The organism is Nocardia glycosmidis, from assembly GCF_052545115.1.
Window position 1 is genome coordinate 1 of the sequence record NZ_JBQWRH010000002.1, and the last position, 57,671, is coordinate 57,671.

Annotated in this window: 41 protein-coding genes, 1 tRNA gene and 1 pseudogene; 20 read left to right on the top strand and 23 right to left on the bottom strand. The window is 68.1% G+C overall.

Annotated elements, in window-relative coordinates:
• The 4 genes from ACT86A_RS02470 to ACT86A_RS02485 form a co-directional block, all read right to left on the bottom strand.
• The coding region (locus ACT86A_RS02470; protein ID WP_445090328.1) for a non-ribosomal peptide synthetase at positions 1-8,781 on the bottom strand (8,781 nt) is incomplete at its 3' end.
• A gap of 247 nt (positions 8,782-9,028) precedes the next feature.
• Complete coding sequence (locus tag ACT86A_RS02475; protein WP_445090329.1) at positions 9,029-16,459, bottom strand: non-ribosomal peptide synthetase; 7,431 nt, start codon at positions 16,457-16,459, stop codon at positions 9,029-9,031.
• Between the two features lie 294 nt (positions 16,460-16,753).
• Positions 16,754-17,737, bottom strand: coding sequence for a DNA-binding response regulator (locus ACT86A_RS02480; RefSeq protein ID WP_445090330.1), 984 nt, complete (start codon positions 17,735-17,737; stop codon positions 16,754-16,756).
• A 156-nt stretch (positions 17,738-17,893) separates the two neighbouring features.
• Positions 17,894-18,766 carry a M23 family metallopeptidase gene (locus tag ACT86A_RS02485; RefSeq protein ID WP_445090331.1) on the bottom strand — a complete coding sequence of 291 codons (873 nt, stop codon included), beginning with the start codon at positions 18,764-18,766 and terminating at the stop codon, positions 17,894-17,896.
• A gap of 188 nt (positions 18,767-18,954) precedes the next feature.
• Here ACT86A_RS02485 and ACT86A_RS02490 point away from each other — a divergent pair, with 188 nt between their 5' ends.
• The 3 genes from ACT86A_RS02490 (at position 18,955) to ACT86A_RS02500 (ending at position 21,148) form a co-directional block, all read left to right on the top strand.
• Positions 18,955-20,019 (top strand): nitronate monooxygenase, encoded by a 1,065-nt coding sequence (locus tag ACT86A_RS02490; protein ID WP_445090332.1) that lies wholly within the window; start codon positions 18,955-18,957, stop codon positions 20,017-20,019.
• A gap of 61 nt (positions 20,020-20,080) precedes the next feature.
• Complete coding sequence (locus ACT86A_RS02495) at positions 20,081-20,473, top strand: SCO5389 family protein (RefSeq protein WP_445090333.1); 393 nt, start codon at positions 20,081-20,083, stop codon at positions 20,471-20,473.
• A 126-nt stretch (positions 20,474-20,599) separates the two neighbouring features.
• On the top strand, positions 20,600-21,148 hold the full coding sequence (locus ACT86A_RS02500) for an HD domain-containing protein (RefSeq protein ID WP_445090334.1): 549 nt from the start codon (positions 20,600-20,602) through the stop codon (positions 21,146-21,148).
• 10 nt (positions 21,149-21,158) lie between these two features.
• Here the strand turns inward: ACT86A_RS02500 and ACT86A_RS02505 are convergent, their stop codons facing one another.
• From ACT86A_RS02505 to ACT86A_RS02515, 3 genes are all read right to left on the bottom strand, one after another.
• On the bottom strand, positions 21,159-22,814 hold the full coding sequence (locus ACT86A_RS02505; RefSeq protein WP_445090335.1) for a long-chain fatty acid--CoA ligase: 1,656 nt from the start codon (positions 22,812-22,814) through the stop codon (positions 21,159-21,161).
• Between the two features lie 166 nt (positions 22,815-22,980).
• The gene (locus ACT86A_RS02510) at positions 22,981-24,096 is read right to left on the bottom strand and encodes a cation diffusion facilitator family transporter (protein WP_445090336.1); all 1,116 of its coding nucleotides are present in this window, start codon (positions 24,094-24,096) and stop codon (positions 22,981-22,983) included.
• Positions 24,093-24,467 (bottom strand): ArsR/SmtB family transcription factor, encoded by a 375-nt coding sequence (locus ACT86A_RS02515; protein WP_445090663.1) that lies wholly within the window; start codon positions 24,465-24,467, stop codon positions 24,093-24,095. Before ACT86A_RS02515 ends, ACT86A_RS02510 begins: the two co-directional genes overlap by 4 nt.
• Positions 24,468-25,007: 540 nt before the next feature.
• Between ACT86A_RS02515 and ACT86A_RS02520 the strand changes: the two genes are divergently transcribed.
• The 5 genes from ACT86A_RS02520 (at position 25,008) to ACT86A_RS02540 (ending at position 29,376) form a co-directional block, all read left to right on the top strand.
• Positions 25,008-26,087 (top strand): alkene reductase, encoded by a 1,080-nt coding sequence (locus ACT86A_RS02520; RefSeq protein ID WP_445090337.1) that lies wholly within the window; start codon positions 25,008-25,010, stop codon positions 26,085-26,087.
• Between the two features lie 322 nt (positions 26,088-26,409).
• Positions 26,410-26,940, top strand: a complete 531-nt coding sequence (locus ACT86A_RS02525) for a MarR family winged helix-turn-helix transcriptional regulator (protein WP_445090338.1) — start codon at positions 26,410-26,412, stop codon at positions 26,938-26,940.
• Positions 26,941-27,014: 74 nt separating this feature from the next.
• The gene (locus ACT86A_RS02530; protein WP_445090339.1) at positions 27,015-28,157 is read left to right on the top strand and encodes an acyl-CoA dehydrogenase family protein; all 1,143 of its coding nucleotides are present in this window, start codon (positions 27,015-27,017) and stop codon (positions 28,155-28,157) included.
• Positions 28,158-28,256: 99 nt separating this feature from the next.
• Positions 28,257-28,329 (top strand) — tRNA-Arg (locus tag ACT86A_RS02535).
• 606 nt (positions 28,330-28,935) lie between these two features.
• Positions 28,936-29,376 carry an NUDIX hydrolase gene (locus ACT86A_RS02540; protein WP_445090340.1) on the top strand — a complete coding sequence of 147 codons (441 nt, stop codon included), beginning with the start codon at positions 28,936-28,938 and terminating at the stop codon, positions 29,374-29,376.
• 59 nt (positions 29,377-29,435) lie between these two features.
• Here the strand turns inward: ACT86A_RS02540 and ACT86A_RS02545 are convergent, their stop codons facing one another.
• Genes ACT86A_RS02545 through ACT86A_RS02555 form a run of 3 tightly spaced genes read right to left on the bottom strand, consistent with a single transcriptional unit; the run spans position 29,436 to position 31,927 of the window.
• Entirely contained in the window at positions 29,436-30,089 is a 654-nt protein-coding gene (locus ACT86A_RS02545) for a hypothetical protein (RefSeq protein ID WP_445090341.1), read from the bottom strand.
• A gap of 9 nt (positions 30,090-30,098) precedes the next feature.
• Positions 30,099-31,244: a radical SAM protein gene (locus ACT86A_RS02550; protein ID WP_445090342.1), complete on the bottom strand. Its 1,146-nt coding sequence runs from the start codon at positions 31,242-31,244 to the stop codon at positions 30,099-30,101.
• Positions 31,241-31,927: a P-loop NTPase family protein gene (locus ACT86A_RS02555; RefSeq protein ID WP_445090343.1), complete on the bottom strand. Its 687-nt coding sequence runs from the start codon at positions 31,925-31,927 to the stop codon at positions 31,241-31,243. The genes ACT86A_RS02550 and ACT86A_RS02555 overlap by 4 nt, the downstream gene beginning before the upstream one ends.
• Before the next feature lie 235 nt (positions 31,928-32,162).
• Between ACT86A_RS02555 and ACT86A_RS02560 the strand changes: the two genes are divergently transcribed.
• Complete coding sequence (locus tag ACT86A_RS02560) at positions 32,163-33,593, top strand: helix-turn-helix domain-containing protein (RefSeq protein ID WP_445090344.1); 1,431 nt, start codon at positions 32,163-32,165, stop codon at positions 33,591-33,593.
• 38 nt (positions 33,594-33,631) lie between these two features.
• Positions 33,632-34,126, top strand: a complete 495-nt coding sequence (locus tag ACT86A_RS02565; RefSeq protein WP_445090345.1) for a flavoprotein — start codon at positions 33,632-33,634, stop codon at positions 34,124-34,126.
• A 444-nt stretch (positions 34,127-34,570) separates the two neighbouring features.
• Here the strand turns inward: ACT86A_RS02565 and ACT86A_RS02570 are convergent.
• The 11 genes and pseudogenes from ACT86A_RS02570 to ACT86A_RS02620 form a co-directional block, all read right to left on the bottom strand.
• Positions 34,571-35,058, bottom strand: a pseudogene (locus ACT86A_RS02570) (DUF4158 domain-containing protein); the annotation flags it as partial.
• A 260-nt stretch (positions 35,059-35,318) separates the two neighbouring features.
• Positions 35,319-36,014, bottom strand: a complete 696-nt coding sequence (locus ACT86A_RS02575) for a DUF8020 domain-containing protein (protein ID WP_445090346.1) — start codon at positions 36,012-36,014, stop codon at positions 35,319-35,321.
• A gap of 257 nt (positions 36,015-36,271) precedes the next feature.
• Entirely contained in the window at positions 36,272-37,234 is a 963-nt protein-coding gene (locus ACT86A_RS02580; RefSeq protein ID WP_445090347.1) for a fumarylacetoacetate hydrolase family protein, read from the bottom strand.
• Between the two features lie 19 nt (positions 37,235-37,253).
• Positions 37,254-38,150, bottom strand: coding sequence for an MBL fold metallo-hydrolase (locus ACT86A_RS02585; protein WP_445090348.1), 897 nt, complete (start codon positions 38,148-38,150; stop codon positions 37,254-37,256).
• A 639-nt stretch (positions 38,151-38,789) separates the two neighbouring features.
• Positions 38,790-39,617: a FadR/GntR family transcriptional regulator gene (locus ACT86A_RS02590; protein ID WP_445090349.1), complete on the bottom strand. Its 828-nt coding sequence runs from the start codon at positions 39,615-39,617 to the stop codon at positions 38,790-38,792.
• A gap of 51 nt (positions 39,618-39,668) precedes the next feature.
• Positions 39,669-40,880: an ABC transporter substrate-binding protein gene (locus ACT86A_RS02595; RefSeq protein WP_445090350.1), complete on the bottom strand. Its 1,212-nt coding sequence runs from the start codon at positions 40,878-40,880 to the stop codon at positions 39,669-39,671.
• Positions 40,877-41,884, bottom strand: coding sequence for a branched-chain amino acid ABC transporter permease (locus ACT86A_RS02600; protein ID WP_445090351.1), 1,008 nt, complete (start codon positions 41,882-41,884; stop codon positions 40,877-40,879). The genes ACT86A_RS02595 and ACT86A_RS02600 overlap by 4 nt, the downstream gene beginning before the upstream one ends.
• The gene (locus tag ACT86A_RS02605; protein WP_445090352.1) at positions 41,881-42,762 is read right to left on the bottom strand and encodes a branched-chain amino acid ABC transporter permease; all 882 of its coding nucleotides are present in this window, start codon (positions 42,760-42,762) and stop codon (positions 41,881-41,883) included. Before ACT86A_RS02605 ends, ACT86A_RS02600 begins: the two co-directional genes overlap by 4 nt.
• Complete coding sequence (locus ACT86A_RS02610) at positions 42,759-43,490, bottom strand: ABC transporter ATP-binding protein (RefSeq protein ID WP_445090353.1); 732 nt, start codon at positions 43,488-43,490, stop codon at positions 42,759-42,761. Before ACT86A_RS02610 ends, ACT86A_RS02605 begins: the two co-directional genes overlap by 4 nt.
• Positions 43,487-44,221 carry an ABC transporter ATP-binding protein gene (locus ACT86A_RS02615; RefSeq protein WP_445090354.1) on the bottom strand — a complete coding sequence of 245 codons (735 nt, stop codon included), beginning with the start codon at positions 44,219-44,221 and terminating at the stop codon, positions 43,487-43,489. Before ACT86A_RS02615 ends, ACT86A_RS02610 begins: the two co-directional genes overlap by 4 nt.
• Before the next feature lie 317 nt (positions 44,222-44,538).
• The gene (locus tag ACT86A_RS02620) at positions 44,539-44,979 is read right to left on the bottom strand and encodes a MarR family winged helix-turn-helix transcriptional regulator (protein WP_445090355.1); all 441 of its coding nucleotides are present in this window, start codon (positions 44,977-44,979) and stop codon (positions 44,539-44,541) included.
• An 89-nt stretch (positions 44,980-45,068) separates the two neighbouring features.
• Between ACT86A_RS02620 and ACT86A_RS02625 the strand changes: the two genes are divergently transcribed.
• The 6 genes from ACT86A_RS02625 to ACT86A_RS02650 are packed head-to-tail and all read left to right on the top strand — an operon-like array spanning position 45,069 to position 51,068.
• Entirely contained in the window at positions 45,069-45,869 is an 801-nt protein-coding gene (locus ACT86A_RS02625; protein ID WP_445090356.1) for a crotonase/enoyl-CoA hydratase family protein, read from the top strand.
• Positions 45,870-47,864 carry an acetoacetate--CoA ligase gene (locus ACT86A_RS02630; protein WP_445090357.1) on the top strand — a complete coding sequence of 665 codons (1,995 nt, stop codon included), beginning with the start codon at positions 45,870-45,872 and terminating at the stop codon, positions 47,862-47,864.
• Entirely contained in the window at positions 47,861-48,805 is a 945-nt protein-coding gene (locus ACT86A_RS02635) for a 3-hydroxyacyl-CoA dehydrogenase NAD-binding domain-containing protein (protein WP_445090358.1), read from the top strand. The genes ACT86A_RS02630 and ACT86A_RS02635 overlap by 4 nt, the downstream gene beginning before the upstream one ends.
• A 36-nt stretch (positions 48,806-48,841) precedes the next feature.
• Positions 48,842-49,744 (top strand): amidohydrolase family protein, encoded by a 903-nt coding sequence (locus tag ACT86A_RS02640; protein ID WP_445090359.1) that lies wholly within the window; start codon positions 48,842-48,844, stop codon positions 49,742-49,744.
• A gap of 11 nt (positions 49,745-49,755) precedes the next feature.
• Positions 49,756-50,907, top strand: coding sequence for an acyl-CoA dehydrogenase family protein (locus ACT86A_RS02645; RefSeq protein WP_445090360.1), 1,152 nt, complete (start codon positions 49,756-49,758; stop codon positions 50,905-50,907).
• A gap of 23 nt (positions 50,908-50,930) precedes the next feature.
• A complete protein-coding gene (locus ACT86A_RS02650) occupies positions 50,931-51,068 on the top strand; it encodes a hypothetical protein (RefSeq protein WP_445090361.1) in 138 nt (45 codons plus the stop codon).
• 361 nt (positions 51,069-51,429) lie between these two features.
• Here the strand turns inward: ACT86A_RS02650 and ACT86A_RS02655 are convergent, their stop codons facing one another.
• Together ACT86A_RS02655 and ACT86A_RS02660 are read right to left on the bottom strand one after the other, a co-directional pair.
• A complete protein-coding gene (locus tag ACT86A_RS02655) occupies positions 51,430-52,623 on the bottom strand; it encodes a 4-hydroxybenzoate 3-monooxygenase (protein ID WP_445090362.1) in 1,194 nt (397 codons plus the stop codon).
• Positions 52,624-52,688: 65 nt separating this feature from the next.
• Positions 52,689-53,453 (bottom strand): IclR family transcriptional regulator, encoded by a 765-nt coding sequence (locus ACT86A_RS02660; protein WP_445090363.1) that lies wholly within the window; start codon positions 53,451-53,453, stop codon positions 52,689-52,691.
• Between the two features lie 70 nt (positions 53,454-53,523).
• Here ACT86A_RS02660 and pcaH point away from each other — a divergent pair, with 70 nt between their 5' ends.
• From pcaH to pcaDC, 4 genes are read left to right on the top strand one after another with little or no spacing between them, the layout of a single operon-like run.
• Positions 53,524-54,324, top strand: a complete 801-nt coding sequence (gene pcaH / locus ACT86A_RS02665) for a protocatechuate 3,4-dioxygenase subunit beta (protein ID WP_445090364.1) — start codon at positions 53,524-53,526, stop codon at positions 54,322-54,324.
• Entirely contained in the window at positions 54,321-54,878 is a 558-nt protein-coding gene (gene pcaG, locus ACT86A_RS02670; protein ID WP_445090365.1) for a protocatechuate 3,4-dioxygenase subunit alpha, read from the top strand. Before pcaH ends, pcaG begins: the two co-directional genes overlap by 4 nt.
• Positions 54,878-56,140, top strand: coding sequence for a lyase family protein (locus ACT86A_RS02675; protein WP_445090366.1), 1,263 nt, complete (start codon positions 54,878-54,880; stop codon positions 56,138-56,140). Before pcaG ends, ACT86A_RS02675 begins: the two co-directional genes overlap by 1 nt.
• Positions 56,137-57,402: a bifunctional 3-oxoadipate enol-lactonase/4-carboxymuconolactone decarboxylase PcaDC gene (pcaDC, locus tag ACT86A_RS02680; RefSeq protein WP_445090367.1), complete on the top strand. Its 1,266-nt coding sequence runs from the start codon at positions 56,137-56,139 to the stop codon at positions 57,400-57,402. Before ACT86A_RS02675 ends, pcaDC begins: the two co-directional genes overlap by 4 nt.
• Positions 57,403-57,671: the final 269 nt, after the last annotated feature.

Sequence of the window (57,671 nt, forward strand, 5' to 3'; positions counted from 1 at the left end):
AGTCCCATCAACAACCGTGACACGATGACTCGTCACCGACACCGCCGCCTCGGTCGGACCATACAAATTGAACAACTCTGCTTTCGGATTCACGATCCGAAAGCGCTTCGCCGTTTCAGCGGGTAACGCCTCGCCGATAGCCAGCACGCGCCGCAGTGCGGGGAGCGGAATGTCGCTGTCCGCGTTGGCGAGCAAGGCGTCGAGCATGGACGGCACCACATGCAGTGTGGTCACGGCTTCCCGGGTCATCAGCTCGGTCAGGTATGCGGAATCGCGATGGCCGTCCGGTGCCGCGATGACCAACCGCCCACCGCAAGCAATGGCCGACCAGAACTCCCACACCGACAAGTCGAACGTCGCCGCCGTCTTCAACAAGACCACGTCATCGTCAGCGAGATCGAACTCGAACGACTTCCACAGCAACTGATTCATGATCGCGCCGTGCGACACCGCGACGCCTTTAGGTCGGCCGGTCGAACCCGACGTGAAAATCACATACGCGGTGTTCTCCGGACGCAACGGCGCAATTCGCTCAGCGTCGGCGACGATTGCAGTGGATAGCCCGGTGAGGTCGAGTCGGTCCAATCGCACTATGGGCGCGACCGTGGAGGCGAAGCCCGCCTCGGCATTGGTCAACACACAGACCGGTGCCGCCGTCTCCAGAATGTAGTTCGTCCGTTCGGCGGGCTGGTCCGGATCCACTGGTACATACGCACCGCCGGCCCGCACCACCGCGTACATCGCCACCACCAGGTCTACCGACCGGCGCAACGCCAGCACCACCCGCGATTCCGGGCCGACGCCTTCCCGGATCAGATGGCGGGCCAAACGGTTGACCCGGCCGTCCAGCTCCGCGTAGGTCAGTTCCTGGCGGTCTTCGCCTGAGCTCGGCGCGTCGGCGACGAGCGCGACGGCATCCGGCACGGCGGCGACGGTGGAATCCAACAGCGCCGCCAACGTGGTCCCGGCGGACGACACCGACGCGGAGCAGCGCTCCGACGACTCCGGCGTCCAGCTATCGAGCAGCACAGGCGGATCGATCGCGCGGGCGGTGGCGTTGCGCACCGACAGCATCTCGATCCGCTCGGCTGCGCCGAGAATCTCGATATCCCCGACCGGAATCGTCGCGTCGGCCGCCACTGCGGCCAAGATGCGTGCCAATCGGTCGGCAATCGCGCGGACCGTATCGTTGTCGAAAAGGTCTGTGGCGTAGGTGAAGTAGCCACCGATTCCCGCCGCGGCACCGGACTCGTCGTAGCTGTCGCTCACAATCAGATGCAGATCGAATTGCGACACATTCAGGTCCGCTTCCACTCCGGCAATCGTCAAGCCGGGCAGCTCCAGCGCAGTCCGGGCGATGTTCTGGAATGACAGGCCCACCTGGAACAGCGGATGGTGTGCCGTCGAGCGTCGCGGATCGAGCACTTCCACCAAGCGCTCGAAAGGAACATCGGCATTCGCGAACGCCTGCAAATCGGTTTCCCGTTGCCGCGCCAATACTTCGGTGAACGATTCCCCGCCCGAAAGCCGGGTCCGGAATACCACGGTATTGACGAACATACCGATCAGGTCATCGAGTTCACGCTCCCCCCGACCCGCCACCGGGGTGCCGATCGCGATATCCCCGGAACCGGACAGCCGCGCGAGCAACACCGCGAGCGCGGTGTGCACGACCATGAAGACGGTGGCGCCGTTGGCGCGCGCCAAGCGCACGAGTCCCGCGTGGATAGTGGCGTCCACCGACACCTCGACCCGTCCACCGGCCATCGATGCGACGGGGGGCCTCGGCCGGTCGGTCGGCAGCTCCAACAGGTCGGGAAGCTCGGCTAGCTGCTCGCGCCAGTACGTGATCTGCTGTGCGGCAATGGCCCCGGAATCGGATTCCTCGCCCAGCACAGCTCGCTGCCAGAGCGCGTAATCGGCGTACTGGACCCGCAGCGGTGCCCACGCCGGGGCAGAACCCGCGTTCCGCGCGGCGTAGGCCACCATCACGTCACGCACCAAAGGCCCCAACGACGAAGCATCGGCGGCGATGTGATGCACCACGACCGCGAGCACGTGCTCCGGTGGGGATCCGGGGGCGCGTCCGTCGATCTCCAGCAACCGCACCCGCACCGGCACCTCGGTGGTGACATCGAACAGTGTCGCCGCGAGCGCACGAACCGCCACCGCGACCTCGGATTCGGTTACCCGCTCCGGCACGACAGCCAGTTTCACCTGTCCGGCGGCCAGGACGACCTGCACCGGACCGTCGCCGCCCGAGTCCCGCGCGGCCTCGCCGAGCTCCGGGTACACGGTGCGCAGCACCTCGTGCCGCGCCACCACATCATCGAGCGCGCCTGCCAGCGCCGCGACATCGAGCAAGCCGGTCAGCCGAAGCGCGAACGGCAAGTTGTAGGCCGCCGAGCCCGATGCGGCCGCGGGATCGTCATCGACCTGATCGAACCGGTTCAGGAACCACATCCGCTGCTGCGCCAACGACAACGGCAACCGCTGCGGCCGTGGCAGGCTGCCCAGTTCGACGCGGTGGTCGGCGTGGGTGTGCGACTCGATCGCCGTCGCCAAGTCCGTCACGGTCGACGCCTCGAACAGCGTCCGCACCGGAATGCGGGCGCCTACCGCGGCACCCAACCGCGCGACCAGCCGCGTGGCGACCAGGGAATTGCCACCGAGTGCGAAGAAATCATCGTCCGCGCCGACCCGGTTCAGTCCCAGCACCTCACCGAACACACCGGCCACGATCTCTTCCACCGGTGTGGCAGGAGCGCGGAATTCGCGAGTGCCAAAAGTCGGTTCCGGCAGTGCTTTACGATCCAGCTTTCCACTGGTATTCAAGGGGAAAGCTGGCAATGCGACGATCGTGGCCGGAACCATATACGCCGGAAGCGTTTCACCGATCCGCGCCAGCAATTCCACCGGCTCGATCGTCCGCCCCGACGCGGGAACCACATACGCGACCAGCTGATCACCCAGCGCCGACGGCGCCACCAGCGCAACCGCCTGACTCACCGAAGGCTGCGCCAGCAATGCCGTTTCGATTTCGCCCAGCTCGATCCGCTGGCCACGGAATTTCACTTGGAAATCGGTGCGGCCGAGGTAATCGAGCCGCTGCGGCATATCCGCGGCAGCCGGACGCCACACGACCAGGTCACCGGTCCGGTACATTCGCACACCGGTCCCGAACGGATTGGCGACGAATCGGTCCGCGGTCAGATCCGGGCGGCGCACATATCCGCGAGCAAGCTGGTCACCGGCCAAATACAATTCCCCCGCCACCCCTGCGGGCACCGGACGCAATCGCGAATCCAGGACATACACCTGGGTATTCCACTGCGGCAACCCGATCGGCACCGACCGCTCCCGAGCATCTCGAGCCGGCCAGTAGGTGACCGACACGGCGGCCTCTGTCGGCCCGTACAGGTTGTGCACCTGAGCATCGGACACAGCGTTGATGGCGGTGACTGTCTCCGGCGGCAACGCCTCACCGATCACGAAGATGTGCGCCAAGCTCGGCAACGAACCCGCCGCGGTGTGCGCGGCGAACACCGTCAACATCGACGGGACGAAATCCGTGACCGTAACCCGCTGCGCGACAATGGTTTCCGCGACATAGACCGGATCGCGATGTCCATCGGGCGTCGCCAGAACCAGCTTCGCCCCCACCCGCAACGGTAGGAAGAATCCCCACAACGACACATCGAACGTCGTCGCGGTCTTCTGCAGGTACACGTCATCGGGGCGCAGCGGATACTCGGCCAGCATCCACTCGATCTGGTTGTTGATCGCAGCATGCGAAACCGCGACGCCCTTGGGCCGGCCCGTCGAACCCGAAGTGAAGATGACATACGCGGGATGCTGCGGCAGGATCGGCCGCAGCAGCTCCTCGGCGCGCACCGGCGCACCGTCGAAATGATCGAGCTCCACGGCATCGACCTGGAGCAGCACCGTGCCGGAGGGGACGCTGACCGCGTCCGCGGTCGTCGTCACCACACAGGCGGGCTGTGCCGTCTCGAGAATGTGCGCGATCCGGTCCGCGGGATGATCGGGATCCAACGGCACGTAGGCGCCACCGGCCGTCAGGATCGCATACATGCCGACAACCAGGTCGACCGAGCGCCGAATCGCCAGCCCCACCAGCGATTCCGCACCTACACCGTGCGAAATCAACAGCCTGGCGAGCCGGTTGACGCGCTCATCGAACTCGCCATACGTCAGCGTCGCGTAGCGACTCGTTGAGGGGTGGTGGTCGGGCGACGGGTGGGCCAGCGTCGCGTAGCGACTCGTCGAGGGGTGGTGGTCGGGCGACGGGTGGGCCAGCGTCGCGTAGCGACTCGTCGAGGGGTGGTGGTCGGGCGACGGGTGGGCCAGCGTCGCGTAGCGACTCGTCGAGGGGTGGTGGTCGGGCGACGGGTGGGTAAACGAGGTGCCCTCGTAAACCAGCGCGATGGCATCCGGATGCGCCGGCAGTGCCCGGCGATAGCCATCGAGCAGCAGCTCGGGGGCAACCGGATGGCCGGTGTCATTCCAGTCGACCAGGATCCGTTCCCGTTCAGCCGACGACAGCAGGTCAATGTCGCCGATGATCCGGCCCGGATCTGTCGCCACGCAGGCGAGCAGCCGCTGCCACCGTTGCGCGAAGTCCGCGATCGTCGATTCGTCGAACAGGTCGGTGGCGTAGGTGAACATCGCCGCCAGCCCGGCCGCGGCATCGTCGTCCTGGCGCGGCACCACGGTCAGCTGGAGATCGAAGGTGGCCCGCGCACCACCGAGCTCGACAGCGGTCACGGTCAGACCGGGCAATTCCAGCCGCGGCGAGTCCATGTTCTGGAAGAACAGCGCGACCTGGAACAGCGGGTGATGCGCTGACGACCGAACCGGCTCGAGCACCTCGACCAGTCGCTCGAAGGGCAGCTCGGCATGCGAGAGCGCGGCCAGATCCGTCTCTTTGGTGGCGGCGAGCTGTTCGGCGAACGAGGCGCCACGATCGACGCTGGTCCGCAGTACCAGCGTGTTGACGAACATGCCGATCAGCTCGTCCAGTTCCCGCTCACCACGACCGGCGACCGGCGTGCCGATGGTGACCTCGTCGCTACCCGACAGCCGGCCGAGCAACACCGCGAATGCCGCGTGCACAACCATGAACAGCGAGGCGCCGGTGCGGCGCGCCAGCTCGGTCAGCTCGGCATGGATCTCGGCGGGAATCTCGAACGAGTACTCCGCACCCCGGCCGGAGGCGACGTTCGGCCGAGGCCGATCGGCGGGCAGCTCCAGCCGATCCGGGATGCCTTGCAAAGCCGCCCGCCAGTAATCGATGTGGCTGGCAGCCACCGATTCCGGATCGGACTCGTCCCCGAGTACCGCACGCTGCCACAACGTATAGTCCGCATACTGCACCGGCAGTGGCTGCCAGCTCGGCGGGGCACCGGCGGCCCGCGCCAGATACGCGGTCATCAGATCACGGACCATCGGCGCGATGGACGCACCGTCGGCGGCGATGTGGTGCACCACGACCGCTAGGACATGCTCGGCGGTGTGTGCGGAGCCGTCCGACGAATCCGGGCCTGCCACCAGTTCGGCGAGGGCGACCCGCAACGGGACCTGCGTGGTCACATCGAAACCGGCTGACGCGATGTCGAGCAACCAGTCCGGAAGTTCCGTCTCCGCCATCGGCCGCGATGCGAGATCGGGAACCGCCTGACCGGCGGGCAGGATCTGCTGATAGCCGGTGCCGTCCAGGGCCGGATACACCGTGCGCAACGTCTCGTGCCGATCGACCAGATCGGCGACCGCCGCTTGCAGGGCTGCCACGTCCAGCGCCCCGGACAACCGGACGGCGAACGGAATATTGTTCGCCGCCGACGCCGGATCGAACTGGTTGAGGAACCACATCCGTTGCTGCGCCAGCGATAACGGAATCGGTTGTGCCGCCGCGCCCGCTCGCGGCACCGGTACCAGCGCACGACGCCCGCCCGCGCCGCGCAGCACGGTCAGCCGTGCCGCGAGTGCGGCGACCGTCGATGCCTCGAAGATCACCCGAGCGGGCATCCGCGTGTCGAGTGCCGCCCCGAGCCGAGCGATCATCTGCGTGGCCGACAGCGAGTTGCCGCCCAAGTCGAAGAAGTCGTCGTCCGCGCCCACGGGCCGGTCCGCGGGCACGCCGAGCACGTCGGCGAACGTGGTCGCGACGAGTTGCTCCACCGGATCGGACGGCGCGCGGAATTCGCGTTCCCGGACCACCGGTGCGGGCAGCGCGCGCCGATCCAGCTTGCCGTTCGGGCTCAGCGGCAACGCCTCCAGCACCACAATCGCCGCGGGCACCATGTACGCGGGTAGGCGTGCGGCGAGGTGCGTGCGCAAACCGTCGACGTAGGAGTCGCGGTAGGACTGGTCGCCACGGGTGTCGCCGGGTCGCGGTGCACGCACGACATACCCGACCAGTTGATCGCCCAGGCGTGCGTCGGACCTGACGGTCGCCACCGCCTGCATGACCGAATCATCCGCCCGCAGTGCGGATTCGACCTCCTCCAGCTCGATCCGCAGACCACGCAGTTTGACCTGGAAGTCGGTGCGGCCGATAAAGGTGAGCGAGCCGGTCGCATCGGCTGTGACGAGGTCGCCGGTGCGGTACATCCGGCTGCCGGGCGCACCGAACGGGTTGGCCACAAAACGATCCGCGGTGAGGTCGGCGCGGCCGACATAGCCCCGGGCCAATTGGGCACCCGCCAGATACAGCTCGCCCGCGACACCCGACGGCAGCGGATGCAGGCGCGAATCCAGCACATATGCCTGCGTATTCGATACCGGAAGGCCGATCGGAACCGCACCCGCCACGTCGTCGGCGACTGCCGCGTGCGTGGCGTGAACGGTGTATTCCGTGGGACCGTAGAGGTTGAACAGCGCCGCTGTACTCACCCGGCGGATCGCCTCGACCGCGTCGGAGGTGAACGCCTCACCCGCGATGAGGAGCGCCCGCAGTGAGCCGAGCTCCGCGGCGCCGGCCACCTCAGCACTGCTCGCGAAAACGGTCAGCATCGACGGCACGAACGAGGTCATGGTGATGCGCTCGGCCGCGATCACTTCGGCCAGATACCCCGGATCACGATGCCCGTCCGGCTCGGCCACAACCAACCGGCCACCGGTGGTCAGCGCACCGAACAACTCCCAGACCGACACATCGAATGTGACGGGCGTCTTGAACAACACCACATCATCGACGCCGATCTCGTATTCGCTTGTGATCCAACGGATCTGGTTGACCGCCGCGGCATACGCAACCGCCACACCCTTCGGCCGACCGGTCGATCCAGAGGTGAATATCACATAGGCCGGATGCGCCGGCCGCAACGGGGCGATCCGCTCCGCATCGACCACCGGCGCACCCGAATAACCGGACAGATCCAGCTCGTCCAGCACCAGCGTCGGCACTCCCGCACCGTCGAAACCATCGCGGGACGTGGTCAGCACACACACCGGCGCCGCCGACGCGAGCACATACCCGACTCGTTCGACCGGCTGATCCAGGTCGAGCGGCACATATCCCGCACCCGCGGCGTGCACCGCATATATCGCGACAACCAGGTCCACCGAACGCCGTATACCCAGCGCGACAAGCATTTCCGGGCCGACACCCGCATCGATCAGTCGTCTCGCCAACCGACGTACACGGGCCGCGAACTCGGCGTACGTCAGGGACTCCCCGCCGGGCGTCGACGGGTCCACAATCGCGACCGATTCCGGTGTCGCCGACACCTGGGCGTTGAACAGGTCTACGAGGGTAACTGCCGTGTCAGCGGTTTCGGCCTCCGCACGGCCGTTGAAGAAGAGGCGGGCCGCGCCGCCCGCGACCGGCCGCACCCAGTGCTGGACCAGCTCCGGCGGGCCTGCCCAGCCGGTGGCGACAACGACACGCAGCTCATCCAGTCCGGCCGGGTCCAGTGCGGCGAGTGTCGCGGGCGGGCCGAACAAATGCGTCACCTGTTCCCGCCGCAAAAGTCCCGCCAGCCCCGCGCTGTCGAGCCCGGCGGCCAGGACGAGCGTCGCCGCACCGCTCACGGCGAGCAGCAACTCGAGCGCCAGCTGGTCGGCCGTCGGAGCGACGAAGTGCAGGGTGCGAGCCTGCGGTCGCACTCGGTACCGCTCGCGCTGCTCAGCACAGAAATCGGACAACCCCGCCTGCGTGACCACTGTCCGCTCCGGGCGCCCGGCGCCATTGCGGGGATAGATCACGTACGCCGGGTGCTCGGCCTGCAACGGACGCACCCGATCGACGTGGGTAACCGAATCCGCGGGGTAGTCTCGCAGCGCCCGCTCGAACTCCGGCTCGTCGACGACCAACCACGCCACCGGCCCGGGCAGCTGGTCACGTACGGCCCCGACAGTCAGCCCGGACACCACACCCGGATCGAACACCGCCCGCACGACGAGGTCGGGCGAATCGTCCGGATCCAGCGGCACGAAGCCTGCGCCGGTCTTGGCCACCGCCCACAGCGCCACCACCGACTGGATCGAGTGCGGAATGCACACCGCGACCAAATCTTCGGGACCGATGCCACGTTCGAGCAATAACCGAGCGAGCCTCGTCGAGCGAGAATCCAACTCGGCGTACGTTATTCGCGCCGCCGATGCGATCGGGCCATCGACTCCGCCGCCGAACGACTCCGAAGCAGGCACCACAGCGAAGCTGTCCGGGTCGGTCTCCACCGCGATAGCCAGCAACTGCGGCAAAGTGGTGACCCGCGGGCGCCGGATACGATTGGGCCGCGCGCGCATCGGGCGGCTCATGCGTGGACCCCAATGCAAACAACAGTGCCTGGTCTGACGGCTGCCCGAACCAATGAAGTATCCCTCACTACTATCTGGTCTAGCTGTCTCTCACTGCCCAGCGTCGGCAGCGCTTCGCCCCACACACCGCCGATCCGGCGTGCCGGCACTATCGCGGCACGCCGGTCGCGGCGCAATTACTCCCCACCGTCACATACCCACTGCGACGACGCTTAAACCGCGTCTGATCGAGCGGCTTTCACCGGACCTAGCCGGATACCGTGTTCCCGAGGAGATCCGGGACGGCGGACACCTGCAGCGCACTCCGGGCGATCGGTGGCGGCACCGGACCGCCCTGGTCCAGCACCACAGCCTGCAGGTCGGCCAATTCCGCCGGGTCGATCACGGCGAGGTCGGCGGCGTCGATGAACAAGTGCGTCACCCACTCCTGGGCGAGCAAGACCTGCGGCGCTACTTCCGCCGATGCTGTGTCGACTATCACGATCGAAGCGCCTGCGCTACCCGCGGCCACCACCTCCAGCACGGCCGCCACCGGCTCCGGGGGGCCCTGCCGGAACGTGCGGGATTCGAAGGTCAGCCCGGTACGAGCGGACAACTCAGCCGCCGCGGCCGCCAATGCGTCGTAGGACAGCGCGACGCCATGGCGCCGGTCCGACGGCACGACCGCCGGATCGTCTCCACGTAGCGTTCGGAGCCGATTCGCGTAGGTCACCGGTCTCGGCGACTGGGCGTCGATCTCGGCGGCCACGGCAGGATCATCGAACGCCAACCAGTCGACACCGTCGATGCCGGATGCGCCACTCGCCGCCTCGCGCACGACCTCAACCGCGGCCACCAGCCCGACCTTGACCTCCAGTTCGCCGGGCAGTGCCGCGTCCACCGAGGGCACCGGAACCAGCGCCGCGCCGGTTTCCAGCACCGCCCAGACGGCGACCACCGCATCGATGCCGCGATCCAGGCGCAGCGCCACGCCGGTGCCGGGCCCGCAACCACGCCCGATCAGCGCCCGCGCCAGCCGCGACGATCGGGCGTGGATGTCCTGGTAGGACAACGCGTCCTCGCCCCACACCACGGCCGGTCCGTCCGGATCGTCCTCGACCGCGACGGCGAACAGCCGGGTCAGCGCGGTGCCTGCGGTAGGCGCCGCCGCCTCGGTCCGGGCCACATCGGTGGTCGTCTCCGGCACCGCGAACACACGGTTGCGTTCGTCGGCATCGAGTATGTCGATATCGCCGACGCATACCTGCGGGTCCGCGACCACAGCGGTGAGAATGCGCTCCAGCCTGCGCCCGAATGCCTGGGCGGTCGACGCGTCGAGAACGTCTGTGGCATAAGTGATCACGGTGACCAGGTCATCGAACGAGCCGTCCGCGCCATGCCGCGGCTCGACGGTCACCTGGAGGTCGAACTTCGCCGCACCCGCACCGATATCCAATGCCGCCACGGTCAGTCCGGGCAGTTCCAGGGTCGGCTGCTCGACGTTCTGGAACGAGAGCATCACCTGGAACAGCGGGCTGTGCGAGGTGACGCGTCCGGGGACGACCTTCTCCACCACGCGCTCGAACGGGATGTCCGCATTGGCGAAGGCCGCCAGGTCGATCCGGCGGGCCTGGTCGACCAGGTCGGCGAAACTCGCCCCGGTATCGACGGCGGTGCGCAGCGTCAGGGTGTTGACGAACATGCCGACCAGGTCGTCGAGCACGCGTTCGCCGCGACCCGCGATCGGTGTGCCGACAGCGACGTCGGAGTCGCCGGACAGCCGGGCCAGCAGCACCGCCAGCGCCGCGTGCACGACCATGAACAGCGTCGAATTATGCTCGCGCGCCAGCTTCGCCAGCGCTTCGTGCACCGGCGGCGCGACCGCGAATCCGGTGCTCGCTCCGCGCATCGTCGGCACCGCCGGGCGGGCACGATCCAGCGGCAAGTGCAGTTCGCCGGACAGGCCGGCGAGCTGGTCGCGCCAGTACGCCAACTGCCGTGCGGCCACCGAGTTCTCGTCGTCGTCGGTGCCGATCACGGCGCGCTGCCAGATCGCGAAGTCCGCGTACTGCACCTCGAGCGGCGACCAGCGCGGCGAGTTGCCGCGGACCCTGGCCAGGTAGGAAGTCATCAAGTCGCGGGCCAGCGGGGCCATCGAAGCGCCGTCCGCGGCGATGTGGTGCGCGACCAGGGCCAGCAAGTGCTCGTCCGGCCCGGGCTCGAGCAGCAGGGCACGCACCGGAACCGCTTCGGTCACATCGAATCCGGTGCCCATCAGCTCGGTGATCCGGCCGACCGGGTCATCGGTGGCGGCCACCTCCAACCCGGCGGGCAGCACCTCGGCAACGGACAGGATCTCCTGGTACGGCAGCCCGCCCGGCCCGTTCGCCGGGTAACGCGTGCGCAGCGATTCGTGCCGCTCCAGCACATCCGCCAGGGCGTAGCGCAACGCGGACACGTCCAGCGCACCGGTCAGCCGGATCGCCAGCGGAATGTTGTAGGCGGGCGAAGCCGGATCGAACTGGTTGAGCACCCACATCCGCTGCTGCGCCAGCGACAGCGGCACCGGCTCCACCCGCTCGGCGCGGACCAGCGGCGGTCGCGCCGCGCCGCCGGCGCCGGGCACCACGCGGGCGGCCAGCGCGGCGACCGTCGGCGCCTCGAACAGCTCGCGCACCGCCAGATTCGCTTCCAGCGCCTCGTTGATCCGCGCGACCACCCGGGTGGCCAGCAGCGAGTTGCCGCCGAGCGCGAAGAAGTCGTCGTCCAGACCGACCTCCGCGGCGGCGAGCAGTCCGGCGAACACCTCGGCCACCGCCTGCTCGACTGGGGAACTCGGGGCGCGGAAAACCGCCGCACCGAGGAACTCCGGTGCCGGCAAGGCTTTTCGGTCCAGTTTGCCGTTCGGCGTGAGCGGCAGCACATCCAGCACCACGACGGCGTCCGGAACCATATAGCCGGCCAGGAACTCCGACACCTGGGCGCGCAACACGGTCGCGTCCAGCGTGGCGCCGGCGCCGGGCACCGCGTAACCGATCAGGCGATCGCCCGCGTGCTCGTCCGAGCGGACCAGCACCACAGCCTGGCCGACACCAGGGCAGCGCAGCAGCGCCGACTCGATCTCGCCGAGTTCGATACGGAAGCCGCGCAACTGGACCTGCTGGTCGCCGCGGCCGGCGTACTCCAGGGTGGCTCCGCCACCCAAACCGACCCAGCGGCCGATATCGCCCGTGCGGTACATCCGAGATCCCGGCGCGCCGAATGGATTCGCGACGAAGCGCGCGGCGGCGAGTCCGGGACGGCCGAGGTAGCCACGGGACACCTGGGCCCCCGCGACGTAGATCTCGCCCGCCACACCGACCGCGGCCGGGTTCAGGCGATCGTCCAGCACAGCGGCCTCCAGGCCGGGCAGCGGACGGCCGATGATGCTGGCCGGGTTGTCCACCATCTGCGCGTCCAGCGACAGGAACGAGACATGCACCGTGGTCTCGGTGATGCCGTACATGTTCACCAGCCACGGCGCGTCCACCGGATGACGCTCGTACCAGCGCCGCAACCGGCGCAGATCCAGCGCTTCGCCGCCGAACACCACATAGCGCAGCGCCAATTCGCCCAGCTGGTTCGGGTGCGCGGCCCGATCGGCCTCGGCGAGCTGGTAGAACGCCGACGGGGTCTGGTTGAGCACGGTGACCTGTTCGCGAATCAACAGCTCACGGAACTGCTCCGGCGACCGGGAAGTCAGGTAGTCGACCACCACCACGGTGCCGCCGTTGGCCAGCGCGCACCACAGCTCCCAGACCGAGAAGTCGAACGCGAACGAATGGAACAGCGTCCACACGTCGGTCTCGTCGAACTCGAACAGCAGCTGGGTGTTGGCGAACAATTCGACCACGTTGCGGTGCGCGACGCCGACACCCTTCGGGACGCCGGTGGAGCCCGAGGTGTAGATGACGTACGCCAGGTTGTCCGGACGCAGCGGCGTGCTGCGCTCGGCATTGCGCACCCGGGCGTCATCGAACGTGGTGGTCGCCGCGAGAAGGTCCTCGAGCAGAAGCACCGGAATGGTCCCCGTGGGCAGCGCGTCCCGCTCCGCGGCGGTGGTCAGGACACAGCTGGGGGCGGCATCGGCGAGCATGAACTCCAGCCGCTGCACCGGATAGGTGGTGTCGATCGGCAGGTACGCCGCACCGGCGGTCAACACCGCCAGCAGCGCGACGGGTAGCTCTTCGGTCCGCGGGACCGCGACCGCCACCAGCGATTCCGGGCCCACACCGTGGGCGATCAACGCGCGCGCCACCCGATTCGCAGCGCGCTGCAACTGACCGAAAGTCAGTGTGGTGTCGCCGAAACGGATCGCGTCCGCGTCGGGCCGCCTGCGCGCCTGCGCGCCGATCAGGTCCACCAGGGTCACTTCGGGCACCACCGCACCAGGGGTGTTCCACTCGTGCAGCACGAGTTCGCGCTCACCGGGTGCCAGCACGTCGATATCGCCGACGATCACCGTGGCGTCGGCGGCCACCGCGCGCAGGATCCGGCCGAAGCGATCGATGAAGTCCTGCACGGTCGCTTCGTCGAACAGATCGGTGGCGTAGGTGAAGGCCGCCGACATACCCTGCGCGGCGGCGTGCCGGTCGAGCTTCTCCACCAGCGCCAGTTGCAGGTCGAACTTCGCCAACGGCACCGCGAGATCCACCGCGGCCACCGAAAGCCCCGGCAGCTCCAGCTCGGCGCTCGCCATGTTCTGGAAGGTCAGCATCACCTGGAACAGCGGGTGACGCGCGGCCGAGCGCACCGGGTCGAGCAACTCGACCAGCCGCTCGAACGGAACGTCGGCATGGCCGAACGCCTCGATGTCGACAGTCCGCACCTCGCGCAGCAGCTCGTCGAAGCGGGCATCCGGGGTGATCTCGGTGCGCAGCACCAGCGTGTTGACGAACATGCCGATCAGGTCGTCCAAGGCCGCCTCGCCGCGGCCCGCCACGGGCGTACCGATGGCGATGTCCCTGCTGCCCGACAGGCGGGCCAGCAGCACGGCGAGCGCCGCGTGCACGACCATGAACAACGTCGAATTATGTTGCTGCGCAATGCGAGTCAGCGCGATGTGCACATCGGCGTCGATCTCGAAGCCGACCGTCGCGCCGCGATGGGATGCGACCGCGGGCCGCGACCGATCCGCGGGAAGCTCCAATTGATCCGGCAGCGCGGCCAATGCGGTGCGCCAGTAGGCGATCTGCTGAGCCAGCACCGAATCCGGGTCGTCCTCGGCACCGAGGATCTCGCGCTGCCACATCGCGAAGTCGGCGTACTGCACCTCGAGTGCGGGCCATTCCGGCGCGCCGCCGCGCATCCGATCCACATAGGCGCTCATCAGGTCCCGGGTCAACGGACCCATGGAGAAACCGTCGCCCGCGATGTGGTGCACCACGCAGATCAGCACGTGCTCGGTCTCGGTCAGCGCGAGCAGGCGCACCCGAACCGGCGGCGCGGCGGTCACGTCGAAGCCCTCGGTCACCGCGGCGGCCACCAGCGCGGGCACCTGCGACTGCTCGGCCTGTTGGACCACGAGCTCCAGGAGTGCCCGCGGATCGGACGCGGGCAACACCGACTGGTAGCCCTCACCATCGACGTCCGGGTAGCGGGTGCGCAATACCTCATGGCGCTGGGCGAGATCGTGCACCGCGGCGCGCAGTGCGTCGACATCGAGCCGACCCGATAGCCGTACCGCGACCGGAATGTTGTCGACCGCGCCGGCCGGATCGAAACGGTTCAGGAACCACATACGCTGCTGGGCGTAGGACAGCGGTATCCGCTCCGGGCGCGGACGCGCGTGCAGCGCCTGGCCCGCGGCCGAACCAGCGTGCCGCTCGACGCGGGCCGCGAGTGCCGCGGCCGTGGTGGCCTCGAACAGCAATTGCACCGGCACCCGCAGCTCCAGCGCGGAGCCGATGCGCGCGGCGGCCTGCGCGGCCAGCAACGAGTTGCCGCCGAGCTCGAAGAAGTCGTCGTCCACGCCGACGCGGCCGTCCTGCTCGGGCACCAGCAGCGCGGCGAACACGTCGGCGATGATCTCCTCGACCGGCGTCGACGGCGCGCGGAACACACGCGCGGTGAATACCGGCTCGGGCAGCGCCGCGCGGTCCAGCTTGCCCACCGGCGACAGCGGGATCTCGTCCAGCGCCATGATGGACGCGGGAATCATGTACGCGGGCAACGACTCTCCGACGAACTCGGCGAGCGCTCCGGGATCCACCTCGACTCCTGGCCGGGGCAGCACATACGACACCAGCGCGGTCGCGCCGGACGGCAGCGCCTTGCCGAGGGTGGCCGCGAATTCGATGTCCGGGTGGCGGGTGAGCGCAGAGTCGATCTCACCCAGTTCGATGCGGAAGCCGCGGATCTTCACCTGGAAGTCCGAGCGCCCCAGATATTCGATGACGCCGCCGTCGGAGCCGTCGGATTCGGTGCGGCGCACCAGATCTCCGGTTCGGTACAGCCGCGCGCCCGGGCTGCCCGCGTCGGCGACGAACGGGCTGGCGACGAAGCGCTCCGCGGTCAGCCCTGGCCGACCGAGGTAGCCCTGCGCCAGCGCGGGGCCGGATAGGTACAGCTCGCCGACCACCCCGGCCGGTACCGGCCGCAGCCGCGAATCGAGCACGAACGCACCGACTCCCGGGATAGGCGTGCCGATCGTGATGGGCTCATCCGGCGCCAGCGGCGGCGTACTGGTGGCGAGAATGGTCGCCTCGGTGGGCCCGTAGCCGTTGTAGAACTCACGCTCACCCGCCCAGCGGCCGACGAGTTCCGGACCGAATTTGTCCCCGGCCACCACCACCGCTTGCAGATCGTCCAACCCGGTCGGGTCCACCGATTCCAGCGCACCCGGGGTGATGAGCATGTGCGTGACGTGCTCGCGCCGCAGCAGATCGGCCAGTTCGAAACCGCCGAACACGGTCGGCGGCGCGACCACCAGCGTCGCCCCGGCAGAGAAGGCCAGCAGCAGTTCGAGCACCGAGACGTCGAAATTCGGTGAGCAGACGTGCAGTACCCGGGATTCCTCGGTGACTCCGTAGTGCTCGCGCTCGGCAGCCACCAGCCCGGCCAGACCGCTGTGCGAGACCACGACACCCTTGGGCATGCCGGTCGACCCGGAGGTATAGATGACGTAGGCCGGGTGCCGCTCGTCGAGCGGGCGAATCCGGTCGGTGTACGAGATGGGGTGCCCCGGGCGGGCGTTGATTCGCGCGGCCAGCACCGGGTCGTCCAGCTCGACCCAGTACACGCCGGTGCCGAGCAACGCGCGGTGCGCCGAGACGGTGAGCCCTACCGTCGCGCCGGAGTCGGCGACGATGTGGTTGATCCGGTCGGCGGGGTAGCTCGGATCGACCGGCACGTAGGCGGCGCCGGTCTTCGCGATGGCCCATACCGCGAGCACCGACTCCACACTGCGCGAGATCGCGATGGCGACCACGTCGCCGGGCCCGGCACCGCGCTCGATCAGTTCTCTGGCCAGCCGCGAGGACGCCGCGTCCAGTTCAGCGTAGGTGAGTTCCCGATCATCGGCCGGATCCCCGGTCGGGTTGAACCGGATCGCGACCTCGGTCGCGGCGGACTCGACCGCGGCCGTGAGCAGCTGACCGAAGAGTGGACTACCGGACCTGCGGCGACGGCTACCGCGAGCGGAGCGACGGGCGGTTTCCATTCGAGTGTCTTCACCTCTCGCGTCGAGCCAGGACCGGACATATCCATACCAGAGGTATGTTTCTCGGAACCGGCGCGGTCCGGGCAATCATATAAGGGAATGTTCGGTGATCCCGCGCGCCGTATTGCATTGCCGCGGCAACCGCAAGCACGGTCCGCGACCCTACTCTGCCGTGTTGTCCTCTCGCCGAATACCGTCCGCTGCCAGACCCGGGAAGCGGTGCCTGCTGCTGCCGGTCGTTATATCGGCGCGGAGCCGGTCATGTTGCATGCGTGTCCGCACTGGTGAGACTGTTCACAACCACCGTCGCCGGGCGGCCTGCACGCCCGCCTGGAATCTGGTGCTCGCGCCGAGACGCTCCAGCAGCCGGGCGGTGCGGCGTACTACCGTGCGCCTAGACATCCCGAGTCTGCGTGCGATGGTGTCGTCGGTGGCGCCCAGTCCCATCAGGGTCAGGATCGCCCGGTCGCGTTCGTCCAGCGTTTCCACGGCCGGATTCACCGAGATCGGCGCGGCCAGCGCCCACAACACGTCGAAGGTCTTGATCAGCAGCTCGAGCACCGGAGATCCGGTGATGCGCAGCCCCATCGGATCGGGCCTGCGCTCGTCGGCGTGCAGCACCAGACTGGCCCGCTCGTCGTCGCTGATGATCAGCTTGAATGGTGGCTCGGGCAGCGTTCTGGCCTGCGCTCCACTGGTATTGGTGGACAATGCGTGCCGCAGGCGTTCGGCGTCCTGGTATACGGTGTCCTGATACAGCGTCTGATACCGAATGCCGTCGCCGAGCCGGTCGCGTTTGAGCTGGAACAGCTGTCGCTCGCGCTCGGAATCGCTGAGGTAGGGTCCGCGTTCGATCAGCTTGACGCCGATTCGCGCGCCGGTCTGCAGCTCCTCGAAATCCGCCAGCATTTCCAGCCGCTCGTACACCGGCACCACGGCGCCGTTACCGCGCGGCGAGCGGCGCACCGAACGGAACGTCTCGCTCAGCCGCGCCGCGGCGGCGTGCATCTGATTGATTTCCTGCTGCCTGCGCCGCGCCTCGGCCTCCGACAGCGACTCCGGTGCGTGCGCGTCCCAGACGGTGCTTCCGTCGGGCGACTCGATGCGGACCGCGGCGTGTAGTGCACACAACACGTCCAGCGAGTCGGCGGCGCGGTCTTGCGAAATACTCAGGTACTGCGCGATATCGGCGAGGCTGGATCGCGGATGGCGCACCAACACGGCGTAGGTGCGGCCGTGCGGTGACCCAGGCTCGAAGATGTCGCCCAGCTCGATCACGGCCCGAGCCCAACGACCGACCGGTGCCCATGGAACGGGTGCACAATCGCTACGCGCACAACACGTAGGCGCACAATACGTCCCGCCTGGTCCGGGCAGGCCGGCATCGGGACGCGCGACCGTGCGATTGTCGGAATATCAAGCCGGAGAGGGAAATCAGTGCGCCGAAGGGCCCCACTGCATGGGCACGCCCCGGGCGGCCAGATACGGCAGCGGGTCGATTTTGGTGCCGGACCGATCCCAGATCTCCAGGTGCAGATGCGGCCCGGTGGACTGCCCCCGGTTGCCGACGGTGGCGATCACGTCGCCCGCGTTCACCCGCTGCCCCTCGGACACGAACATCTCGTTCACATGTCCGTAGACCGCGGTGGTGCCGTCGTCCTGCAGCACGCGCACCCACAGGCCGAACCCGGAGGCCGGGCCCGCCTCGATCACGGTGCCTTTGCTCACCGAGTGGATCGGCGCGCCGAGCGCGTCGGCGAAGTCGAGCCCGTAGTGCATGGCACCCCAGCGGCTGCCGAAGCCGGAGCTGATCGCGCCGCCCACCGGGCGCACCGCGGCCGCCGGAGCGACCTGCTGCTGCACACCCTTGAGGACTTCCTCGGCCTGCGCCAGCGGCGCGGCGATCTCGGGCGGGAGATTGGGGATGCCGAAGGGGGCGGCCACCGCGGCCGCGATCGGGGTGGCGACCGGAGCGGGCTCCGGGACGACGTCGGCCACCGGCGTCGCGGCCCTGGCCTCGGCGACCGGCAGGATGCCCGTGCCCTTGACCGTAGTGGGCGCGGCGGTCGCCTCCGGATCGGCGTCGTGTGCGCCGGGCAGCAGCGGGGCCGCGTAGGCGAGTGCCGGGGCGACCTGACTGGCGGCCCCGATCAGCGCGCCCGCGGCGACCGCGACGCCCGCGGCGGCCTTGACCCGCTCCGTCGCGGACGGCTCGGCGCGATGCCGCGTGGGCCGGTCCGTGGCGCCGCCCTCGCCGAGGAGGCTCTGAACGGTGATGGAACTGGGGCCTACACGGTGCTGCGACAAAGCTGAATCCTCGGTCGACGTACTGGGTCCGGATGCCGGGTCGCCGACGCCGATCCGGTTCGATAACGATCCGGTGACGCCTAAGCGGATAACGGTTTGGCATCCGTTGTGACGGGAACTCTACCCGGTCGTGACCATTCCGCAACCTTCAGCGGAACATTCGCAGGTAAGGCGGGGTCACACGCCATATGAGCGAGACTTGGACCGTGATCCTCGACCATGCGGACGTCCCGATCGTGCTCGCCCCGATGGCGGGCGGCCCATCCACCCCCGAGCTGACCGCCGCCGTCGCCGACGCGGGCGGCTTCGGCCAACTGGCGGCCGGTTATCTGAGCGCCGCAGACACCGGCGCGCGGATCACGGCGACCCGCGCCGCGACCGGCAAGCCGTTCGGCGTCAACCTGTTCGTGCCCGGCCCCGCGACCCCCTCCGCCGAGCTGACCGATTATCTCGCCGAACTCGGCGCCGACTACGAACTCGCAGACGCGAAGTTCGACACCGACGACTGGGACGCCAAACTCGACCTGCTCGTCGCCGACCCGGTCGCGGTCGTGTCCTTCACCTTCGGCTGCCCGAGCGCCGCGGAGATCGCCCGGCTGCATGCCGTCGGCTCCGAAGTCTGGGTGACCGTCACCGCGCCCGCGGAGGCGCACGTCGCGGCCGGCGCGGGCGCCGACGTGCTCATCGCCCAGGGCGCGGAAGCGGGCGGCCACCGCGCCACTTTCGTGGATCGACCGGCCGACGACGGCACCGATCCACTCGGCCTGCTCGCGCTGCTGCAACTGCTGGCCGCCGGCACCGATCGGCCGCTGGTGGCCACCGGCGGCATCGCCACGGGCGCGGGCATCGCCGCGGCGCTCGCAGCCGGCGCCGTGGCCGCCCAGCTCGGCACCGTGTTCTTGCGCTGCCCCGAGGCGGGCACCAACCGAGCGCATCGCAGCGCGCTGACCACCGACACCCCCACGATGCTCACCCGCGCTTTCACCGGCCGCAGGGCCCGCGGGTTGCGCAACCGATTCCTGGTCGAGCACACGGCCACCGCACCCGCCGGGTACCCCGAAATCCACTACGCCACCGCCCCGCTGCGCTCCGCGGCACGGGCAGCAGGCAACGCCGATGAGATCAACCTCTGGGCAGGCCAAACGCATGCGCTGACACCGGAGAAACCTGCGGGCGAGCTGGTTCGCGAGCTGGCCGCGGATACCAAAATCGCACTGGAAAAAGCACTTTCACGACGAATCCAGTGTTATTGACAACGACTTTCGTTTAGACTCGAGTCGCATCGCATCACGTCCAGCACTGGAGGAGAGCGTTATGTCCCTCGATGTCCCCACCGCCATTCTCGAACGCGCCGAACGCGGCGAGGTCGACGACGCCGACTTTGCCGAGGTCGTGCGCAATTCGTTGCCGTACGCCTGGGCGGTCGTCAGCCGGGTCGCCGGTGAACTACGTTCCGGCACCGCAGAATTCGCCGACAATACGATCGCACCACCGGACGAGCAGGCCCGTGGCCAGCTGCTGCGCGCCATGGCTTCCGACGCCATCCGCGGCGGGCTCGAGCGGCATTTCGGGGTGAAGCTCGCCTTCCAGAACTGCCACCGGGTCGCCGCGTTCCCGCTGGCCGCGGTCGGCGGCGAAACCTACACCACGTTCATCAGCACCAGGGCGCAGCTGCTCAACCAAAGCCCCGAACTGCGCAACTGCTGATCGACGCGACCTGAACACCCGGCGCGGCAAACCGATTCGGTCCGCGCCGGGTGTTCGTGCGGACAAGTCCGCCGCACCCGCGCGTCGGCACCGCTCGGCGCGGCGCCACCCGTAGGGTGAACCGCCATGAGCAGCAACGATCTTCGTGACGAGGTCGAAGCCAGGCTGGCGCCGTGGCAGCACCAGCTCGGGGCGGACCGCGTCGCCTACACCCATCATGTCCTGCGCGTCCTGGCGCTGTGCGATCTACTGGCAGCCGACCAGCAACCCCGTCCGAGCGCCCGCGAGGAGTACCTCACCGCCGCCACCCTGCACGACATCGGCATCTGGTCCGCGGGCAGCTTCGACTACCTGGCCCCCTCGTGCGATCTGGCCCGGGCCAGGCTGTCGAGCATCGACCGCGACGACCTGACCGGACTGGTGGTCGCCATGATCAACGAGCACCACAAGCTTCGTCCCGCGGGCCCGCCGCACGATCCGGTCGAGATCTTCCGCCGCGCCGACGCCATCGATGTCGAATACGGTCTGCTCGGCCGGTTCGGCGTTTCCCGCGCCACCTACCGGGACCTGGCGAAACGCTATCCGAACCACGGTTTTCACCGCGCGCTGATCCGGCTGACCGCGCGGCGGCTGCGCACCAACCCCACGTCACCACTGCCGATGGTGAAATGGTGACCAGGCGCGGTCACGGGGCAGGCGGGCTCGGCCGAAGACTGGTGACGTCCAGGTCGCCGTCGGCATACTGGCCGCGCAACCGCTTCTTGTCGAACTTGCCCACGCTGGTCTTGGGGACCTCCGCGATGAACGTCCAGTGCTCCGGCAACTGCCACTTCGCGAACTTGCCGGCGAGGAAGTCGCGCAACTCTTCCGGCTTCGCCTCGGCGCCCTCGGCCAGCACCACCGCCACCAGCGGACGCTCGTCCCACTTCTCGTCCGGCACGCCGATCACGGCCGCCTCGGCGACCGCGGGGTGGCCGACCACAGCGTTCTCCAGATCCACCGACGAAATCCATTCCCCGCCGGACTTGATCACGTCCTTGGACCGGTCCACCAGAGTGAGGTAACCGTCCGGGCTGATCCGGCCGACGTCGCCGGTGCGCAGCCAGCCGTCGTCGAACTTCTCCGGGTCCACCACCACGCCGTCCGGCGAGTAGTAGGAGCCGGTGATCCACGGGCCGCGCACTTCCAGTTCGCCCAGCGATACCCCGTCGTTCGCGACCACGCCGTCGTCGCCGACCAGGCGGGCCTGCACACCGGCGGGGAACCGGCCCTGCGTCACCCGGTACGCCCACTTCTGTTCCTCGCTGACCGCGCTGGCGGGCGCATGGGCAACGCTGCCCAACGGCGAAGTCTCGGTCATCCCCCACGCGTGCAGCAGACGCACACCGTGCTCGTCCTCGAAGATATGCATCATCGACGGCGGAACAGCGGAACCGCCCACCACGACCGCCCGCAGATGGGTGATGTCCTGCGGTTCGGCGGCCAGCGCGGCTAGCACCCCACCCCAGATGGAGGGCACCGCGGCCGCGAAGGACGGCTGCTGCGCTGCCATGCACCGCAGCAGCGGACCCGGCTGCAGGAACCGGTCCGGCATGAGCAGATTCGATCCCGCCATCAGCGCCGCGTACGGCAGGCCCCAGCCGTTCGCGTGGAACAGCGGCACGATGGCCAGGATGGTGTCGTTTTCGTACAGGCCCATCCCGTTGTTCGCGCCGACTTGCATGGCGTGCAGCCAGTTGGACCGGTGCGAGTACAGCACACCCTTCGGGTCGCCCGTGGTGCCGGAGGTGTAACAGATTGCGGCGGCGGATCGTTCGTCGAGCACCGGAAAGTCATAGGTGTCCGGCTGCGCGGCAACCAGTTCGGCGTAGGAGTGCACCCGCACGCCCTCCGGGACATTCAGCGTTGCCGCGTCGCCGTTGACCACGATGACGTGGCGAACCGTCTCCAGGTGGGGCAAGATCTGGCCGAACAGCGGCACCAGCGTGCCGTCCACCAGCACCACCTGGTCTTCGGCGTGGTTGGCCACATAGACGACCTGTTCGGGGAACAACCGGATGTTCAGCGCATGCAGCACCGCGCCCATCGCGGGCACCGCGATATAGGCGACCAGGTGCTCGTTGTTGTTCCACATGAACGTGCCGACCCGGTCGCCGACCCCTACCCCCAACCCGCGCAGCGCATTCGCCAACCGCGCCGACTCGGCACCGACCGCACGGTAGGTCATGGTGCGCACGCCGGCGCCCGTCCAGGTGGACACCGTGGAATCGCCGGCGAAGGTCGATGCGTACCGCAGCAACGTGGCCAGCGACAACGGCTCGTCCTGCATGGTGCTGAACATCGGAACTCCTCTTTTCGTCGGCACGCCCGCGTGCCCGGCTCATGCACTCGCCGACCATGAGCCACATCACACCGGGATGCTACCCAACGGTAGGCCGCGCCGGGCGAAGCCGAAAAGATTCCTGAATCCGCACCCGACCGCACCAGCCGGGTACCTCGGGTTCCCGCTATGAACTCGGCACCGCGACCTCGGCATGCGCCGGGTAGGCATGGACCACAGCGGTATTCAGCTTGGGCACCACATGGGTGAGCGTGTGCTGGGCGTCGTGTGCGATCTGGTGGGCGTCCGCGAGCGTGGTGGTCGGCGCGACATCCAGCTCCACGTCGGCGTGCAGGCGATGCCCGATCCAGCGCATCCGCAGACTGCGCACACCTTGCACGCCGGGCTCGATGGCCAGCGCCTGCTCGGCCGCGAGAACCAGCCCCGGCTCGACCGCGTCCATCAACCTGCGCAGCACATCCCGCGCCGCGGTGCGCAATACCGCGAGGATCGCGACGGTGATCAGCAGTCCGATAATCGGGTCGGCCAGCGGGAAACCCAACGCCACTCCGCCGGCGCCGAGCACAACGGCCAGCGAGGTGAACCCGTCCGTGCGCGCATGCAGACCGTCGGCGACCAGCGCCGCCGAGCCGATCCGCCGCCCCACCCGAATCCGATACAGCGCGACCGTCTCATTGCCGAGGAATCCGATCAATCCTGCCGCGGCGACCCACCCGAGATGGTCGATCGGCACAGGGTCGAGCACTCTGCGCACGGCCTCGTATCCCGCGATCAGCGCCGATAGAACGATCATCGCGACGACGAAGAGTCCGGCCAAGTCCTCCGCCCTGCCGAACCCATAGGTATAGCGCCGGGTCGCGGCCCTGCGGCCGAGCGCGAAAGCGATCCACAGCGGCACGGCGGTCAGAGCGTCGGAGAAGTTGTGCACGGTGTCGGCCGCCAGCGCCACCGAACCGGACGCGGCGACGATCAGCAGCTGCAGCGCCGCCGTGCAGGCGAGCACTACCAGGCTGAGTTTGACGGCACGGATTCCGACCACGCTGGCCGCGAGCGCGTCGTCGACGCTGTCGGCGGCGTCGTGGCTGTGCGGGACGAAGATTTCACCCAGTTTGCCGAACAGGCCGGTCCGATGTTCATGATGGTGACCGCCGCTGTGCCGGTGCTGATGCCCGTGGCTGCCGTGCTGGTGCCCATGCCGATGCTCGGTAGCGTGCGCATCGACGGCGCGACTGCCACCCGCACCCGCCAGCCGACCTCCGACAGCATGCTTCGCCCAGCTCATGACACGTCCGCCGCGCCACGATGGGGCAGTTCACGCACCGCGCCCGGGCCGCGATGGTGCGCCGGGACGCCGGGTCCCGCATGCTCGGCGTTGTACACCGCATCGACTACCAATTGCCGGATGTGTTCGTTCTCCAGCCGGTAGAAGATCGTCGTGCCCGACCTGCGGGTGTTCACCAGACGTGCCATCCGCAGTTTCGCCAAGTGCTGCGATACCGAGGGCGCGGGCTTACCGACCTGTCCGGCCAGATCGGTCACCGACAGTTCGCAGTCGACCAGCGCCCACAGAACCTGCACGCGGGTCGGGTCGGCGAGCATCCGGAACACCTCGACAACCAGCCCTACCTGATCCTCCGCGAGCGGCGGTCGCATTTCCTGGCTATCTGCATTCATACGCAGATATTAGATCAGAAAGGCGTGCGGGAACAGGCTCCGAGCCGGTGTCGCGTCGGATCCGGTCGACCAGTGTGTCGGCGGCGAGGCAGGCGTGCCGTGAGCAGTCCTCTTCTTCAGTCCGCGAACTCTTGTCTGGAAGGGCGCGGCTACCGACTGGTGAGCGGCCGGTACGTAACAGACCGCATCCAGCACTTCGTCACCGCGGACGCCCCAGCGGCTTGCGCCCTGGCGCTCAGCTCGCTTCGGTCGGCGGCAGCCGTTCTCCCCGCCGGCACCGGAAGCGACCGGCGGAGACTAATCATTGATCAGACAGCTTCCGCGGCCATTCAACAGGCAGCGACACGTGATGTACACCGCACTCAGCTGCCAATTCGAGTTCGGCGGAATGAGTTCGGCCAATTACTTGTTCGGACAGTTATTGCACTGGGTTCGGCTGTAGAACCAACCCGCCGCGATGCACCGCCGGTGAGGCGATCACCGGTCCGACCAGCACTGAGAGCGACCCGGAGTACGACAATGACCACAGCCTTCGATCCGATCGACTTTGTCGGCAAGCGCCTGCCCAACCGCATCGTCATGGCACCGATGACCCGCAGCCGCGCCCACGACCCGGGTGCGATCGCGACACCGGCCATGGCGACCTACTACGCGCAGCGCGCGAGCGCCGGGCTGATCGTCAGCGAGAGCATCCAGCCCTCGGCGGTCGGTCAGGCCCACCCCTTCACTCCCGGACTGCACTCGCCGGAGCAGGTGGCGGCGTGGCGACCGGTGACCGACGCGGTGCACGCCGCGGGCGGGACGATCTTCGCGCAGCTGATGCACGCCGGGCGCGTCCGCCACCCGAGCCTCCTGTCCGCGGAACTCGCGCTCGTCGGCCCGTCACCGGTGGCCGCCGCGGACCCGACCTCCGTACCGGAGGACGTGCGCGACCTCGTCACCCCGATCGAACTGACCGAAGCCGGGATCGCCGAGACGATCGAGGACTTCGCACGTGCCGCCCGCAACGCCGTCGAGGCGGGCTTCGACGGGGTCGAGCTGCACGGCGCCAACGGTTTTCTGCTGCACCAGTTCCTGTCCACGAATGTCAACCAGCGCACTGACCGCTGGGGCGGGTCGATCGAGGGACGTATCCGGTTCCCCCTCGAGGTTGTGCGCGCGGTCGTCGAGGCCATCGGCGCCTCCCGGGTGGGCCTGCGGATCTCACCGGCACACGGTCTCAACGGCATCGTCGAGGACGGCCACCGCGACACGTACCGGACCCTGGTCGAGGCGCTCGAAGCGCTCGAGCCGGCCTACCTGCATGTCATGGAGATGGGCGATAAAGCCGACCGCGACCTGACCCTCGAGCTGCGCAAGCGGTTCAGCGGCACGTTCATCCTGAACCCGGCTACCCCCAACGCGGCCACGGGCACAGCGGAGCTGTCGCTGATCGAGGACGGCACCGCCGACATGATCTCCTTCGGCGCGCTGTTCCTGGCCAACCCGGACCTCCCCGCGCGCCTCGCTGCCGGCGGACCGTTCAACACCCCGGACCCGGCCACCTTCTACGGTGGCGACGAACGCGGTTACACCGACTACCCCCGTCTCGACGACTGAGCGAGCGGGCATCCGGCCGAACCCGATGCAATGGTCCATTCGCTCGGCCGATACCCACGGCACCCGCCTCGACGCCGGCTATCCCCGGCCGCGCCGAGGCGGGTGCCGCCCCCGCGCTTCGCCCGATCCCGCGTGGCACTACCTGACCACTGCGGTACCGGTGGGATCGAGCGCCACATGAGAAACGCGCGGTCACCGTCGAAGAGACCAACACCGACACCCATCGCCCGCGAGCAGCCATTGCCGGTAGACAACGCGACGACCGCGACAGACTCGATACTCTGGTGATACCTGTTCGAACAACCACCAGTCAGGAAACCCGATGCGCCAACCGGAGGACGCGGCCAACGACCGACAGGCCGTCGGCGTACCCGCCGACACCGCGTGCACATTCCTGCCGCCGTCGGTTCAGGCCTGCTCACTCAACTACGCCATCCTTCGCCTCGCTCGACTGCATCGCATGCTCGCCGCGCAACTGCTCCGTCGCGTCGGCCTGCACCCCGGGCAGGAGTTGGTGATCATGCAGCTATGGGAACGCGGCCCGCAACGCCAGGCAGACCTGGTCCGCCTGCTCGACTCCGATGCCGCCACCATGACCCGCACGGTCCAGCGCCTCGAACACGCCGGCTTCGTCCGCCGCCGCCGCTGCACCACCGACAAACGCGCCACCATCGTCGAACCCACCGCCGCCAGCCGAGCGCTGCGCCACGAGGTCGAACGCATCTGGGCAGATCTGGAAACCAGCGCCACCGCCGGGCTGACGCCGGATCAGTGCGCCCAGGCGCTCGCAGTGCTCGAGCAAATCGAGGACAACCTCGCCCGCACCATGCCGACCAGCCCGCGACGACACTGACGCGCCGCGGCGGCACCGACGCGCTGAGGCGTGCGGCAACCACACGAAACGCACCGAGCGACCGGAGAAGATCAATGCCAGTGGACCGGATGCTGCCCACCCCCGAGGCCAGGGATCTGCTCGACTTGACCCGTGACATCGCCGACAAGGTGCTCGAGCCGCGCGTGGCCGAATGCGAGAAGACCGGGGTGTTTCCCGAAGGTGTTTTCCCCGCGCTCGGGGCCGCCGGATTGCTCAGCCTGCCGTATCCCGAAGAGTTCGGCGGTGGCGATCAGCCCTACGAGGTGTATTTGCAAGTCCTCGAGGAGCTCGCGGCCCGCTGGGCGGCGGTCGCCGTCGCCGTCAGCGTGCACAGCCTGTCGTGCCATCCGCTGTTCACCTTCGGCACCGACGAGCAGAAGCAACGTTGGCTGGCCGAGATGCTGTCCGGCGAAACGATCGGCGCCTACAGCCTGTCGGAACCACACGCGGGCTCTGACGCGGCTGCGCTGCGCTGCCGCGCCGATCCGGTCGAGGGCGGCTACCGGATCAACGGCGCCAAAGCCTGGATCACGAATGGTGGCCGCGCCGACTTCTACATCTTGTTCGCCCGCACCGGTGCAGGATCTCGCGGTATCTCCTGCTTCCTGGTTCCCCGCGACACCGAGGGACTCAGCTTCGGCAAGCCCGAGGAGAAGATGGGCCTGCGCGCCGTGCCGACCACCACCGCGGCCTACGACGACGCGTTCCTGCCCGCCGAACGCCGCATCGGCGCCGAAGGCCAAGGGCTCCCGATCGCCTTCAGCGCCCTGGACTCCGGTCGTCTGGGCATCGCCGCGGTTGCCACCGGCTTGGCGCAGCGCGCCCTCGACGAGGCCGTGGCCTATGCGAAGGAGCGCGCGGCCTTCGGTCGTCGCATCATCGATCACCAGGGACTCGGATTCGTCCTCGCCGACATGGCTGCCGCCGTCGACTCCGCCCGTGCCATGTATATCGACGCGGCGCGGCGTCGTGACCTGGGGCTGCCGTATTCCCGCCAGGCCAGCGTAGCCAAGCTCGTCGCCACCGACGCGGCCATGAAGGTCACCACCGACGCCGTGCAGGTGTTCGGCGGCTACGGCTACACGCAGGACTTCCCGGTCGAGCGCTACATGCGCGAGGCCAAGGTGATGCAGATCTTCGAGGGCACCAACCAGATCCAGCGGCTGGTCATCGCCCGCCAGCTGGCTGGGAACTGACCGCCCGGTGCGGCCGGCGGGAACCAGCGATGCGGCCTCCCAGCCGTCGACCGGGTAGACTGCGGACGTCCCGGGTAGGCACAGCGCCCACCAGAACATGCCTTCGTAGCTCAGGGGATAGAGCACCGCTCTCCTAAAGCGGGTGTCGCAGGTTCGAATCCTGCCGAGGGCACAACTATTATCGCAGGTCAGGCCGATTTCGGTTCATGGCTATCCGCCCCGGCAACCCGATTCGTACGCAGTTCGTACGCAGCGGAAAAACTCATGCGCGCCGCATCGAGCCTCGCGGCAACGTCGTCCAGGTCGTCATCGAACAAGTCACTCCTTCGACTGGTTCATCGACGCGGGTCAGCAGTCCTCGTGATGCGAGGTCAGCGATCAAGGCGCCGAGTTCGAGGTATATCGGGGGCCCCGATGATCCGGTGTCGGTGTGGACGCAGTCCCGCGAGTCGGTGCTGTCCATCTCACTCCTCCATATGGTGGCGACCAGAGTTCGTCGCGAAGTCCTGACGGTGGTAGCCGACTCGCTGACCTTCGGGGAGGCAGGCATCGCGACGGCCGCGCCTGGCTGCCTCCCCGAAAGTGATGATCGCGCGGAAGCTTTCGGGTGTCTGGCTGGGGACAACGAGGAGCTGGCCTTCGCTTCGGTGGAGGGTGGCTTGGTGCGACATGGGTCTCCGATTCCGATGCGGCGGACCGGGTAGTACATGGGCCGCCGATGGCTTATGGTCGTGCTCGCGTTCATGTCGAGCGCATCGAGAGAGAGGTAGAAATGGCTGTGGCCAGGACTGAAAGGCACACGCTCATAGGTGATGTGCACCTGCTGCTCACCGACGATCAGGGTCGAATCCTGTTCGGTCGGCGAGCGGGCACCGGGTACGCTGATGGCGCGTTCCACCCGCCCTCGGGGCATCTCGAGGCCGAGGAGTCGGTGGTCGAGGCGCTGCGCCGTGAAGCCGCCGAGGAGATCGGTGTGCAGATCGCGCCCGAGGACGTCGAGTTCGCGCACATCATGCACAACAGCTCGTCCGGCGGTCGCGTCGCGTTCTTCTTCCAGGTCCGGCGATGGGCGGGCGAGCCGACGAACATGGAACCCGACAAATGCGATGCGCTGGAGTGGTTCACGGCCGACGCACTGCCAGCGGACATGATCCCCTACTGCCGGGAAGCACTGGGCCACATCTCCTCCGGCAAGTCGCTGTCACTGTTCGGCTGGTGACAGGCGACGGTGGGGGCCGTGACCTCTCTCTCGCCGGTCCCCACCGTCGCTAGACCTCGTCAGATGAGCTGCCACTCATCGAGCGAGGCGATCAGTTCCTCGAGGCGCTGCGGGGACATACGTTTTTCCGCAGCGTCTTCGAGGGATTCCTTCGTGGCCCCGTATTGCCACCAGGACTCGCCGTTCTTGGCGTCCATGACCAGGAACCGGTCCTTGATGGCAGGGCCGCGCAACACCAAGGACACGGCGCCCGGCTCCGCAACGACCGCGTGAATAGCGCTGTGGTGCAGCGCGTAGCTCGTCCCGACTCGTTCCTGTCGGACGTGAACCGCGCGCAGGCTCGAGACGTCGATCTCGGTGCCGAGCTGGGCTTCGCCGTAGAGCCGGTGCCGGTATTCCCCGCGCAGGATGTGGCTGGCGTAGGTCCAGCGGTGGTTGTGCGGGCGGTCGTGGTAGCCGGGGCCGAAGATGTGCAGGCGTAACCGGATTCCGGATTCACTGTCGTCGTGGAGCACGATCTTGTCGAGGATGTCGTAGTGCTCGCACAGTGCGGTCAGGCCGGGGCTGTCGGGCAGCGCGGTCAACGCGGCGCGCAGCAGGTGCTTGTGGGTGACGAGCAGCTCGAAGGACTTGCGGGTGGCCGACTCGACTGCTTCCACGTCGTCCCAGTCGAGGCAGCGCAGAGGTTCGATGACTGTTTCCAGGGTGTGCATTCGTTTCTCCTATTCGGGTTTCGCGCTGGACTTCCACAGTCGGCAGACCGGCACGATGTCGGGGTAGGCCGAGCACGACGAAGCCCCCATGACCAGCTCTTCGGCTGGGCAGCCGCCCATGCACGCCGAGGCTTTGCACCCACCGCAGGCACTGTTGACCAAGGGCTGGGTGAACAGGTCGAACTCGTTGATCTCGCTGTCGCGGTTGAGCATGACCTGCCCTTCGCGCATCGTGGCGTAGTAGGTGTCGGTGTCGAAGAGGTAGCTGCACACGTAGCAGCGGCCATCGGGGAAGATCGAGATCCGGTCGAGGGTGCGGCCGATGCAACCCTGGTAGCCCTCCCCGGCGTAGCGGTCCATCTGGTCGCGGCGGGCGTAGGTGGGCTGGAACCACACCCGTGACTTGTATTCCGGTGCGACCAGTTCGAGCCTGGCGCAGAAGTCCACCCATTCCAGGGGATTCATCGCCATGTCGGCGTTGCCGTGGCCGGTGCCGATGGTGGAGAAGACGTGGAACTTGACCAGGCTCGCGCCGATGTCGTCGGCGATGTCGAGCAGGCGCAGGACATCACCCTCGTTGGCTTTGTTGACCGTGCAGATGATGCGGGTGTCGAACCCGCGCTCGCACAGTTCGGCGCTGGTCTGCATCGCCTGGTCGAAAGTGCCCTCACCGCGGACCGTGTCGTGGGTGGCCGCGCTGCCGCCGTCCATGCTGACCTGGACGTAGGCGAAGTCCTCGGGGGTGAGCTGGGCGAACTTCTTGCGCGCGATGGCCTGGGCGTTGGTGGTGGTGATGACGTGGCCGTAGCCGATGGTCCTGGCCGCTCGGACAGCATCGATATACCAGGGGTGCAAGGTCGGCTCACCGCCGAGGATGGTGAGCTTGTCGCCACCGAGCTGTCGCCAGGTGGTGAGGGTGTCGACGATCTGCTGCGGGGTCATCTTCAACGCCCGGTCGAGCCGTTCGCCCATGTAGCAGTGCTCGCACCGCAACTGGCACGCCTCGGTGATGTAGAGATAGACGTTGCGGAACCGGCCATAGGCGATCTTGTCGACACGATGCGGTTCGCGCTGCCCGGCGTTGCGCGGCATCCGGGCGTGGCCGTAGGTGTCGGGCAGGAAGGTAGGGAGTCCCAGAGGGGTTGTGCTGATCACGCGGTGGTACTCCTCACGATGAGCAGGGGCTCGACGATTCGTGCGACCGTCGCGGCGTCGTCAGCGGCGTCGACGGAGTTGGTGGCGATGCCCGCACTGTCGAACGCGATACGCACGTCCTCGACCGTGTCGTCGTGGCGTCGGGTGCGGGCGGCGAACAGTGACGGAGCGTCGCCTCGCCGCGGGAGCAGCAGAGAGCCACAGCTCAGGCAAATCCATCCGCCGACCGTCGACGCGGTGGCGGGCAGGCGCGGATCGGCTGCCGGATCGCGCTCACATCGGTGACAGACTCGACGTGCTCGCGCCCTCTTGCGTCTGGCCGGCGCGTCGAGCACGAGCTCAATCGGCTCGATGACACAGGTCGGTGCGAGCGCCCGCGCGATCTCGAGCAGCGCCTCGACCTGTTGGCCGGTGCCGGGATAGTTGTCCAGGAGCACCGTGTGGATCCGGGAGTCCGTGGCCACGGTGCTCAGGTACCGGCGCACAACCGGATTGACGACGTCATCGTCGATCCAGCCGAGGTCGCGTGGGCCGTGGCTTGTGGTCTGCCTGACCACTTCGGGCGGCACGTGTTCGCGCAGTCTGAACACGTGCCGGTCGGGATTCTCGCCCAGCGCTAGCGTGAGGGTTGTCTTTCCGGATGCCGGTGGCCCGAGGATCGGCACCAACAGTGATAACGCCATGTCGCCCCTTCCGCAAGATTGATATCGGACACACCGACGATCGCCGCGTCGAGCACGAATTGGCTATACACACAACGAGTCTCGGGAATTCCGGTGTATGCAGAAGGTGCATATGGGCTGGGTAGACCCGGTGGTACCGTCGGAAAAACCGTTGGGGACGGCCATGATCGCGGAAGCGGGGCGGATGATGCGGACAACCAACAACACGCGCGAATGCCCGATGTGCGGGGCTAGGATGTCCCGATTCAACACCGGCACGGCGTGCAGTAGCTGCGCGCGAGAAGAACCCGCTGTCGGCGCACCGGTGATGCCCGCCGAGTTCTGGGCCAGCGATCACATGCGCGACGCCTTGGCCTCCTGGCACATGGGCCGGGTGATCTTCGCCTTCCGCACCCACCCCATGCACAAGTCCCCGATCACCCAACTCGACGTCGCGAACTGGCTCGACATGTCCCAGGCGACCCTGAGCCGGATCGAGTCCCGCGAAGCTCCCGAAAAGATGTCCAAGCTGGTCCAATGGGCAACAGCTCTGCACATCCCCGAGGAACTGCTGTGGTTCCGGCTCCCCCGGCAGAACTCGGCAACCGAGGTCGACCGTCGACAGCTGCTCGTCCTCGCGGCAGCGGCCGTCGCCTCGGCCACCACCGAGGACATCCTCCCGAGCAGCAGCTCGGCCACCGACGACTTCGATGCCTCGGTGCCCGCCATCGAAACAGCATTCTGGGCAGCAGGCAACGTCGGAAGCGATCAGCCAGTCCGCGAGATCGGCCAACTCGTCGCGCTCGCCCGACGTATCACGAAACTCCAAATGGCCTGCGAGTACGCTAAACTCGGACCCTTGCTGGCACCGGCGATCACCGATCTGTACCGCCAAGCCCAAGGCGGGAAGCCCCGAGACCGCCGTGCCGCGTGGGATGCGCTGACCCAGGTCGCTTCCGAGACTTCAGTGGCACTGCGCGCACGCGGTTATTTCGCCGTCGCCTGGTCAGCCGCGCAGGCAGCCGAATCCGCTGCCAAACGCATCGACAGCCGACAAGGCATCGCCTCGGGTGCCTATGTGCGCAGCCAGGTGCTCCTCGCCCGACCCGAGTCACTCAAGGCCGCCCTGGACTGCGCCGTGCACACCGCCGCCCAGGTCGGACCCGCCGCAACCACCGCACCCGAGATACAAACAGTCGGAATGCTCCACCTTCAAGCCTCTCTGGTCACCGCCACCATGGGAGCCAGCCCCCACGATCACCTCGCCCAGGCCGCCGAGTACGCGGCTCAACTCGACCGCTCGACCGTCGACGACCCCACCACGATCGTCGGCAACGTCTCCTTCGGCTCGGCCAACGTCGCGCTGTGGAACATGACCGTGGCGATGGAAGAAGGCTCCCCGGAACGAGTGCTCGATCTCGCCCACCGCCTCGACCCTCGATCGTTGCCGACCGTCGGCCGCGCCGCACAGTACTTCGTAGAAGTCGGGCGCGCCGCCGCAGCCCGCGACGACCACACCATGTCCCTGGACGCACTGTTACGGGCGGAGCGCATCGCACCTCAGCAGGTCCGCAAGATGGACACGGTGCAGGAACTGGTGGGCCACATGATGATCAGGGCCGGACGCGACCTTGTCACAGGTGACCTCGGCAAACTCGCTTCTCGGGTCGGTGCCGTGGCGCTGTAGGCGAAGACGCATCACCCATCGCCTGCCATGATGGGGGCATGGGTGAGCGCACTAGAGTTCTGTACGCGATCGTGACGGGAGCCGGTGGGGCCGGGGAAGTCGGGGAACTGGTGACACTCGCGCAGGCAGACGGTTGGGAAGTGTGTGTTCTGGCCTCCCCCAACGGCGCTCGATTCATCGACGCCGAAGCACTCGCGGCACAGACCGGGTATCCCGTTCGGTCGGAGTTCAAGGTCCCGGGCACCAAAGACCTGCTTCCGCCGCCCGACGCGGTCATCGCCGCGCCGCTGACGACAAGTTCCATGGCGAAATGGGCTGCGGGGATCGGCGATACATTGCCGCTGGCGCTGCTTGTCGAAACGGTCGGAGCCGGGCTACCAGTCGTAGCGGTTCCGCACGGACGAGCAGCCCAATTCCAGTTCCCCCCAGTGGCTGACGCACTGACCAAGCTCACCGACTGGGGCGTGCGCTTCATCCGGGTCAACGAAGGCGAACCGGTGCCGTGGGCGGCAGCCCTGAAAAGCCTCGACTGACAGAGAGGATGTAGGTGAGCGCCTCCGGCCCGGGGGTGGCGATTCCATCAGATTCGAATCATGATCATCACAACCATGCCCAGCGGACTTCGGTGCGGACTGCGATGGCCGGCACCAGGAGGTGCCCCGAGCGCGCGAGCTGGACGTTGAGTGTTTGCCGATCCAGGTGAATCGTGTCGACAGGGCCGGTGACATCGCCGGCCCGGTGAGCAGAGCCAGGGGTGCGGCGAGGATGATCGTCACGAAATAGGTCAGCAGCTGCGGGCTGTTGTATGCCACCCAGCCGTTGTCGGCGGGCCAGTCCAGAGACAGGTAATGAATCAGGACCGTCACGGCACTCGGGAAGACATCCCAGCTGGTGGGGACCACCCGACGCCATTGACCGGTGGTGAACAGCAGAACGTAGAAGACCGCGCCGTTGACCAGCCACAGCACGCTGGCGCCGAGATGCCAGCACCTGGCCAGTCCTATCGAATGCCGGATTCCGGGCAGCCCCACCTGTCGCGGCAACCGTCGATCGTAGGTCTCCCGTTGTGCCCGTTCGCGAGCATGCACGACGGTATCAGGGCTGGGGCGGATCACCCGCGCCGAGAGCAGATACTCACACCCCAACCGGAACAGCAGTGTCGGCGAATCATGTTCCATCGCCCGCGCCAGCAAGATCTCGTCCAACTCCTCGAGCTCCAGCGCACCGGCCGACCGCCAGCCCAGATACTGAGCCACCAATCGCAGATGCTCGGTGCGCGTCTGTGCCCGCTTGCCGTACGAACGGATCAGCGACACATCAATGTCCAGCTGCTGCGCCACCGCGCCACCGCCACCGCAGGCGCGGCAGCCACCTTGTCCGGCACGAACCCCAACCACGGCAGCGCGCACAACGACACCGACAAACCCAGCCGCTCCGCTGGGCCGCGCCTGCGGCCCGGTGTCAGGCCCGCAGGATTCGCGAGGTCTTCGAGAACAGTTCGGTCACCGAACTTTTCAACGGCAACGCCTAGATTGCTCGACCGCCTCCCCGGTTCACGAGGCCATACCAGTCGGAGCCGCGCGGCCCCGCGTACAGGTCCTGCATCGGGTGGGTGGCTGATTCTTGGGCGTGCCGATGAGTTCGGCGAAGACCCCGCCCGGGGTGCGGAACCGGGCGGGGTCGGGTGTCCCCCAACGAACGAGACGTCGGGTTCTTCGCCACTACCTACTTCGCCTGGACAGGAGGCTGGTTGATGGTGGAGAAGTACTGGATGGCCGCACCGATCGCGACCGGGGCGGTGACCAGCAACTGACCCGCGATGGTGCCGAGGGCGCCGATCGCGACGATGCCGCCGAGGCAGCCGATCGCGGCGGCCGGGATGAACGCGCCGAACAGGCCGATGATCGCCGCGGAGGCGACGGTCGCGCCCGCGATTCCGCCGAGCACGCAACCGACCGCGGCGCCGCCGATGCCGCCGACCAGGGTGCCGAGCGTGGCGCCCATGGTGATGGTGCTGGTCATCCGGGACCAGGCGGCCTGTTCCCGGTCGTATTCGTTCTTCCAGGGCGCCTTGTCCTCGAACGGCAGGGCGACCGGCTTGTAGGCCGCGTGCGTCATGTCGAACTGCGGGGTCAGAGTCGCGGTGTGGTCGGCGATGTCGGCCGCGATCGGGAACTCGAAGTCATCGACCCGGAACTTCAGCGGCATGCCGGCGAGCACGGTGCCATTGACGGCCTTGATCTTGAACACGCCGTCCTCGACGACCATCGAGCCGGCGTCCGTGGTGACGATGGACTGGGTGTCGGTGGCGTAGGCGGTGAAGTCGACCGCGTCCTGCGTGTCGGGCTGCGCACCGGCCGAGCCGGACGCGATCCCGACTGCGGCGACCAGACCTGCGGCCACCGCGACGATTTTCCTCATCGTTGTATACTTTCTCTTGAATTTGCATGGGAGCTCGGCGCGTGGGCGCGCGCCGTCAGTTGGTGTGGCGGAGTGAAATAGACTCCATATCCCGTCCTTCCCGATAGCCAAGCTTTTCTGCGTCGGGCATCGCGACGATCTGATCGGTGCCGCCTCCACCTGCTCGCCGATAGTGAAGCGAGGCAGCGGGCGGGGTGAGGCAACTCCGGAAAGTCGGTCGCCACGGTGTCGACGTCGGCGACGTCGAAGCGGTGTCGCTAACGGGCCCGGGGCATGCTCGGGATTCGGCGGGCAAGCAGGTGCGGGGCGCCGGCGGTGGTGGCGACGGTGTTGCGGATCGTGCCGATCTCATCGATCGTCATGGTCACTTCGTCTCCGGGTTTGAGAGGCGGCCAGTGCCTGTCCTCGCGTCCCCATTTCTCGGCCAGGCAGCCGTTGCCGCTGGTTCCGCTGCCGATGATGTCGCCGGGGCGTACCCAGGTGCCGCGGGAGGCGTAGGAGATCAGCTCGCCGAAGCTCCACGCCATATTGGTCATGCGGTCCTCGCCGAAGGGCACCCCGTTGACCGCCACGCGCATACCGAGGTCGAACGCGGTACCGGAGCGGAAGGGTGCCAGTTCATCCGGGGTCACCAGGGCGGGGCCGAGGGTGATGGCGCTGTCCTTGCCCTTGGCCGGGCCGAGGCCGAACTGCATCTCACGGAACTGCAGGTCGCGTGCGGACCAGTCGTTCATGACCATGTATCCGGCGATGTGCCGTTCGGCCTGGTCGGGGGTCAGGTCGGTGCCGGCGCGGCCGACGACAGCGGCGGCCTCCAACTCGAAGTCGAACGCGGCGCACCCTGGTGGAATCGGGACCTCTCGGTCGGAGCCCACCACCGAATGCGGATTGGAGAAGTAGAACAGGGGCTGTTCGTACCAGACCGGGTTGACGCCGTCCTTGCCGACGAGCTTCGCGGTGCCTTCGACATGCTGTTCGTAGGCGATGAAGTCGCGGATGCTCGGTGGCCGCGGCAAGGGGGGCAGCAGGTTGGTCTCGCCCACGGCGAGTACCTCGTAGGGGTCGCGACGGGCCGACTGACCCGCTGCGTGGAGTCGCTCGCCGTCGTCGCCGAGCAGGCTGAGCAGGTCGATGCCGGGGGCCAGCCCGTACAGGGTGTCGCCGTCGAGCAGGCCCACCCGGTCGTCGCCCAGGCCGTTGTCGTATGTCACAAAGCGCATGTCAGTCCTGTCGTGAGTTTTACGCGACGCAGCGGAGCGGACGGCCGCCGTTGTAGGCGATCGCGTCCGCGAACGCCTCGCGGGGGTCGACGTCACCGTCGCCGGACAGATCGGCGTAGGCGCGGTGCAGGTTGAGCACGATGCGTTCCGGGTCGAGGAGATCGGTGAATTCGCCGAGGTCGAGTTCCCGCGCCGCCTCCAGGGGCGTCAGTCCGCGGGCGCGGGCCTGCTCGGCCGACCGCAGCACGAAGCGGTAATAGCGCTCGTGCAGGTCGAGGATGTCCGGGCCGGTGGGGATGCCGTGGCCGGGAACCAGAGTCTCGGCGGGAAAGCCGCGCAGGAACTTCAGAGCCTCGAGCGATCCGGTGACCGAGCCCTGCAGCATCAGCGGCGTGCCACCGTTGAAGACCAGGTCGCCGGTGAACAGGACGCGCTGCTCGGGCAGCCAGCACACGATGTCTCCCTTGGTGTGCGCGGGCGTTCCGGGGTGAATCAGTTCCATCCGCAGCTCGTCCAGGTACAGGGTGAGGCTGTCGGAGAACGTCACTGACGGTGGGTCGAGCGGGAGATCACCCCAGTCGGGTGCGGGCGACCACAGTGCGTCGGCGTGCTCGCGCGCCCGGTCGTCGAGCGCTTCCGTGCGGCAGTTCTCGTGGCCGATGACCACGGCGTCGAACAGCGCGTTGCCGTAAGTATGGTCGCCATGATGGTGGGTGTTCACCAGCCGTGTCACCGGCAGATCGGCGACCCCGGCGATGGCATCCCGGAATCGTTCCGTGCGCCTGAGCGTGGAGCACGAGTCGATCGCGACGATGTCGCGGCGCCCTACAACGAAACCCGTAGTGTTGACCCACCAGCTGCCATCGTCCTGCGGATAGGCATACACGCGGTCGGCAACCTCGATGGGCTTATCCATGGGAACCTCCTAGAGTCTGTATTAGAAGTTGATCTCGGTCTGAGATGGTCTCCGTGTCGGACGTGGTGACCTGACGAGCGACGGCGTCGGCCTGGGCCTGCAACCCGGCCGGAATGCGCTGCCGGTGGCGCTGCCAACGGCGGAGCAGCCCGTACACCGTCTTCCACGGGCCGTATCGGGTCGGCGGATCGCGCCACGGGACACCCCGGGCGGGGTAGAGGTCGAGCCGGCCGATCACGGGATCGGCCGGTCGCGCGGAAGGTTGAGTACCAAGCTGCACCTCGCCACCGGACCAGGCCGAGAGCCGTTGGCCGTTGCCGCGTGTGGTCACCGCAGGGCAGCGGGCTGACTCGCCGAATTTTCAGGTGGTGCTGGAGCGGATCCGGATCGCGCGGTCCGGGCATGGCCGCACCCGGCCGGACCGCTGCCCGGCGGACAAAGCCTAGAGTTCTCCAGTGAACCGGGCCTAGCTGCGGCAACAGTGCATCCCGTGCACGATCCCGGAGAAAGCCGACCAGGTGCGCAACCCCAGAAATAGGGCCCGCACGGGTGGTCGGCCACCTACATTCGATCCGGCGGTCTACCAGCGGCACCACGACATCGAGTGCGGCATGAACCGGCTCGACCGTCGCCGTGCCGTCAGTGAGGTCCTCCCACCATCCTGCGCCAGTACGTCTGGAGGTCCAGGTAGCCCGCGGGGAGGATCGCGGCGTCGGCCGGACGGTCAGTCTGGGTGACGGCGTGGTGCAGCAAGCCGTACCAGGCGTCCTCGACGTCCCGGCGGAGTACGGCCTCGATGATGTGGATGTGGACCTCGGCGCGGTCGGTGAGGTAGGCGGCGGGGTCCTCGTCGGCGGGCAGTTGCACGCTCGGCGCGTGCTGCCCTCCGGCGGCCTGGTCGGCGATGGCCCGCACGTTGCGGACGACCGACATGAGGATGTCGTCATGTGTGGCCGCCAGCAGCGCGTCGTGCGCGGCCTCGTGCGCGGCGAAGTACTTCTGCGGGTCGCCGCCGACCTTCCGCAGCCGTCGGCACACCGCGCGCAACACCTTGCGATCCTGCGCGGTCTGCCCGTGCACCGCCGCGGCCACGATCTGCGGCTGCAGGCCCAAGTACACCCCGAGCGCCTGGCCTGCCCGCTTGGCGTCCGTACCCGACGCGAGCAACTGCCAACGGGCCCGGCCCAGACTGACCGCGCCCGGCTGCCCAGCGACCCGAAGGCCGCCCTTCACCCCCGGTCGCACCTCCACCGTTCCACGGTCGACCAGCAGACGCAGCGCGCTGTCCACGGTGGCCGGACTCACCCCGAACTGGTCGCGCAGTTCGGACTTGGTGCCCAGGAACGCGCCGGGCTCGAGCTTGTCCTCTTGGATGCGTGTCGCCAGGGCGTCCGCCACTCGTTCGGCCTTCGATCGGCTGTCCAGAACGACGTTGCCCGGGTTCGGCCGGGCGTGCGGATCGGTCACGTTGCGATGGCTCCTGTCGGCTCGGTTGCGGCCGTGCCAGCGTGCGGCCGTTCACTTGATCAGTCCGGACGTGACGACGTCCTGCACCGGACCGCGGGTCTGCCAGCTCGACCCGTCGAACTCCATCACCTGGTAGCGGTAGACCAGCCGCCCGCCGGGACCCGCGTTCAGGGTGGCACCGATCAGACCGGGCGCCGGGACGCCTTTCGTCGCGTTCCAGGCCGCATTGTAGCCGTCGGCGTCCTGGGTCTTGGCGTTCTTCATGGTGGCGACCAGAGCCGCGGCACCCGCGAAGCCGTTGAGCACCAGCATGTCGCCGGCATCGACGCCGGAGGCGGCGACGTCGTTCTTGTACGCCTGGATGCCAGGGTCGTTCGCCCAGCCCGGGTCGGCCGGGTCGGCCAGCCACAGCGCTGCGTGCAGGCCCGCCGAGATCTTGGGGGTCAGCGGGTCGAGCAGACTGGTGTGGTTGACCGTGATCGAGTAGACGAAGGTCTTCGGCCGGTAGCCGATCTGGGCCATATATTGCAGTGTCGGCACCATCTGCGGCGCGCCCAGCGCCAGGTACAGCACGTCAACCCCCGCCGACTTCAGCTGCGCCACCTGGGCGGTGTTGTCCTGCTGGTTGGGCGGCACCTTCAGGAAGACCTCCGGGGTGATCCCGCCCGACTTGAACCCGGCCTCGGCGGCGTCGGCCAGGTCGTTGTTGAGCGTGAGCACGCCGACTTTGGCCTTCGGGACCTCCTTGCCGACGTACTGCGCGACGACCCCGGTCTCCGCGGTGAGGTCAGGCCACCAGGCGTGCGAATAGGGGAACTGGTCGACCTGTGAGAACTGGGTGGAACCGGACCAGGCGACATTGAACACCTTGCGCTGGTTGAGGTAGGGACGGACCACCTCGCCGGGTACCCCGAAGGTCAGGAACGCCTGGGCCTTGTCCTGGTCGACGCCGCGGCGGACGTTGGCGGCGGCGCGGCCGGGATCGTAGCCGTCGTCGTACGCCACGTACTTGATCTTGCGGCCGTTGACGCCGCCGTCGGCATTCACCTTGTCGAAGTAGGCCGCCGCGCCCTTGCTGATGGCGGCGATCGGGGCGTACGGACCCGACATGGGGAAGCTGCTCGCGACGATGATCGGATCGCTGGAGGAGGCATCGGAGGACACCGTCGAGGTCTCGTCGGTGCGTCCGCACGAGGTGGTGAAGGCGGCGGCGAGGCCGGTGGCCAGGAGGCAGGCGAGGGCGTTTCTTCGGGTAATGGTCATGACTGTGTCCTGGGAGTAGGGATGGGGCGTGCACCGGGAATCCGGAAGGCGGCCAGGCGGGTGCCCAATCCGGCGAGTCCCTGAGGGGCCGAGTAGAGGACGATGAGTAGCAGTACGGCGTACACGACCTGGGTCCAGTTGCCGGACAGGCTGTCGCCGACGGAGTCGCTGACGATTTGGGGGAGGTAGACGACGAACACAGCGCCGATCAGCGCGCCGGCCCACGACCGGATGCCCCCGACGACCGCGCCGGTCAGAAGTGCCAGCGACACGGTGAAGGTGTAGGAATCCGCCACCACCGATTGGATCGCCAGCGCGTTGAGCGCTCCACCGAGCCCGGCGATGGCGCCGCTGGCACCGAAGACCAGCAGCGACAACCTGGCCGTCGGCACGCCCGCCGTTGCCGCCATGACCGGCTGGTCGCGCAGCGCGGCCAGCGCACGGCCCGTGCGCCCTCGGCACACGGCGGCCAGCAGTGCCAGGACAGCCGCGAGGACCGCCAGCGTCACCAGGTAGAGGAACTGCGCACCCGAGAGCTGGATACCCGCTGGCGTGCGCACCGTCGGCAGCGGCATACCGGTCGAGCCACCGGTCAGGTCCTCGAAGCGGACGATCAGCGGGGGCAACAGCACGGCAAGGACCAGGGTGATGAGCGCGAGGCTGATGCCGCGGATACGGAGCGCGGGTAGTCCCGTCAGCAACCCGGCCAGGAAGCTGATCAGCGTGGCCAGCACCACCGCCAGCGGCCAGGGCAGTCCCGCCTTGACGATCAGAATGGCGGTGGCGTACGCGCCCACCCCGAAGAATGCGCCGTGGCCGGCGCTGACCTGTCCGCTCCACCCGGTCAGCAGCACCAGACTCGCGACGGCCATGGCCGTGGTGGTCAGACGGGCGAGCTGGAACACCTGATAGTCGTCCACGACGTACGGGACCACGACCGCCACGACGGCCACGACCGCCCAGGCCAGCGTCCTCGCTCGCGGAAGTGTCGCCAAGGCCCTCATGCGCGCACCGCCGATCCCCGGGAGAACAGCCCGTGCGGCCGCAGCAGCAGGACCAGGAAGATGACGCCGAATGGCACGGACAACGCCAGGTCACCATTCAGGCCCGGGACATATCGCGAGGCCAGCGCGGTCAGCACGCCCAGGACGATCCCGCCGACCACGGCGCCGATCCGGCTGCCGAACCCGCCGAGCGCGGCCGCCGCGAACGCCATCAGCAGCGGCGCCTGCATCATCTCCGGGTTGACCCCGGTCGCCGGCGCCGCCACGAATCCGGCGACCGCGCCGACCGCCGCGGCCAGCGCCCATCCGGCGGCGCGCATTCGGCCCGGCTGGATTCCGAGCAGGACGGCGGAGTCCGGGTTCTGTGACACCGCCTTCATCCGCAGCCCGACGTCGGAGAAGCGGAAGAACAGCCCGACCGCGGCCATCACCACCAGCACGGCCGCAGCCCCACCGAGCTGCTGCGAGGTGACCGTCACCGGGCCGACGTTCAGCGCCTGCGCGCCGAACGGGCTGGCCAGGCTGTGCGGGTCGGTGCCCCACAGGACCGTCACCAGCCCGTTGATGCCGAGCAGCAGCGCCGTCGACACGGTGACCAGCGCCAGCACCGACGCGCCCTCCACCGGGCGGATCAGCAGGCGCTCGATCACCGCGCCCAGCGCCGCCGCCCCCACGAAGACCACCGGCAGGGCTACCCACATCGGCCAGCCGAGCGCATCGAGCCACCAGGCCGAGTACGCCGCGACCGCGGCCATCTCGCCCTGTGCGAAGTTGAGGATCCCCGCCCCCTGATAGATCACCGAGATCGCCAGCGCGAGGGCCGCGTACACACAGCCTGTGCTCAGTCCGTTGACGATCTGCTGGAGCAGCTCCGTCACGTCAGAGCCTCCTTTCCCAGATAGGCCGCGCGCAGGTGCGGCGATGCCGCCACCTCCGCAGCCGGGCCTTGAAACATCACTTGTCCGGTCGACAGCACGACGGCCTGGTCGGCCACCTGCAGCGACAGCCGGGCGTTCTGCTCGGCGAGCACGATCGTCAGGCCCCAGTCCGAACGCAGGTCGTCGAACATGCGGAACAGGTCGAGGGTCGTGGACGGGGCCAGGCCGAGCGACGGCTCGTCCACCAGCAGCAACATTGGCCGGCCCAGCAGGGCCCGGGCCAGCGCCAGCATCTGCTGTTGCCCGCCGGACAGCGCGCCGGCGGGACGGTCCAGGAACTCCCGCAGGATCGGGAAGCTCGCCAGCAGCCGGTCGAGATCGGCGGTGCGCTCGGAACGGAACCGGCGGCCCCGGGCCAGCGAGCCGAGCCGCAGGTTCTCCCCGACCGACAACTCGGGAAAGGTGCCCCGGCCCTGTGGCACATGACCGACGCCCAGACGCGCCACCGCGGGAGCGTTCAGGCGAGCTACGTCCACGCCGTCCACGGCGATCCCGCCGGTGGTGCGGACGGTCCGTGAGATGCCGCGCAGCAAGGTGGTCTTGCCCGCGCCGTTGGGTCCCACGAGCGCGACGATCTCACCGGCGGCGGCCGCCAAATCGACACCGTGCAGCACCTCGACCTTGCCGTACCAGGCCCGCAGATCCGCCACCAGCAGGGTGCCGCTCATGCCGGGATCTCCTGTCCCAGGTAGGCGTCGATCACCTTCTGGTCATTGACGACCTGCGCCGGCGGTCCCTCGGCCAGCACCCGCCCGGTGTCCAGTACCACGACGTGCCCGGCCAGCTTTATCACCAGCTCCACGTCGTGCTCGACCAGCACACACGTCCCGCAGATCTCCAGGACGGCGGTGAGTAGCCCCATGGCCTCGTCGTGGTCCAGTCCGGCGGCGGGCTCGTCCAGCAGCAGCAGCGCGGGACCGGGCAGCAGCGCGCGTGCGATCTCCACACGGCGCCGATCACCGTGCGACAGCGAGCCCGCCGGAAGATCCCGCGCCGCGTCTACCCCGAACCTGTCCAGCAGTTCGACCGCCCGTTGCCGCAGCCGGTGTTCACGCTCCGGCCGCGCCATGGCCGCCGCACCGAGCATCGCGTTGTCCACGGCCGGGAGCTCGTCCACCAGGGCCGGCGTCTGGAAGGTCCGGGCCAGTCCGAAGCGCGCCCGCCGATGGGGCGCCAGCGTGCTGAGCGACACTCCGCCAAGCCTGATGTCTCCGCTGTGTCGGTAGAGCCCGGAGACGCAATTGAGCAGCGTCGACTTACCGGCACCGTTGGGCCCGATGACGGCGGTGACCCGTCCGGCAGCCGCCGAGAGGGTGACTCCGTCGAGCGCCCGGACTCCGTCGAATGACACACCGACATCGCGGATCTCCAGCGATAGGGCCTCTGCGCTGGGGGTCATGGAACACCTCGCCTTTGGGGTTTTGGAAAACGTGAGCGCCATCACAGCACGGCAAAACCACCTAGGTCAATATATTGAATTGTGTAAATCGACGGTCTATCGTCGTCACCCCCGGGCGAGCGCGGAACCCGCATGCGGCGGGTCCCGACCAGCCGACGCCACCGACATCCGCGGCCGAGACGACCTGCCCAGCACTGCCACGGCACTCGGTTGAGTTCGAGCCGGTGGATCTGCTCCGTGGTGCTGGATCGTGTTGTGGTGGAGTTGGATTCGCTGATGGCGAGGATCGAGGGCCGGTGCGCGTCGCGTCCTCCGGATCACTGCCGCCGCAGCGCCGACCAGGCTATGCCGAGAGCGGTCCGGAATGCCTCGACCTGTCCGGCGGGCAACGCGGCTGCCATCCGCTCCTCGATGGTGTCCGCGGCCGCAGCGTAGTCGCGCAGCAGCCCGCGCCCGGACTCCGTAATGTAAACCAGCAGTTCCCTTTTGCTGTCGGGGTTCGGAGTGCGGTGAATCAGTTCGCGCTGTTCGAGGGCGCGCACCATGTCCGCCATCGACTGTGGCGTCACGAAGGAGTCGCGCGCGAGTTGCGCGGCGGAGATTCCGTCCCGGTGTGCCAACACCGTGAGCGCCGTGTATTGCAGTGTCGTTATGCCGGATCCGCGCAGCATCTCGTCCAGGTGCGACCGAATCGCCAGTTCCAGCCGCTTCACGGAGTAGAGCAGCGACGGCGTCGACTTCGGGGAAGTGCTGGTCATTGCCGCCATCCATCTTTCCTATTGACAGGAAACCTGATAGTAGCTCAGAATCCATACCATCAGGTTTCCTGTCAATTTAGGAGTGCGATGTGAGCAGCGCCGAGACCGGGCTTCCAAGCACAATCCGACTCGAGATCGACGGCGACATCGCCGTTGTGACGCTGCGGCGGGTCGAAAAGCGCAATGCCCTCGACGATGCAACGATCCTCGCGCTGGGGCGGGTCTTCGCCGAGCCGCCACCCACCGCGAAAGTCATCGTGCTGGCCGCCGACGGTGATCACTTCTCGGCGGGACTCGACCTGTCCGAATTGAGCGAACGCGACGCGGTCGCCGGGCTGCGCCACTCTCGGATGTGGCACGCCGCCTTGGCTCGGATCGAATCCTGCGAGCTCCCGGTGATCGCCGTACTCAAGGGCGCGGTGATCGGTGGGGGTCTCGAACTCGCGGCGGCGGCTCATCTGCGCGTCGCCGAGGACTCGGCCTATTTCGCCCTGCCGGAGGGGCAGCGCGGCCTGTTCGTCGGTGGCGGAGCGTCGGTGCGGGTGCCCAGGCTGATCGGTGCGCACCGGATGATCGACATGATGCTGACCGGACGGGTGCTGAGCGCCGAGGACGGTGAACGCGTCGGGCTCGCGCACTACCGCACCCCCGAACACCAGGGGCTGACTCTAGCGCGCGACCTGGCCGCCAGGATCGCCGAGAACTCACCGATCACGAATTACGCGGTCCTGCAAGCTCTTCCGCGTATCGCGGAAGCTCCGCCGGAAACGGGACTGCTGCTGGAATCGCTCATGGCTGCGGTGGCGCAGAGCAGCTCCGAGGCCAAAGACCGTATGAATGCCTTCCTCGCCGGCCGGGCCGGCAAGGTGACCGTTACTCAGGGGCACTGAATGACCAACGAACTCACCATGCCCGCGGCGCAGCCCGAACTCCTCTACCTGCCCGATCCGACGGGCGCCGAGCGGGCCCGGGTCCGGGACTTCATGCGCTGGCTCGAGGCGGAGCACGGAGTCGAGCTCACGTCCTGGAGCGATCTTCGATCCTGGTCGGTGCGGGAGCTGCCGGAGTTCTGGGAATCGGTCTGGCAGTACTTCGCCATCAAGGCCCACAGCCCGTATCGGGCCGTGCTGGAACCGCCCACCATGCCCGGATCCCGCTGGTTCACCGGCGCGACCCTCAACTATGCCGAGCACTGTTTCGGCGAGCCCGAGGACGCTGATCGCATCGCGGTGATCGGCTACTCCCAAACACGAGAACCGGTGCAGCTCACCTTCGCTCAGCTCGCCGAGCAAGTACGCCGGATTCGCGCGGGGCTGCGTCGACTCGGCGTCCGGCGGGGCGACCGGGTCGTGGCCTACCTGCCCAATTGCCCCGAGACGCTGGTCGCGTTCCTGGCGACCGCCAGCCTCGGTGCCGTGTGGGCCTGCTGTGCACCGGAATTCGGCGCGCACAGTGTGATCGATCGCTTCGGCCAGGTGGAGCCGAAGGTTCTGCTTACGGTGGGCGGCTACAGCTACGGGACCAAGACAGTCGAACGGCGCGCCGAGGTCGCCGAAATCCGCAGCGGCATCCCCTCACTCGAGCACGTGGTGCACATTCCCTATGGCCCTTACGACCTCGCCGATACCGTCGCCTGGTCGGATCTGTCCGTCGACACCGAAGAACCACTCGATTTCGAACCGGTGGAGTTCGACCATCCGCTGTACGTGTTGTTCTCTTCGGGTACCACCGGAAAGCCCAAGGCCATCGTGCACGGGCATGGCGGAATCTTGTTGGAGCACTTGAAGAATCATGCGTTCCACTGGGATCTGGGCCCGGGCGATCGGCTGCTGTGGTTCACCACCACCGCTTGGATGATGTGGAACTGCCTGGTCTCGGCACTGCTGGTCCGCTCGTCGCTGGTCATGATCGACGGGAATCCGCTGTATCCCGACCTGCGGGAACAGTGGCGACTAGCGGAACGGACCGGCGCGACCCTGATGGGCGCGAGTCCGGGCTACCTGATGGCCTGCCGCAGAGAAAGCATCGATCCCGCTACTGAATTCGACCTGTCGCGGCTGCGCCAGCTCGGCGTCGCGGGCAGCCCGTTCCCGGCCGAAGGCTTCCATTGGGTGGCCCAGCAGTTCGGCAACCGGGTCTTGCTCAATGTCGGCAGCGGCGGCACCGACGTGTGCACCGGGTTGGTACAGGGATCCCCGCTCCAGCCGGTCTGGGTGGGCGAGATGTCGGGCGCGAGCCTCGGCGTGGATGTGTGTGCGTTCGATGAGAGCGGCGCCGCGGTGGTCGGCGAACTCGGTGAGCTGGTCATCCGCGCGCCGATGCCGTCCATGCCCGTGGGATTCTGGGGCGATGCGGACGGAAGCCGTTTGCGGGCTGCCTATTTCGACGACTACCCGCACGCTTTCCGGTTCGGCGACTGGTGCCGCTTCTCCCCCGTCGGATCCTGCGCGATCACCGGACGATCGGATGCCACGCTCAATCGCGGGGGCGTGCGGCTGGGGACCGCTGAGTTCTACACCGCGCTGGAGTCCGCCGCCGATATCGCCGACAGTGTGGTCATCCACCTCGAAGATCCACAGGGCGGGCTGGGTGAGCTGATCCTGTTCGTCGTCCTTCGAGAGGGTCGACAACTCGACGAGCCGCTGCGGCGCGCACTCGTCACCCGGCTGCGCACGAGCTTGTCACCACGGCACATCCCCGACGAGGTCGTGGCCATGCCGAGCGTTCCTTATAACCGCACGGGCAAGAAACTCGAGGTTCCCGTCAAGAAGATCCTGCGGGGCGCGGATATCCGGGCCGTCGCGGCACCTGACGCACTGCTGGACCCGAGCTCGCTCGACGCCTATGTCGACTACGCTCGCCGCCGGACGGAGGGCTCGCGATGAACGGCCCTCTCGACCGGGTGGCGGTCATCGGCACCGGGGTGATCGGTGCGGGATGGGCAGCGCTTTTCCTGGCTCGCGGACTCGACGTGACGGCGTTCGATCCGGCCCCGGGGGCGGAGCAACGACTCCGGGCGGCTGTGGAGAACGCCTGGCCGGTACTCACCCGGCTCGGACTCAGCGCGGGCGCGACACCGGAGCGCTTGCGGTTCACCGCGAGTGCCGCGGCAGCGGTCGCCGATGCCCAGTTCGTGCAGGAGAGCGGTCCGGAGCGCACCGACCTGAAACAGCGCCTGCTGGCCGAACTCGACCAGGCGGCGCCCGCGGATGTTCCGATCGCCAGCAGTTCCTCGGGCCTGATGCCCAGCCAACTGCAGGATATGTGCCGCGATCACCCCGAACGCGTCTTGGTCGGACATCCGTTCCATCCCGCGTATCTCATCCCGCTCGTCGAGGTCGTTCCGGGACAACGGACCGAACCAGCGATCGTCGACACTGCCATGGCCTGCTACGCGGCCGTCGGCAAGCGACCGATCCTGGTGCACAAGGAGGTTCCCGGCCACCTTGCCAACCGATTGCAGGCGGCGCTGTGGCGCGAAGCGTATTCCCTGGTCGAGCGCGGCGTGGCCGACGTCGCCGATATCGATGCGGCCATCGCGCACGGACCGGGCCTGCGCTGGGCGCTGCTCGGCCCCCTCGTCAATCAGCATTTGTCCGGCGGGCCCGGCGGAATGGCCCACGTCCTCGAACATCTCGGACCGCCCGCACAGGCGTGGATGGACGATCTGGGTGCGCCGCAGCTGACGCCGGAGCTGGCCGCGCGGCTGGTCTGCGGCGTCGACGACGAGCTCGCCGAGATCGATCAGGAATCGATGGTCGCCCAGCGCGACGAACTGCTCGTCGAGCTACTCGAGCGCAAGCGTCGGCACACCGCGCTGCCCTGACCCGCATCGAATCTCCCACTCGCCCCGAAAGACATGATGACGACTCGCTTCGCACCTCGTATCGACCCGGACGCCATCGTCGCGCTGGATATGCATACCCACGTCGAGGCCGACTGCCACGGCCACTTCGCGCTGGATGCCGAATTGCTGGACGCCTCGGCGAAGTACTTCAAGGCCGGCGTGGACCGCACGCCCACCGTCGAGCGGCTGGCGGCCTACTACCGGGAACGGAACATGGCGGCGGTGGTCTTCACCGTCGACGCCTCGACCGGTCTCGGTCATCCGGGACTGTCCAGCGAGGACATCGCCGCGCAGGCGTGTGAGCACGCGGACGTGTTGATTCCGTTCGGGTCGGTCGACCCGTTGCGCGGCGCGTCCGCGGTGCGGCAAGCCCGCCGACTGGTCGAGCAGTACGGCGTCCTGGGCTTCAAATTCCATCCGAGTCTGCAACGTTTCGCGCCCAACGACCCTGTCTACTACCCACTCTGGGCCACACTCGAAGAGCTGGGCGTGATTGCCTTGTTCCACACCGGGCAGACCGGCATCGGCGCGGGCCTGCCGGGTGGGCGGGGCATCAAACTGCGCTACTCCGACCCCCTACTGCTCGACGACGTCGCCGCGGACTTCCCCGGCCTCACCATCGTGATGGCCCATCCGTCGGTGCCCTGGGTGGACACCTCGATCTCGATCGCGACCCATAAGGCCAACGTCTACATCGACCTGTCCGGTTGGTCACCGAAGTACTTCCCGCCGCAGCTGGTCCGTCAGGCGAATTCCCTACTGCGGCACAAAGTCCTGTTCGGCTCCGACTATCCGGTGCTGACCCCGGATCGCTGGCTGAGCGACTTCGGCCAACTGGAGTTCTCCGACGAGAACCGTCCTCTGCTGCTCAAGGAGAACGCGGTGCGACTGCTCGGCTTGCGCGGCGTGGCGCGATGATCCGCCGCGACATGCCCTCGTTCGGGCTCGGTGCGGACCACCTGGCACTGCGCGAGCTCGCCCGTGCCGTCGCGACCGAGCGCATCGCACCCCATGCCGCGAAAGTGGATGAGCACGAAGAGTTTCCGCACGACTCGCTGCGCGCCCTGGTCGCGGCGGGACTGCATGCGATCGGGATCCCCGAGGGATACGGCGGGCAGGGCGGCGATCATCTCGCCTCCGTGGTGGTGGCCGAGGAAATCGCGCGCGTGTGCGGCAGCACCCAACAGGTCGCGGGAGCCAATGAGCTGTTCAGCCTGCCGCTACTGCTGGCCGGGTCCGAAGCGCTGAAACGCCGCTACCTCCCGCGCATTGCGAGCGGCGAGTGGCTCGGCGCGTTCGCGTTGTCCGAGCCGGACGCCGGGAGCGATGTCGCGGCCATCGCCGCACGGGCGGCGAAGACCGACGACGGCTGGCTGCTGCGCGGCACGAAGCGGTGGATCACCAACGCGGGCCACGCCGACGCATACGTTCTCTTCGCTTCCACCGACCGGTCCGCGGGTAGGCGCGGTATCTCGGCCTTCGTCATCGAGGCCGGCGACGCGGGCCTCTCGTTCGGGGCACCCGAACGCAAGATGGGTATGAGGGGCTCCCCCACCCGCGAGATCTTCCTCGATGACGTCCGCGTGCCCGATGATCGGATGATCGGCACGCCGGGCGACGGCATGAAGATCGCCTTGAAGACCCTGGATCGCACCAGAACGACAGTGGCGGCCCAGGCGGTCGGTATCGCGCAGGGCGCTCTCGACGTTGCCGTCGGATATCTCGGCGAACGACGGCAGTTCGGCAAACCCCTTGCCGATTTCCAGGGTTTGCAATTCATGGTGGCCGATATGGAGATTCGAGTGCGAGCAGCACGGGCCTCGACCTACGCGGCTGCCCGCGAACTGGACACCGGTGGGCCGGACATCACCGTCGCCGGGGCTGTGGCGAAATGCCTCGCGTCCGATGCGGCGATGGCGGTAACCACCGACGCAGTCCAGTTGCTGGGCGGTGCGGGGTACGTCAAGGACTTTCCGGTTGAGCGAATGATGCGCGACGCCAAGATAACTCAAATCTACGAGGGCACCAATCAGATCCAGCGAGTCGTGATCGCCCGATCATTGCTGGAGACGACCATTTGATCGTTCCCTTATGTACCCGTGGAATGACAAAGATCGCGGGATGGGCCGCCTACGACCAGGAAAAACATGGGCGGGCGCAGCGATACTCGATCCAAGCGCTGCGGTTGGCCTGCGCTCTGGTGGTGATCCTGGTCTGGGTGAGGAGATTCTGGCGGCGATGAGCCACCAGGCTTCCTTCGTCGGTCGACCCGGGCGATGCTGTTGCTCGGGCACGCGCCGCCCAGCGCATCCATCACGGCGGCCGAATGCGCCTTATCGAAAGCGGAATCGTCCGATCGACCGGAGTGACTGACCGATTTCGACAGCGCGTACGACTACTAACGTGGACGCGCCTTCAACTTGTCGCTACTGGCTTTTGCCCGCGCGAGCGAGGACCCGACGGAGGCTGTGCGCATCGGCCAGCAGGCGCTCGACGTCGTGGCGGGCTTGTCGTCGCGACGCAGTTACACCGCCCTGCGTGAGCTAGGCCAGCGGTTGAGCCCCTATGCAGCGATGTCGGACGTTGGCGAATCGGCCTGCTCGTCATCGGCCCGACCAGCCGGTGTAGGCCGCGGCGAGGTAGGTGGATCCGGCGATCGAGCCGGTCACCGCTGCCAGTTCTCCCTCTTGCCGACGCACATCGAACGGGGTGGCATCCGGCAGGGTGTGCAGCATGGTGGTCATCCAGTAGGAGAAGTGCTGTGCCTTCCACACCCGGGCAAGCGCCCGCTCGCTGTAGGTCGCCAGAGGTGCTGTGTCGTCTGCCGCGAGCGCACGTTCGAGTTCCTCGGCGAGCACTCGTACGTCGGCGAGGGCGAGGTTGAGGCCCTTCGCGCCGGTGGGCGGGACGGTGTGGGCGGCGTCGCCCGCGAGCACGAGCCGGCCGTGATACATGGGCTCCTGGACGAAGCTGCGGAACGGCAGCACCGTCTTGGCGGTGATCGGCCCTTCCATCAAGCGGTAGCCGTTCGCGCCGAGGCGGGCCTGCAGTTCTTCCCAGATCCGGTCTTCGGTCCAGTCGTCGACGTTTTCGGCCGGATCGCACTGGAAGTACATGCGCTGCAGGGTTTCGGTGCGCTGGCTGATGAGCGCGAACCCGCGCGGGGAGTGGTTGTAGATCAGTTCGGGCGCACTCGGGGGCGCCTCGGCGAGGATGCCGAACCAGGCGAAAGGGTACTCACGGAAGTACTGCCGGCGCTCGGCGGCGGGCATCTCGTGCCGGCACAGGCTGCGCGAGCCGTCCGCGCCGACGAGGAAGTCTGCGCGGATCTCGTGGTCGATTCCGTGGGCGTCGGTGAAGCGCAGCACGGGGGCGTCGGTGGTGAGGTCGTCGACCGAGACGTCGGTGACTGCGAACCGCACGTCACCGCCGTCGCGCTGGCGGGCGTCGGCGAGGTCGACGAACACGTCGGTCTGGGGGTAGAGCTGGGTCGACGCACCGACCAGGCCCTGGAAGTCGATGCGGTGACCGCCGCCGCCGAAGGCCAGTTCGATGCCGTCGTGGCGGTGGCCGTCGCGGTGCACGCGGTCGGAGACGCCGGTGTCGACCAGCAGGTCCACCGAGTCCTGTTCGAGGATACCCGCCCTGTGGGTTTCCTCGATCTCGCCGCGGCCACGCAGGTCGACCGCTACGGAGTCGATCCCCACATGAGCGAGAAGGTGGGAGAGCATGAGCCCGGCCGGGCCCGCGCCGACGATGGCGATCTGCGTACGACTCTGGGTGCGTGAGGGGGACATAGCCGGAATTCTGGGACCGGACACCCCACCGGAGCCACGCCGTTCTTCCGTCCAGCGGAACCGTGTCAGTCGGTCAGCGGTCCGGGGATACTGCGACCAATACCACGGGCGGCGACCTGCGATGCGCTGACCAGCCGTGCCCGGTTCCCGCGATCGAGGCCGGGCACGACGACGCCGAGCGCCGCCACCACCTGCCCGCCCGCACGGATCGGGACGGCCACCGAGCAGGCGCCCAGGCTCATCTCCTCGACCGTGGTGGCGTAGTCGTCGGTGAGCACCTTGTCGAGCTGGCGGCTCAGCACGCCCGGTTGACTGACCGTGTACGGGGTGATCCGTGGGAGGTCGGCGAGCACGTCGGCGCGGATGTCGGTCGGCGCGTGGGCGAGCAGTACCTTGCCGACTCCGGTCGCATGCAGCGGCAGGCGGGATCCGATCGAGCTGACCACTGGTACCGAGGCGTGCCCGGAGAGCCGGTCGACGTAGAGCACCTGTCGGCCGTCGCGCACCGCGAGGTGCACGGTGGCCAGGGTTGCTCCGTACAGGTCCTGCAGGTAGGGCGAGGCGAGCTGACGCAGTCCCGATTGCACGGGCGCGAGCAGACCGATGTCCCAGAGCCTGCGTCCAATGACGTAGTGCCCCGACTCGGTGCGGCGGAGCGCTCCCCAGGCGAGCAGTTCGCCGACCAGCCGGTGTGCTGTCGGCACCGGCATGGCGGCGCGGGTCGCGAGCTCGGTGAGCGTGAGCCGCCGGTGCCGCTGGTCGAACGCGCCCAGGATCGCCAGCGCGCGACGGGTCACCGAAATCCCGTGCCGGGTGGAATTGCCTGCCATGGAAACATCCTTCCGTCCAGTGGAAGCACGGACAAGCCAGTGCAATCGTGCCGGGCTTACGGTACGGTCCGTGACCCAGCCCCAGCAGACGCCCGTCGCGCCGCCGACCGACCCGGATTCGCCGTGCGCGAGCCAGGCCGACATCAATTCCGAGATGGCCGTGATCAGCGCGGACTACGCGGCCGCCCGGGCCGTCAAGACTCAGCCCCGGCTGGACTACTCGCCCTACCGCAGCAGCCTGCTGCGCCACCCGACCAAAGACCCATACCACGCCGACCCGGAGGCGATCGAGCTGTTGGCCCCGGTGTTCGGTCACCGTGACGTCGGCCGCTTGGAGTCGGACCTGACCATCCAGAACCGCGGCGAACCCATCGGCGAGCGGATCGTAGTGACCGGCCGCGTACTCGACGGCGAGGGCCGTCCGGTGCGCAATCAACTCGTCGAGATCTGGCAGGCCAATGCTGCTGGTCGCTACATCCACAAGCGCGATCAGCATCCGGCCCCGATCGACCCGAACTTCACCGGCGTCGGCCGCACTCTCACCGACGACGAGGGCCGCTACCGATTCACCACCATCAAGCCCGGCCCATACCCGTGGAAGAACCACCACAATGCCTGGCGGCCGGCGCATATCCACTTTTCGCTGTTCGGCACGGACTTCACCCAGCGGCTGGTCACCCAGATGTACTTCCCGGGCGACCCGTTGTGCTCGCTCGATCCGATCTATCAGTCCATCCTCGATCCGGCCGCCCGCGCGCGGCTGATGGCGACCTACGACCACGACGTGACCTGTCACGAGTGGGCCACCGGCTACCGCTGGGACATTGTGCTCACCGGCAGCCGCCGCACCCCCATGGAGGATCCCGCATGAGCAGCCTCGCGCCCACCCCTGGCCAGACGGTCGGCCCGTTCTTCGGATACGCGCTCCCGTTCGACGGCGGAGCCGAGCTCGTTCCCCCCGGTCATCCACGGGCGATCCGCCTGCACGGCACCGTGTTCGACGGTGCGGGCCTGCCGGTGCCGGACGCGCTCGTCGAGCTGTGGCAGGCAGACGAGAACGGGGCGGTGCCGCAGGTCGAAGGCTCCCGTGCCCGCGACGGCTGGACCTTCACCGGCTTCGGCCGCACACCGGTCGACGACACCGGCCACTACAGCTTCACCACCCTGCGCCCAGCCGTGACCGTGCCGGATCGCGCTCCGTTCTTCGCGATGACCGTGTTCGCGCGCGGCCTGCTGCACCGGTTGTTCACCAGGGCCTACCTGCCCAGCGACGACAGCGTCATGGCGGCTGACCCGCTGCTGTCTGCGGTGCCCCCGGACCGGCGCGCCACATTGATCGCCCGGCCCGACGAGCGCGGCTTCGTCTTCGACATCTGGCTACAAGGCCCCGGCGAAACGGTCTTTGTCGATTACGGAGAACGCTGATGCCCGCCCTGCTGTGGCCCGGTGACGACCGCGCAGGCGACCATCTCAGCGACTCGCAGATGATCGCGGCAATGCTGCGGGTCGAAACCGCTTGGCTGGCCACCCTGGTCGATGCCGGCATCGCATCGGCAGGGGCCGACATCGACCTCGGCGCGCACGCCGGAGACATCGACCCGGACGCGCTGGCCGTGGCGGCCGAGGCAGGCGGCAATCCCGTCAGCCCGCTCGTGCAACTGTTGCGCGAACGCCTCGCCGACACTTATCCCGAGACCGCGCGCTGGCTGCATCGTGGCCTGACGAGCCAGGACGTGCTCGACACCGCGCTCGTGCTCGGCCTGCGCGAAGCCACCGATGCCGTGCTGGCAAGGATGGACGCACAGGTGGACTCCCTGGTCGAGCTCGCCGAGCGACACCGGGTCGACCCGATGGCCGGCCGCACCCTGACCCAGCACGCCGTCCCGGTCACGTTCGGGCTCGCGGCGGCACGGTGGCTGTACGGAGTGCTCGAGGCCCGCGGCGACCTGCACGACGCGCGTGACCGGCTGCCCGTCCAGATCGGCGGTGCGGCAGGCACTCTCGCCGCCCCCGCCGAACTGTTGCGCCGCAGCGGCGGCGGGGGTGACGCGCTGGCCCTGGCCCGCGCCACCGCCGATCGACTCGGCCTGCCGTGGGCACCCCCGTGGCACACCATGCGTGCCCCGCTTACCCGGCTCGCCGACGCCCTGACCCGGGCACTCGACGCCTGGGGTCATATCGCGGCGGACGTGCTGGTGCGCGCGCGCCCCGAGATCGCCGAGCTTGCAGAACCGGCGGGCCACGGCCGCGGCGGCTCGTCGACGATGCCGCAGAAGGCCAACCCGATCCTGTCGGTACTGGTGCGCCGGGCCGCCCTTACCGCCCCAGGTCTGGCCACCCAGCTCCATCTCGCGGCCGCGGGCGCTGTGGATGAACGCCCCGACGGCGCGTGGCACACCGAGTGGATGCCGCTGACCCAGCTCGCCCGGCACGCGCTGACCGCCGCTGACCAGACGGCCGAACTGCTGGCCGGGCTGCACGTCGACACCGGCCGCATGGCCCGGCTCGTACAGGCCGCCGCGTCCGGTCTGCTGGCCGAACAACGCAGCCTCGCCGGACTCGTCGAGGGATTACCGGAACCTGATTTCGACCCCGCCCACTATCTCGGCGGCACGGGCGCCCTGATCGACGAGATCGTGCGCAGGGCCCGGGCCGCGGACCACACCCTTTCCGGAGGAAGACGATGACGATCCCGACGATCACCGGCGTGCAGCTCGGCGGGTCCGCCGAACTGCCCCTGCTGGTCTGCGGCCCCTCGCTGGGCACCTCCGCGGCCGCGCTGTGGTCGGACGCGGCCGAACTGCTTGCTGAGCACTTCCACGTCGTCGGCTGGGACCTGCCCGGCCATGGCGGCAACAGGACCGCAGTGACGACAGGGTTCACGATGGCCGAATTGGCCGAGGGTGTGGGCGTTTTCGTCGAAGGTGTACTCGCCGAGCGCGGTGAGCACGGCGGCAACTTCTACTACGCGGGCGACTCGGTCGGCGGCGCCGTGGGACTGCAGCTGCTCCTCGCCCACCCGGCCCGGATCACCTCCGCCGTCCTGGCCTGCACCGCCGCGCGAATCGGCCAGGAACCGATGTGGCGGGAACGGGCCGAGCTGGTCCGCTCCGCGGGGACCCCGGTCATGGTCGAAGACTCGGCCCAACGATGGTTTGCCCCAGGATTCGTCGATCAACATCCCGATACCGCCGCAGCGCTGCTGAATTCGCTCTGCGACGCCGACTCGGCCGGGTACGCCGCGGTGTGTGATGCCCTGGCGACGTTCGACGTGCGCGCCGACCTGGACCGGATCGACACTCCACTCGTCGCCCTCGCCGGCGCCTACGACCTTGCCACCCCGGTGGCCGCCGTGGCCGAACTGGCACACAACGTCGGCAACGGCAGACTGGTCCTCCTCGAATGGGTGGCGCACCTGGCCCCCGCCGAAGCGCCCGCGGACACCGCGCGGATCATCTGTCAGGCGGCGGGATATGAATCCAGCTCCGCGGTTGGATGCGTGCCCGCGCCAGAACCAGCGACGGCCGAAGCTGACCCGGCCGCCGGGCCTCATCCTGCGAATACGGCTGAGACGCAGGCGTTTACGGTGTTGGACAGGCAGGCGACCGGCATGGCCGTGCGCCGGGCAGTGCTCGGGGACGCGCACGTCGACCGTGCCCGCGCCACAGCAACAGACCTGACCCGCGAATTTCAGGAGTTCATCACCGACTACGCCTGGGGCGGTATCTGGACCAGGCCGGGGCTGGATCGCCGCAGCCGGTCGATGATCACGCTCACCGCGCTGATCGCCCGCGGTCACCACGAGGAACTCGCTCTGCATCTGCGCGCGGCGCGTACCAACGGGCTCACCGACGACGAGATCACAGAAGTTCTTCTGCAGTCCGCGATCTACTGCGGCGTCCCAGACGCGAACACCGCGTTCCGGATCGCTCAACAGACGCTGAGCTAGACGGTATGAGTTGAATCGCACCGGGTTTGGTGCTCATGGTGCGCATCGAACCCGGGGCGGTTCATCCTGCCGAGGGCACACTGGACATGGGAACGGCGATGAATACGATTCCGTTCCGAGCGGGTTGTCCAACTATGGACGTGGTCTGTACTACGAACTCGGGCGTGCGCGAGTTCAGGGAGAGACTCCGGAGAAGGGTTGGCAACACCAATTCGTGATCACTGTGCGTGACAGAGTTCGGATTCTGGATTCCGCGCGCACTGAGCTTA

What these genes read in the sequence shown, in the direction of transcription:
- ACT86A_RS02475 (WP_445090329.1), bottom strand. Translation starts at nt 16,459, where the DNA reads ATGGAAACCGCCCGTCGCTCCGCTCGCGGTAGCCGTCGCCGCAGGTCC.
- ACT86A_RS02490 (WP_445090332.1), top strand. Translation starts at nt 18,955, where the DNA reads ATGAGCGAGACTTGGACCGTGATCCTCGACCATGCGGACGTCCCGATC.
- ACT86A_RS02495 (WP_445090333.1), top strand. Translation starts at nt 20,081, where the DNA reads ATGTCCCTCGATGTCCCCACCGCCATTCTCGAACGCGCCGAACGCGGC.
- ACT86A_RS02500 (WP_445090334.1), top strand. Translation starts at nt 20,600, where the DNA reads ATGAGCAGCAACGATCTTCGTGACGAGGTCGAAGCCAGGCTGGCGCCG.
- ACT86A_RS02505 (WP_445090335.1), bottom strand. Translation starts at nt 22,814, where the DNA reads ATGTTCAGCACCATGCAGGACGAGCCGTTGTCGCTGGCCACGTTGCTG.
- ACT86A_RS02510 (WP_445090336.1), bottom strand. Translation starts at nt 24,096, where the DNA reads ATGAGCTGGGCGAAGCATGCTGTCGGAGGTCGGCTGGCGGGTGCGGGT.
- ACT86A_RS02515 (WP_445090663.1), bottom strand. Translation starts at nt 24,467, where the DNA reads ATGCGACCGCCGCTCGCGGAGGATCAGGTAGGGCTGGTTGTCGAGGTG.
- ACT86A_RS02520 (WP_445090337.1), top strand. Translation starts at nt 25,008, where the DNA reads ATGACCACAGCCTTCGATCCGATCGACTTTGTCGGCAAGCGCCTGCCC.
- ACT86A_RS02525 (WP_445090338.1), top strand. Translation starts at nt 26,410, where the DNA reads ATGCGCCAACCGGAGGACGCGGCCAACGACCGACAGGCCGTCGGCGTA.
- ACT86A_RS02530 (WP_445090339.1), top strand. Translation starts at nt 27,015, where the DNA reads ATGCCAGTGGACCGGATGCTGCCCACCCCCGAGGCCAGGGATCTGCTC.
- ACT86A_RS02545 (WP_445090341.1), bottom strand. Translation starts at nt 30,089, where the DNA reads ATGCACACCCTGGAAACAGTCATCGAACCTCTGCGCTGCCTCGACTGG.
- ACT86A_RS02555 (WP_445090343.1), bottom strand. Translation starts at nt 31,927, where the DNA reads ATGGCGTTATCACTGTTGGTGCCGATCCTCGGGCCACCGGCATCCGGA.
- ACT86A_RS02560 (WP_445090344.1), top strand. Translation starts at nt 32,163, where the DNA reads ATGTCCCGATTCAACACCGGCACGGCGTGCAGTAGCTGCGCGCGAGAA.
- ACT86A_RS02565 (WP_445090345.1), top strand. Translation starts at nt 33,632, where the DNA reads ATGGGTGAGCGCACTAGAGTTCTGTACGCGATCGTGACGGGAGCCGGT.
- ACT86A_RS02575 (WP_445090346.1), bottom strand. Translation starts at nt 36,014, where the DNA reads ATGAGGAAAATCGTCGCGGTGGCCGCAGGTCTGGTCGCCGCAGTCGGG.
- ACT86A_RS02580 (WP_445090347.1), bottom strand. Translation starts at nt 37,234, where the DNA reads ATGCGCTTTGTGACATACGACAACGGCCTGGGCGACGACCGGGTGGGC.
- ACT86A_RS02585 (WP_445090348.1), bottom strand. Translation starts at nt 38,150, where the DNA reads ATGGATAAGCCCATCGAGGTTGCCGACCGCGTGTATGCCTATCCGCAG.
- ACT86A_RS02595 (WP_445090350.1), bottom strand. Translation starts at nt 40,880, where the DNA reads ATGACCATTACCCGAAGAAACGCCCTCGCCTGCCTCCTGGCCACCGGC.
- ACT86A_RS02600 (WP_445090351.1), bottom strand. Translation starts at nt 41,884, where the DNA reads ATGAGGGCCTTGGCGACACTTCCGCGAGCGAGGACGCTGGCCTGGGCG.
- ACT86A_RS02610 (WP_445090353.1), bottom strand. Translation starts at nt 43,490, where the DNA reads ATGAGCGGCACCCTGCTGGTGGCGGATCTGCGGGCCTGGTACGGCAAG.
- ACT86A_RS02615 (WP_445090354.1), bottom strand. Translation starts at nt 44,221, where the DNA reads ATGACCCCCAGCGCAGAGGCCCTATCGCTGGAGATCCGCGATGTCGGT.
- ACT86A_RS02620 (WP_445090355.1), bottom strand. Translation starts at nt 44,979, where the DNA reads ATGACCAGCACTTCCCCGAAGTCGACGCCGTCGCTGCTCTACTCCGTG.
- ACT86A_RS02630 (WP_445090357.1), top strand. Translation starts at nt 45,870, where the DNA reads ATGACCAACGAACTCACCATGCCCGCGGCGCAGCCCGAACTCCTCTAC.
- ACT86A_RS02635 (WP_445090358.1), top strand. Translation starts at nt 47,861, where the DNA reads ATGAACGGCCCTCTCGACCGGGTGGCGGTCATCGGCACCGGGGTGATC.
- ACT86A_RS02640 (WP_445090359.1), top strand. Translation starts at nt 48,842, where the DNA reads ATGACGACTCGCTTCGCACCTCGTATCGACCCGGACGCCATCGTCGCG.
- ACT86A_RS02645 (WP_445090360.1), top strand. Translation starts at nt 49,756, where the DNA reads ATGCCCTCGTTCGGGCTCGGTGCGGACCACCTGGCACTGCGCGAGCTC.
- ACT86A_RS02650 (WP_445090361.1), top strand. Translation starts at nt 50,931, where the DNA reads ATGACAAAGATCGCGGGATGGGCCGCCTACGACCAGGAAAAACATGGG.
- ACT86A_RS02655 (WP_445090362.1), bottom strand. Translation starts at nt 52,623, where the DNA reads ATGTCCCCCTCACGCACCCAGAGTCGTACGCAGATCGCCATCGTCGGC.
- ACT86A_RS02660 (WP_445090363.1), bottom strand. Translation starts at nt 53,453, where the DNA reads ATGGCAGGCAATTCCACCCGGCACGGGATTTCGGTGACCCGTCGCGCG.
- pcaG (WP_445090365.1), top strand. Translation starts at nt 54,321, where the DNA reads ATGAGCAGCCTCGCGCCCACCCCTGGCCAGACGGTCGGCCCGTTCTTC.
- ACT86A_RS02675 (WP_445090366.1), top strand. Translation starts at nt 54,878, where the DNA reads ATGCCCGCCCTGCTGTGGCCCGGTGACGACCGCGCAGGCGACCATCTC.
- pcaDC (WP_445090367.1), top strand. Translation starts at nt 56,137, where the DNA reads ATGACGATCCCGACGATCACCGGCGTGCAGCTCGGCGGGTCCGCCGAA.